50 protein-coding genes and 2 pseudogenes (1 of these 52 running past the window's edge) are annotated in these 57,671 nt (G+C 65.2%); 39 read left to right on the top strand and 13 right to left on the bottom strand.

Annotated elements, in window-relative coordinates; genetic code table 11:
- Positions 1-876: the start of a diguanylate cyclase gene (locus tag AC1DN0_RS04785; protein WP_477145571.1), read on the bottom strand. The gene continues 2,508 nt to the left of window position 1, outside the view; the window shows 876 of its 3,384 coding nt (coding positions 1-876); its start codon is at positions 874-876; the stop codon falls past the left edge of the window.
- A 398-nt stretch (positions 877-1,274) separates the two neighbouring features.
- On the opposite strand from AC1DN0_RS04785, the gene AC1DN0_RS04780 reads away from it, so the two are divergent.
- Entirely contained in the window at positions 1,275-1,688 is a 414-nt protein-coding gene (locus tag AC1DN0_RS04780; RefSeq protein ID WP_441626469.1) for a nuclear transport factor 2 family protein, read from the top strand.
- A gap of 38 nt (positions 1,689-1,726) precedes the next feature.
- On the opposite strand, the gene AC1DN0_RS04775 is transcribed toward AC1DN0_RS04780, so the two are convergent.
- A complete protein-coding gene (locus tag AC1DN0_RS04775; protein ID WP_441626467.1) occupies positions 1,727-2,938 on the bottom strand; it encodes an acyltransferase family protein in 1,212 nt (403 codons plus the stop codon).
- Positions 2,939-3,198: 260 nt separating this feature from the next.
- Between AC1DN0_RS04775 and AC1DN0_RS04770 the strand changes: the two genes are divergently transcribed.
- Together AC1DN0_RS04770 and AC1DN0_RS04765 are read left to right on the top strand one after the other, a co-directional pair.
- Positions 3,199-3,657, top strand: coding sequence for a (2Fe-2S)-binding protein (locus AC1DN0_RS04770; protein ID WP_441626466.1), 459 nt, complete (start codon positions 3,199-3,201; stop codon positions 3,655-3,657).
- Positions 3,658-3,677: 20 nt separating this feature from the next.
- The gene (locus AC1DN0_RS04765; protein ID WP_441626464.1) at positions 3,678-5,924 is read left to right on the top strand and encodes a xanthine dehydrogenase family protein molybdopterin-binding subunit; all 2,247 of its coding nucleotides are present in this window, start codon (positions 3,678-3,680) and stop codon (positions 5,922-5,924) included.
- Positions 5,925-5,936: 12 nt separating this feature from the next.
- Here the strand turns inward: AC1DN0_RS04765 and AC1DN0_RS04760 are convergent, their stop codons facing one another.
- Together AC1DN0_RS04760 and AC1DN0_RS04755 are read right to left on the bottom strand one after the other, a co-directional pair.
- Positions 5,937-6,827 (bottom strand): anti-sigma factor family protein, encoded by an 891-nt coding sequence (locus AC1DN0_RS04760; protein ID WP_441626462.1) that lies wholly within the window; start codon positions 6,825-6,827, stop codon positions 5,937-5,939.
- Positions 6,814-7,500 carry an RNA polymerase sigma factor gene (locus tag AC1DN0_RS04755; RefSeq protein ID WP_441626460.1) on the bottom strand — a complete coding sequence of 229 codons (687 nt, stop codon included), beginning with the start codon at positions 7,498-7,500 and terminating at the stop codon, positions 6,814-6,816. The genes AC1DN0_RS04760 and AC1DN0_RS04755 overlap by 14 nt, the downstream gene beginning before the upstream one ends.
- Positions 7,501-7,702: 202 nt before the next feature.
- On the opposite strand from AC1DN0_RS04755, the gene AC1DN0_RS04750 reads away from it, so the two are divergent.
- From AC1DN0_RS04750 to AC1DN0_RS04720, 7 genes are all read left to right on the top strand, one after another.
- The gene (locus AC1DN0_RS04750; RefSeq protein ID WP_276286770.1) at positions 7,703-8,584 is read left to right on the top strand and encodes a metallophosphoesterase family protein; all 882 of its coding nucleotides are present in this window, start codon (positions 7,703-7,705) and stop codon (positions 8,582-8,584) included.
- A gap of 48 nt (positions 8,585-8,632) precedes the next feature.
- Positions 8,633-9,013 carry a cupredoxin domain-containing protein gene (locus AC1DN0_RS04745; RefSeq protein WP_441626458.1) on the top strand — a complete coding sequence of 127 codons (381 nt, stop codon included), beginning with the start codon at positions 8,633-8,635 and terminating at the stop codon, positions 9,011-9,013.
- 346 nt (positions 9,014-9,359) lie between these two features.
- The gene (locus tag AC1DN0_RS04740) at positions 9,360-9,644 is read left to right on the top strand and encodes an ArsR/SmtB family transcription factor (RefSeq protein ID WP_045239210.1); all 285 of its coding nucleotides are present in this window, start codon (positions 9,360-9,362) and stop codon (positions 9,642-9,644) included.
- Positions 9,645-9,803: 159 nt separating this feature from the next.
- Entirely contained in the window at positions 9,804-10,412 is a 609-nt protein-coding gene (locus AC1DN0_RS04735; protein WP_477145570.1) for a 2OG-Fe(II) oxygenase, read from the top strand.
- Between the two features lie 63 nt (positions 10,413-10,475).
- Positions 10,476-11,192, top strand: a complete 717-nt coding sequence (locus tag AC1DN0_RS04730; protein ID WP_441626454.1) for a Crp/Fnr family transcriptional regulator — start codon at positions 10,476-10,478, stop codon at positions 11,190-11,192.
- A gap of 612 nt (positions 11,193-11,804) precedes the next feature.
- A complete protein-coding gene (locus tag AC1DN0_RS04725) occupies positions 11,805-12,023 on the top strand; it encodes a hypothetical protein (RefSeq protein ID WP_441626452.1) in 219 nt (72 codons plus the stop codon).
- 135 nt (positions 12,024-12,158) lie between these two features.
- On the top strand, positions 12,159-13,013 hold the full coding sequence (locus tag AC1DN0_RS04720; protein ID WP_477145569.1) for a LysR family transcriptional regulator: 855 nt from the start codon (positions 12,159-12,161) through the stop codon (positions 13,011-13,013).
- Positions 13,014-13,025: 12 nt separating this feature from the next.
- On the opposite strand, the gene AC1DN0_RS04715 is transcribed toward AC1DN0_RS04720, so the two are convergent.
- The gene (locus tag AC1DN0_RS04715; RefSeq protein ID WP_441626448.1) at positions 13,026-14,030 is read right to left on the bottom strand and encodes a zinc-dependent alcohol dehydrogenase family protein; all 1,005 of its coding nucleotides are present in this window, start codon (positions 14,028-14,030) and stop codon (positions 13,026-13,028) included.
- 389 nt (positions 14,031-14,419) lie between these two features.
- Between AC1DN0_RS04715 and AC1DN0_RS04710 the strand changes: the two genes are divergently transcribed.
- From AC1DN0_RS04710 to groL, 3 genes are all read left to right on the top strand, one after another.
- On the top strand, positions 14,420-15,568 hold the full coding sequence (locus AC1DN0_RS04710) for a YebO family protein (RefSeq protein ID WP_441626447.1): 1,149 nt from the start codon (positions 14,420-14,422) through the stop codon (positions 15,566-15,568).
- Positions 15,569-15,932: 364 nt separating this feature from the next.
- Complete coding sequence (groES, locus tag AC1DN0_RS04705) at positions 15,933-16,223, top strand: co-chaperone GroES (RefSeq protein WP_006160236.1); 291 nt, start codon at positions 15,933-15,935, stop codon at positions 16,221-16,223.
- 40 nt (positions 16,224-16,263) lie between these two features.
- Positions 16,264-17,907, top strand: a complete 1,644-nt coding sequence (gene groL / locus AC1DN0_RS04700) for a chaperonin GroEL (protein ID WP_477145568.1) — start codon at positions 16,264-16,266, stop codon at positions 17,905-17,907.
- 132 nt (positions 17,908-18,039) lie between these two features.
- Here groL and AC1DN0_RS04695 read toward each other — a convergent pair whose 3' ends face one another.
- From AC1DN0_RS04695 to AC1DN0_RS04685, 3 genes and pseudogenes are all read right to left on the bottom strand, one after another.
- Positions 18,040-18,828, bottom strand: a complete 789-nt coding sequence (locus tag AC1DN0_RS04695) for a metallophosphoesterase (protein ID WP_441626444.1) — start codon at positions 18,826-18,828, stop codon at positions 18,040-18,042.
- A 302-nt stretch (positions 18,829-19,130) separates the two neighbouring features.
- Positions 19,131-19,910 (bottom strand): annotated as a pseudogene (locus tag AC1DN0_RS04690) (IS5 family transposase); the annotation flags it as partial.
- A 241-nt stretch (positions 19,911-20,151) separates the two neighbouring features.
- A complete protein-coding gene (locus tag AC1DN0_RS04685; protein WP_441626442.1) occupies positions 20,152-20,958 on the bottom strand; it encodes a sterol desaturase family protein in 807 nt (268 codons plus the stop codon).
- 1,584 nt (positions 20,959-22,542) lie between these two features.
- On the opposite strand from AC1DN0_RS04685, the gene AC1DN0_RS04680 reads away from it, so the two are divergent.
- The 18 genes and pseudogenes from AC1DN0_RS04680 (at position 22,543) to AC1DN0_RS04595 (ending at position 39,572) form a co-directional block, all read left to right on the top strand.
- Positions 22,543-22,731 carry a Flp family type IVb pilin gene (locus tag AC1DN0_RS04680; RefSeq protein WP_441626440.1) on the top strand — a complete coding sequence of 63 codons (189 nt, stop codon included), beginning with the start codon at positions 22,543-22,545 and terminating at the stop codon, positions 22,729-22,731.
- A gap of 127 nt (positions 22,732-22,858) precedes the next feature.
- Complete coding sequence (locus AC1DN0_RS04675) at positions 22,859-23,392, top strand: A24 family peptidase (RefSeq protein WP_477145567.1); 534 nt, start codon at positions 22,859-22,861, stop codon at positions 23,390-23,392.
- 344 nt (positions 23,393-23,736) lie between these two features.
- Positions 23,737-24,588, top strand: coding sequence for a Flp pilus assembly protein CpaB (gene cpaB / locus AC1DN0_RS04670; protein WP_441626436.1), 852 nt, complete (start codon positions 23,737-23,739; stop codon positions 24,586-24,588).
- Positions 24,589-24,663: 75 nt separating this feature from the next.
- Positions 24,664-26,460, top strand: a complete 1,797-nt coding sequence (locus tag AC1DN0_RS04665; protein ID WP_441626434.1) for a type II and III secretion system protein family protein — start codon at positions 24,664-24,666, stop codon at positions 26,458-26,460.
- 31 nt (positions 26,461-26,491) lie between these two features.
- On the top strand, positions 26,492-26,806 hold the full coding sequence (locus tag AC1DN0_RS04660; RefSeq protein ID WP_441626432.1) for a hypothetical protein: 315 nt from the start codon (positions 26,492-26,494) through the stop codon (positions 26,804-26,806).
- Positions 26,807-26,858: 52 nt separating this feature from the next.
- Positions 26,859-28,064, top strand: coding sequence for a CpaE/TadZ family protein (locus AC1DN0_RS04655; protein ID WP_477145566.1), 1,206 nt, complete (start codon positions 26,859-26,861; stop codon positions 28,062-28,064).
- A 26-nt stretch (positions 28,065-28,090) separates the two neighbouring features.
- Complete coding sequence (locus tag AC1DN0_RS04650; protein ID WP_477145565.1) at positions 28,091-29,446, top strand: CpaF family protein; 1,356 nt, start codon at positions 28,091-28,093, stop codon at positions 29,444-29,446.
- Positions 29,447-29,458: 12 nt separating this feature from the next.
- Positions 29,459-30,436: a type II secretion system F family protein gene (locus AC1DN0_RS04645; protein ID WP_441626426.1), complete on the top strand. Its 978-nt coding sequence runs from the start codon at positions 29,459-29,461 to the stop codon at positions 30,434-30,436.
- A gap of 43 nt (positions 30,437-30,479) precedes the next feature.
- Positions 30,480-31,424, top strand: a complete 945-nt coding sequence (locus AC1DN0_RS04640; protein ID WP_441626572.1) for a type II secretion system F family protein — start codon at positions 30,480-30,482, stop codon at positions 31,422-31,424.
- A 26-nt stretch (positions 31,425-31,450) separates the two neighbouring features.
- Positions 31,451-31,945, top strand: a complete 495-nt coding sequence (locus tag AC1DN0_RS04635; RefSeq protein ID WP_441626424.1) for a TadE/TadG family type IV pilus assembly protein — start codon at positions 31,451-31,453, stop codon at positions 31,943-31,945.
- Positions 31,946-32,001: 56 nt separating this feature from the next.
- The gene (locus AC1DN0_RS04630) at positions 32,002-33,081 is read left to right on the top strand and encodes a TadG family pilus assembly protein (RefSeq protein WP_441626422.1); all 1,080 of its coding nucleotides are present in this window, start codon (positions 32,002-32,004) and stop codon (positions 33,079-33,081) included.
- A gap of 24 nt (positions 33,082-33,105) precedes the next feature.
- Positions 33,106-33,534 (top strand): TetR family transcriptional regulator, encoded by a 429-nt coding sequence (locus AC1DN0_RS04625; protein WP_441626420.1) that lies wholly within the window; start codon positions 33,106-33,108, stop codon positions 33,532-33,534.
- Positions 33,535-33,625: 91 nt separating this feature from the next.
- Entirely contained in the window at positions 33,626-34,294 is a 669-nt protein-coding gene (locus tag AC1DN0_RS04620; RefSeq protein WP_441626418.1) for a methyltransferase family protein, read from the top strand.
- A 440-nt stretch (positions 34,295-34,734) separates the two neighbouring features.
- On the top strand, positions 34,735-34,923 hold the full coding sequence (locus AC1DN0_RS04615) for a Flp family type IVb pilin (RefSeq protein WP_441626416.1): 189 nt from the start codon (positions 34,735-34,737) through the stop codon (positions 34,921-34,923).
- 279 nt (positions 34,924-35,202) lie between these two features.
- Positions 35,203-35,382, top strand: a complete 180-nt coding sequence (locus AC1DN0_RS04610) for a Flp family type IVb pilin (protein WP_430869804.1) — start codon at positions 35,203-35,205, stop codon at positions 35,380-35,382.
- A gap of 313 nt (positions 35,383-35,695) precedes the next feature.
- A pseudogene (locus AC1DN0_RS04605) lies at positions 35,696-36,783 on the top strand (IS5 family transposase).
- Positions 36,784-37,245: 462 nt separating this feature from the next.
- Complete coding sequence (locus tag AC1DN0_RS04600; RefSeq protein WP_441626414.1) at positions 37,246-38,334, top strand: YjgN family protein; 1,089 nt, start codon at positions 37,246-37,248, stop codon at positions 38,332-38,334.
- A gap of 77 nt (positions 38,335-38,411) precedes the next feature.
- Positions 38,412-39,572, top strand: coding sequence for a M48 family metallopeptidase (locus tag AC1DN0_RS04595; protein ID WP_441626412.1), 1,161 nt, complete (start codon positions 38,412-38,414; stop codon positions 39,570-39,572).
- On the opposite strand, the gene AC1DN0_RS04590 is transcribed toward AC1DN0_RS04595, so the two are convergent.
- Positions 39,569-40,573 carry a LysR substrate-binding domain-containing protein gene (locus tag AC1DN0_RS04590; protein WP_441626411.1) on the bottom strand — a complete coding sequence of 335 codons (1,005 nt, stop codon included), beginning with the start codon at positions 40,571-40,573 and terminating at the stop codon, positions 39,569-39,571. The two genes, AC1DN0_RS04595 and AC1DN0_RS04590, sit on opposite strands and share 4 nt — an antisense overlap.
- Positions 40,574-40,650: 77 nt before the next feature.
- Between AC1DN0_RS04590 and AC1DN0_RS04585 the strand changes: the two genes are divergently transcribed.
- Positions 40,651-41,955 carry an MFS transporter gene (locus tag AC1DN0_RS04585; RefSeq protein ID WP_441626409.1) on the top strand — a complete coding sequence of 435 codons (1,305 nt, stop codon included), beginning with the start codon at positions 40,651-40,653 and terminating at the stop codon, positions 41,953-41,955.
- Between the two features lie 54 nt (positions 41,956-42,009).
- Here AC1DN0_RS04585 and AC1DN0_RS04580 read toward each other — a convergent pair whose 3' ends face one another.
- From AC1DN0_RS04580 to AC1DN0_RS04570, 3 genes are read right to left on the bottom strand one after another with little or no spacing between them, the layout of a single operon-like run.
- The gene (locus AC1DN0_RS04580) at positions 42,010-42,513 is read right to left on the bottom strand and encodes a TPM domain-containing protein (protein WP_441626407.1); all 504 of its coding nucleotides are present in this window, start codon (positions 42,511-42,513) and stop codon (positions 42,010-42,012) included.
- Positions 42,514-42,519: 6 nt separating this feature from the next.
- The gene (locus AC1DN0_RS04575) at positions 42,520-43,386 is read right to left on the bottom strand and encodes a TPM domain-containing protein (protein ID WP_477102636.1); all 867 of its coding nucleotides are present in this window, start codon (positions 43,384-43,386) and stop codon (positions 42,520-42,522) included.
- 15 nt (positions 43,387-43,401) lie between these two features.
- On the bottom strand, positions 43,402-44,022 hold the full coding sequence (locus tag AC1DN0_RS04570) for a LemA family protein (protein ID WP_441637096.1): 621 nt from the start codon (positions 44,020-44,022) through the stop codon (positions 43,402-43,404).
- A 436-nt stretch (positions 44,023-44,458) separates the two neighbouring features.
- Here AC1DN0_RS04570 and dapA point away from each other — a divergent pair, with 436 nt between their 5' ends.
- Complete coding sequence (gene dapA / locus AC1DN0_RS04565; protein WP_441637094.1) at positions 44,459-45,379, top strand: 4-hydroxy-tetrahydrodipicolinate synthase; 921 nt, start codon at positions 44,459-44,461, stop codon at positions 45,377-45,379.
- Between the two features lie 44 nt (positions 45,380-45,423).
- On the opposite strand, the gene hemL is transcribed toward dapA, so the two are convergent.
- The gene (gene hemL, locus AC1DN0_RS04560; protein ID WP_441637092.1) at positions 45,424-46,713 is read right to left on the bottom strand and encodes a glutamate-1-semialdehyde 2,1-aminomutase; all 1,290 of its coding nucleotides are present in this window, start codon (positions 46,711-46,713) and stop codon (positions 45,424-45,426) included.
- A gap of 215 nt (positions 46,714-46,928) precedes the next feature.
- Here hemL and AC1DN0_RS04555 point away from each other — a divergent pair, with 215 nt between their 5' ends.
- The 6 genes from AC1DN0_RS04555 (at position 46,929) to AC1DN0_RS04530 (ending at position 57,543) form a co-directional block, all read left to right on the top strand.
- The gene (locus AC1DN0_RS04555) at positions 46,929-47,099 is read left to right on the top strand and encodes a rubredoxin (RefSeq protein WP_006159034.1); all 171 of its coding nucleotides are present in this window, start codon (positions 46,929-46,931) and stop codon (positions 47,097-47,099) included.
- A gap of 419 nt (positions 47,100-47,518) precedes the next feature.
- Complete coding sequence (locus AC1DN0_RS04550; protein WP_441637090.1) at positions 47,519-48,019, top strand: response regulator; 501 nt, start codon at positions 47,519-47,521, stop codon at positions 48,017-48,019.
- A gap of 32 nt (positions 48,020-48,051) precedes the next feature.
- Positions 48,052-48,420 (top strand): response regulator, encoded by a 369-nt coding sequence (locus AC1DN0_RS04545; RefSeq protein ID WP_035859363.1) that lies wholly within the window; start codon positions 48,052-48,054, stop codon positions 48,418-48,420.
- Between the two features lie 57 nt (positions 48,421-48,477).
- Positions 48,478-49,047: a chemotaxis protein CheW gene (locus AC1DN0_RS04540; RefSeq protein WP_441637088.1), complete on the top strand. Its 570-nt coding sequence runs from the start codon at positions 48,478-48,480 to the stop codon at positions 49,045-49,047.
- Positions 49,048-49,109: 62 nt separating this feature from the next.
- Complete coding sequence (locus AC1DN0_RS04535) at positions 49,110-51,278, top strand: methyl-accepting chemotaxis protein (protein ID WP_477145564.1); 2,169 nt, start codon at positions 49,110-49,112, stop codon at positions 51,276-51,278.
- A 70-nt stretch (positions 51,279-51,348) separates the two neighbouring features.
- Positions 51,349-57,543 carry an Hpt domain-containing protein gene (locus tag AC1DN0_RS04530; RefSeq protein WP_477111413.1) on the top strand — a complete coding sequence of 2,065 codons (6,195 nt, stop codon included), beginning with the start codon at positions 51,349-51,351 and terminating at the stop codon, positions 57,541-57,543.
- Positions 57,544-57,671 lie beyond the last annotated feature (128 nt).

Raw genomic sequence — 57,671 nt, 5'->3', positions numbered from 1 at the left:
CAAGAAGGCGATGCAGACCGGGAACACCATGATCAGCGCGGTCGACAGTTGCACCGACTGCAACAGGAAGGGCTCGTTCGGGCCCTGCCCCAGCGAGGCCGTCACCAGCCCCAGCGCCACCGTGGCGCAGATTGCCAGCAGCGTGAGCAGGGCGGTAGCGAAGGGATTGGTCATCAGCGCCGCCAGCACCAGCGGCAGCGCCATTACCACGAAGGGCTCGTTGCTCTTGTATAGCGCCACGGCGCCGACGGCCAGGCACAGCGCCAGCAGCGCGGCGAAGCGGGGCAACCGCGCGCGGCGGAAGGTATCGCCGACGCGCTCGCGCGTGACCGACACCATCAGCGGCAGCAGCATCACGATGCCCATCGAGTCCGCCGTCCACCAGGTCCACCACACCGAAGCAAAGCCGCTGTGGTGGGCGGTGCTTATGGTGGCGGCGCCGATCGTGGCGCCTACCGCCGGCCCCAGCGTGCCGGCGGCGCCGAGGGTCAGCCCGAAGCGCGCCAGCGGACCTGGCCGGGATAGCGTGGCGCCGCTGGTCATGGCGCGCACCAGCCAGGCCGAGAAGGCGATTTCGGCCACGTTGCCCAGCGCCAGCGCCACCGCAACGGCGGGGAAGTCGCCCATGGCCGCATTGGCCAGCACGCCGGCCACCAGCATGCCGGCCAGCAGCCAGGGCGCATCGCCGTGCCGCTGATGCAGCAGGATGCCGAGGCCGAACGCATTGGCCAGCCAGAGCATGGCCACATTGCCCGGATAACGAGACACGGCAAGGCCGGCCAGGGCCAGCAGGAAGAAGCCGAGGGCGGCCAGCAACACACGCTGCCAGCGCGGGCAGTGAATGGGCAAGGGGCGGACTTCCAAATCTGGCGTCATGTCGCGTCAGCCTGCAGCTGCGTTTTGAAAAGGGGAGCGATGGCGGGGTGTTGCGGCAAGTTGCACGCGCGGCCCAGCCTAATCGACCAATATAGCGGCGATATGCCGGGAGCACGAGGCGATAAGCCCAGGTGTGTTCCCGCTGTTCGCACTAGCGCGCCGCGCGGTTTTGCGGTATGCAAGCCGGCGCAGTGGCTCCCGAACGGCGCCGGCGGCCAGGCTGGCGCCGTGATGCACGGCGCGTATCGTCCAGGTCCCGCGGCCATTTCGGTTAATGCCCCCCCTGAGGAGGGGTATCGCGGAAGACTTCATCCACGATTACCTCGCGCGTAATCGCGCACGGCGCTGCGCGAGCCGATGATATGGACAGCTTCCTCACTCAACCCAAGGAGAACGCCATGTCCGAATCGGATCGCACCGCCGCTACTGCCACTTTCGCCGCCCCCGACCTTGCCGCGCTGGCCGACTGCTATCTCGCGGCCTGGAACGAAACCGATGCGGCGCGCCGGCGCGCGCTGATCGGCAGCACGTGGACCGAGTCCGCCAGCTACGCCGACCCGCTGATGCGCGGCGATGGCCACGCGGGCATCGACGCCATGATCGCCGCCGTGCAGCAGCGCTTTCCCGGCTTTCGCTTTACGCGCGTTACGCCTGTCGATGCGCACGGCGGCAACCTGCGTTTTACGTGGGAGCTGGCGCCGGCGGGGGCGGCCGCCGTGGTGGTAGGCACTGACTTTGCCACGGTGGCGGCCGATGGCCGGCTGCAGAGCATGACCGGCTTTATCGATCGCGCGCCGGAAGGCCTGGCGTGAGCGTGAGGCAGCCTGCGCTGTCTCTGTCTGTCACGCCCTCACGCGCCTGCCCTTGGGCGGCGCGTGGCGAAGCGGCCGGCGAGGCGCCTGCCTGTTGCCATCGCCGGCAACTCCACCCAGCGATGCAGCAGCATGGCAAGGCCGAGCGCCAGCGCCGCGTCGATGGCGAAACGCGTGAGCTGCAGGCCCACTTGTTCCGGCGCCAGCTCCGGCATCAGCCGCTTCACGGCTTCGATCACCGTGGGATGGGTCAGGTAGAGCGCGTACGATAGCTCGCCCAGCCATACCAGCGAGCGCGGCACGCGCAGCAGGCCTGCGTGCTCGGCCGCCACCGCGCCGAACAGCAGCGCGCCCGCGGGCAAGCCGCGTCCCGCCAGGCTGAACTCCGGCTCCACCAGCCACAGCGAAAGGGCGAAGCTGCCCACACCGATTGCCAGCAAGGCGATGGCCACGCGGCGCGTGAATCGATGGCGCGCGCGCGCGTAGACCCATGCCAGCGCGCAGCCGAGCGCGAATTCCAGCACCAGCGGATTTGCGATCATGGCCACCCACGTCGAGGTGAACGGGTAGAGATGCGCCGGGTCGGGGTCCACCGCGCCGAAGCGCCACCAGGGCAACAACAGCGTGGTGCACCCCAGCACCGCGGCCACCACCAGCAGCGCCCGGCGCCGTGCCACCAGCAGGCCGAGCGCGAAGATCGCATAGAAGGCCATCTCGTAGTTGAGCGACCAGCCCACGTACAGCGCCGGATAGCCGAAATAAGGCGGGTCCTCGTGCGCGACCGGCAGGAAGGCCAGCGAACCGGCGAACACCGCCAGGCTCACCGGATTGAGCGTGAGCGCGTGCAGTGCCGACATGATCCAGTACGGCGGCGCAAGCCGGCAGGCGCGGCGGATGGCGAAAACCAGCGCCGGTTCGGGCTCGGTGCGCCCGAGCACCGCCACCCAGGCGATGATGAATCCGCTGATGACGAAGAACACATCCACGCCGACATGGCCGCGCTTGATCACATGTTGGGTGAGCCACGCCAGCAGCGGGAACTGTTCGCCGCCCAGGCGCAGGCCCGAGTGATAGACCAGCACGTAGGCCGCGGCCAGCCCGCGCAGCGCCTGGATGCTGTCGAGCGTGGCGGGCGCCGCATTCGCCACCGGGCGGCTGGCGCGGCTGGGTGCCGGGAGTGCTGCGGCCGGGGCGGGCTCAAGAGGGGGGCGCGATCCGGAAGGCAACATGGTGGTGGATGATTCGGGCACGAGTCCGGGCTTCCGTGTGGCTGGCTGCCGATAAGAAGCAGACTGCCAGCCTCGCAGCCAAGTTCGCTGCGTCCCTGGGGCCGGTGCCCCGTACTGCACGCGTACGCCCTTTTTGCACTATTCTCAGAAAGTTGCATGGCGCCCGCGCCGAGGCATGGGCGGACGCCGCTCACCGGCCGCCGGCGGCCCGGTGCGGCAGGAGTCAACCTCTGCACCATGCCGGGGCGGACCAGGGCAAACAGACCCAAGGAGCATCCCCCATGACCACGCTAGTTATCAACGGCAAGCCTGTGCAGGTAGACGTTGATCCTTCCACGCCCCTGCTGTGGGCGCTGCGCGACAACCTCGGCATGACCGGCACCAAGTTCGGTTGCGGCATGGCCGCGTGCGGCGCATGCACGGTGCACGTAAACGGCCAGGCCACGCGCAGTTGCGTGACACCCGTCTCGGCCGCGCAGGGCGGGCGCATCACTACCATCGAAGGCGTTTCCGGCGACAAGGTCGGCCGCGCGGTGCTCGATGCCTGGATCAAGCATGACGTGGCCCAGTGCGGCTACTGCCAGAACGGCCAGGTCATGAGCGCGATAGGGCTGCTGCGCACCAAGAAGCACCCGAGCGACGCCGACATCGACCAGGCGATGGCCGGCAACCTGTGCCGCTGCGGCACCTACCAGCGCATCCGCGCGGCCATCAAGGACGCGGCGCGCGCGCTGGCTTAAGGGGACAAGGGGACGACACCATGCGAATCAGACAACTCGAAGCGCTGGCCGGCGGCAACCCCCGGGGCACCGAGGCTGCCGGGGCCGCCGCCACGCTGGACCGCCGCGGCTTTCTCAAGCTGACCGGCTTTGCCGGCGGCGGGCTGGCGCTGGGCGTGCTGCCCGTGCCGGCCGCGCTGGCGCAGGAAGGCGGGGCGCCCAAGGCGCCGCCTTCTCCGCCACAGGCTTTCCTGCTGATCGCGCCGGACAATACGGTCACGGTAGCGGTCAACCGGCTCGAATTCGGCCAGGGCGTGCATACCGCGTTGCCGATGGCGCTGGCCGAGGAACTCGACGTGGACTGGCGCAATGTGCGCGCCACGCTGGCGCCCGCCGGCGACGCCTACAAGGATCCCGCTTTCGGCATGCAGATGACCGGCGGCTCCACCGCGCTCAATCACTCCTTCCAGCAATACCGGGAGCTGGGCGCGCGCGCCCGCGCCATGCTGGTATCCGCGGCGGCAAAGCAATGGGAGGTCGATCCGTCGAGCTGCCAGGTGGCGCTGGGCGTGGTCAGCTCCGGCAGCCATCGCGCCACCTTCGGCGAACTGGCAAAGGCGGCCATGGCGCTGCCGGTGCCGCAGCAGGTGACGCTCAAGGATCCGGCGCAGTTCAAGCTGATCGGCAAGCCCACGCGGCGCCTGGACGCGCGCGGCAAGCTGGATGCCAGCACCGCCTTCGGCATCGACGTGCGCCTCAAGGACATGGTCGTGGCCGTAGTGGCCCGTCCGCCGCGCTTTGGCGGCAAGGTGAAGTCTTTTAATGCCGACAAGGCGCGCGCGATCAAAGGCGTGGCCGATGTGATGCTGGTGCCCGTGGATCGCGGCGGCACCGGCGTGGCGGTAGTGGCGGACGGCTACTGGCCGGCCAAGCAGGGGCGCGATGCGCTGGAGCTCGTATGGGAGGACGCCGGCTCCCGCGCTTCCACCAAGGCGCTGTTCGCGCAATACAAGACGCTCGCCGCATCGCCCGGCACGGTCGCGCTGCGGGGCGATACCGGCGCCATGTCGGGCGCCGCGCGCACCATCGAGGCGGACTATGAATTCCCCTACCTGGCGCACGCGCCGATGGAGCCGCTGAACTGCACCATGCAGGCGGAGCTGACCGGCAAGACAGTGCAAAGCGTCAAGGTATGGGTGGGGTCGCAGTTCCAGACCGTGGACCAGGCCGCCATCGGGCGCGTGCTCGGGCTGCCACCGGCCAAGGTCACGCTCAATACCATGATGGCGGGTGGCGGCTTCGGCCGGCGCGCCGTGCCCACCTCCGATTATCTGGTAGAGGCCGCCAACGTCCTGCTGGCCTGGGTCAAGAACGGCCATGACGAGCCGCTCAAGGTGATGTGGAGCCGCGAGGACGATATCCGCGGCGGCTACTACCGGCCGCTGCATGTGCATCGCGCGCGCATCGGCATGGACGCGAAAGGGCAGGTGCTCGGCTGGCAACACACCGTCGTTGGCCAGTCGATCCTCGCGGGCACGCCGTTCGAGGCCTTCATGGTCAAGGGCGGGGTGGACGCGACCATGGTCGAGGGCATCGTCGAGAACGACTACGGCTTCCCGCTGCAGTTGTCGGTGCACCACCCGCAGGTGGACGTGCCGGTGCTGTGGTGGCGCTCGGTAGGTAACACGCATACCGCCTTCGTCAAGGAAACGCTGGTCGACGAAATCGCGGTGAACGCCAGGCAGGATCCGGTGGCGTACCGCCTTTCCCGGCTGGACGGGGCAAAGCACGCGCGCCATCGCGCGGCGCTGGAGCTGGCGGTGCAAAAATCCGGCTACGGCAAGCGCAAGCTGCCCAAGGGCCAGGCCTGGGGCGTGGCGGTGCACGAGTCGTTCAATACGGTGGTGGCCTATGTGGTGGAAGTGTCGCTGGTGAAGAACGAGCCGCGCGTGCATCGCGTGACCGCCGGGGTGCATGCCAACCGCGTGGTCAATCCCATGTCCGCCGAGGCGCAGGTGCAGGGCGCGTGCGTGTTCGGACTGGCGATGACGCGGCCGGGCTTTGCCATCGAGATCGAAAACGGCGCGGTGAAGAACAGCAATTTCCCCGACTATCCGCCGCCGCGCATCACCGATGCGCCGGTGGTGGATGTGTTCTTCGTGCCCTCCGGGGATCCRCCCACCGGGCTGGGCGAGCCGGGCGTGCCGGCGATTGCGCCGGCAGTGGCGAACGCGTTGTTTACGCTGACCGGCAAGCGCCAGCGGCAGCTGCCTTTTGTGCTGGGCTGAGCGGGCGCGGGCTCAGGGCGCGTGGCTGTCGCCGGCCGCGCGCCAGGCCTGCGTGAAGCGCAGCAAGTCGTCGGCGGACGCATCGGTGACGGCGGCGTAACGCATGCCGTCCGCGTCCCAGGTGGCGAGCTGGTAGCCGTTGCGTGCCGTCATCTCGGGCGGCGCGCGGTTGCCGCGAGCGCCGGTGTTTGTCCTGTCCGGTTTGTCGTCAGTCTGCAACGGCAGCACGAAGACATCGATGGGGTGCTGGTTGCGGCGGTAGACCAGCACGGCGACCGCCCTTCCGTGCACGTAGTCAAGCCGCCCCCCGACCAGCGGAAAGCCTTGCGCGGCCAGATCCCGCACGGTCGGCGCGTAGTCGATCCTGCCGTTGAACCAGGGCTTGACCGTGTGCCGGTCCGATGAGGCGACATCGATCGTGTGCCCCGAGAGCAGCGCGCGCACATGGCTGCTGACCGTCTCGCCTTGCACCGATTGCTCAGGCCCGTCGTTTAGTGCGTACCGGACCATGCTGACGCCCAGCGTCGCCACCGTGAGTGTCGCCATGGCGGCATTGGCGGCCGGGCTCCATTCGAAATAGCGCCGTATCCGTTGCCACCAGGCGCTGGCGTTGCCGGARGATGCCGTGACGCCACCGCTGCCGGCAAAACGCTGCGCCGGCTCCGCGGGGCTGGTGGCCTGCGCCTGGGCCAGTGCGGCGCTCAGGCTCGCGCGTAGCGCCGGGCCGGCACGATGGTAGGGCGCATGCGCGCGCAAGGCGGTGCCCAGCTCGCGCAGTTGGGCTAGTTCGGCGGTACAGCCCGCGCATTGCGCCAGGTGCCGTTCCAGACGCAAGGCATCGCCCGCGCCGAGTTCGCCGTCGGCACAGGCGTGCAGCAGCAAGCGCGCGTCAGTGCAGTTCATGGCCTGTCTCCCCGGCAGGTTGCGGCGGCGTTCCGTGCATGCCGGTTGCCGTGGCTGTCCTGCCCGTTGCCGGCGCGGCGGACAGGGTGCTTGCCGCGCCGGTGTTGCCGCTGGCGGTTCGCGTCCCCTGCGCGCGCAGGGCGATCACCGTCACCGCCAGCAGCTTGCGCGCACGGGCCAGTCGCGACATCACGGTGCCCAGCGGGATATCCGCGATGGTGGCGATGTCGCGATAAGGCAGATCCTCCAGTTCGCGCAGCACCAGGACTTCGCGGAAGGCCAGCGGGAGTTGCTCCAGCGCGAGATGCAGCAGGCGGACATCCTCGGCGCGCAACAGCCACTGCTCCGGGCCGTCGCCGTGGCCGTCCTGCCAGCCGGGCAGGGGCGTGCCATCGTAATGCGCGTCGTCGTAGCCCGCGCCGTCGCCCTGGCCAGGCTGATGCCGCTTGCGCCAGGCGGTGAACCAGGTATTGCGCACGATTGCCAGCAACCATGCGCGCGGCTGGTCGCCCCGGAAACTGTCGAAAAAACAGAAGGCACGCAGGCAGGCTTCCTGTACCACGTCATCCGCCTCGGCGGGATTGCCCGACAGCCAGCGCGCCAGGTTGTAGGCGGCGTCGAGATGCGGAAGCACCAGATCGTTGAATCGGCGGCGCCGGTCGGCTGCGTTCACGTCACTCCTTCGGCCCGACGGCCGGGCGGGCACATCGGTGCCGCTCGTCCTGTGTGCCTGTTTGTCAGCGTATACCTGTGACGCCCCGAGTTTATTCCCGATCGCCGTGTCCCACCGCGGAAAAAAATAGCGCGGGCGGCGGGAATAAACACGGCTTCGCTTCGGTATGACAGACATCCCCCAAGCCACGGATGGAGCCAACATGAAGCGAGCATGGAAACGGCGCGATTTCCTCGGGCTTGCCGCCTGCGCCGGCGGTGCGGTATTTGCGTCGGCCTTGCCCGGATGGGCGGCCGGGCGCGATGAAGCCTTTTACTTTGTCCAGCTGTCGGACGCGCACTGGGGTTTCCAGGGGCCGCCCAACCCGGATGCGCGCGGCACCTTGCCCAAGGCGGTCGCGGCGGTCAACGCGCTGGCGGAGCCGCCGGATTTCCTGATGTTCACTGGCGATCTCACGCATACCACCGACGATCCCGCCGAGCGCCGCCGGCGCATGCGCGAGTTCCAGTCCATCATCGCCGCGCTCAAGGTACCGGTTGTGCACCTGATGCCGGGCGAGCACGATGCCGGCCTGGACGAGGGCGCCGCCTACCGCGAGTTGTTCGGGCCCACGCACTATGTGTTCGACCACAAGGGCGTGCATTTCATCGTGCTGGACAACGTGTCGGATCCCGCCGGCCGGGTCGGCGCGGCGCAACTCGACTGGCTCGCCGCCGATCTTGCACGGCAGCCGCAGTCGGCCCGGATCGTGGTGTTCACCCATCGGCCTTTGTTCGACCTCTATCCGCAATGGGACTGGGCGACGCGCGATGGCGCGCAGGTGATCGAGCGGTTGATGCCGCATCCCAACGTGACGGTGTTCTATGGACACATCCACCAGGAGCATCACCATATGACCGGGCATATCGCGCATCACGCGGCGCGTTCGCTGATGTTCCCGCTGCCGGCGGCGGGGTCGCAGGCGCAGCGTTTGCCGCTGCCGTGGGATCCGGCGCAGCCTTATCGCGGGCTGGGGTGGCGAGAGGTGGAGGCGCGCCGCGCGTCGGGCGATCTCGGGATCGAGGAAAAGCCAGTCACGGGCTGAAGCGCGGTGGTCCGTCCATCGTGCCGGGGAAACAATCAGGAGTGGATCATGCCGGCAACACTGACACTACGGGAAGGAATCAGCCGCAGGCGGGCGCTGTGCTGCCTGCTTGCCCTGGCGGGCGGCGTGCCGCTATTGCATGGCGCGGCTGCCGAACCGCGGGTGATCAAGGTGCATGCGCGGAAGTTTGTCTTCACGCCGGACCGGATTGCGCTGCGCGCCGGTGAGCCGGTGGTGTTCGAGTTGACGGCGCAGGATGCGATGATGGGGTTTAGCGTGCCGGATTTCGGTATTCGTGCCGACTTGCCTCCCGGCAAGGTGGTACGGGTTCCGGCGATGGCGAAGACGGCCGGGACATTCGGGTTCCTGTGCGATATTTTCTGCGGGTCGGGGCACGAGACGATGAATGGGGTGATTGAAGTGACGTAGGGGGGCGCGACTCAGCGTCAAAGGCATAAAGTCAAATCTCGCCGATTTGTGCAGTGCGGTAGTTCGTCCCATGAGCGCAGTGACGACCGTTGCGCGACCACGCGCCGGATCGCTTGTGCGCATCCCTCAGCCGCGGCTTGTGCGAGCGGGCGCGGCCTGCACGCGCGTGTCGCGGCCTGTTGTAATCTTGTGTCATTGTGCGCCGGCATGCCCTGGCTGGTTGCTTTTGCCGCGCCTGCCGCGTAGAAAGTAGATGTCAGGCGGTCGCGGCGGGCGAGCTGCAGCAATCCCGACGGCCGGCGACGCACAATAACGATATCTGGACGACGAGCGGGAAGACGTGGCCATGGAGACCGATCAAGAAAGCACACTGACCTACGCGCTGCTGGCGGTGCCGGCGCGCGCCGCCATCTGCCGCGCGCTGCTGGATGCGGGTGACGCTGGCATGCCGGCCTCCGAACTGGCCGTCGTGGCCGGGCTGAGCCTGCCGCGCGCCAGCCATCACTTCCAGGAGCTGACGCAGGCCGACGTGCTGGCGCTCATCATCCGGGACCGGCAGGTGATCTATGCACTCAAGGCACGGCGCGCGGTGAGCCTGGCGCTGGAGTATCTCGACAGTAGCGGACTCTAGTCGCTCCCGGCCCACACCAGTTGTTCAGCCGGCGCCGGTCAAGCTGTCCGGCGCAGGATGCGTGCCGAATTCGCGCGCCGTCTCGCGGGCAAGCGCGTGCGGCGCGCTTTGGTTTTTTGTCTCGTTGTTTATGTTGTTCCGTATTGAAATCAGGTATCTATGTCCGCACTGGAAAGTCTGTTTGTCGCCCTCGAAGAGCGGGGCTGGGCTGTTTCCGACGACCTTATCGACAGCACGCTGGCCGCGCGGCTGCATGACGAGAGCCGCGCTGCGTGGGAGGCCGGCCTGTTCCACCCGGCCCGGATCGGGCGAGGCGAAGAGACGGCACGCGACGCCGGCATTCGCGGCGATTCGATCCTGTGGCTCGACGATGCGCCTGCCGGCACGGCCAGGCAGGATTTCCAGGCGTGGGCGGCGGCCTTTCGCGCGGATTTGAACGCCAGGTACTTCCTGGGTTTGAAGCGCGAGGAATTTCACTTCTCTCACTATCCCGTGGGCACGGCCTACAAGAAGCACATCGACCAGCATCGTGCGACCCTCCACCGGAAGATTTCGCTGGTGCTGTATCTCAATCCGCATTGGGACGAGCACGACGGCGGCGAACTCGCTCTCTACGCCCGGGACGGCGATGCCGCCGCACTGCACCGCGTGCTGCCGAAGCGCGCGCGGCTGGTGGTGTTTCGCAGCGACCTGGTCCCGCATGAGGTGCTGCCCTRCCACAAGACCCGCTGGGCGCTGACCGGCTGGTTTCGCACCGATCCCGCGTAGAACGCGCTTTATGTTCCAGGGGCTGCCGTCCCGCCAGCAAGTGTCCAATCCGAGCCCATGCACATGAGCCCACACCCGCAGTCGCACGAAGGCCATGCCGCCGCCAGCGGGCAGTTTTCCGCCGGGCTGGAAGCCCTGCTCAGATCGCATGCCATGCGCCGCCAGTTGGCGAAGGGCGAGGTGCTGTTCACCTACGGCTCCAACCCGGATGCGCTCTTCTGCGTCGAGCGCGGCGCTATCAAGGTCAGCAGCACGGCGCAAAACGGGCGCGAGGCTGTCCTCAGCCTGCTCGAAGCGGGGCAGTGGTTTGGCGAGGTCTCGCTGTTTATCGATGCGCATCGCGTGTACGACACCCGCGCCGCCGAGGCGAGCGAAGTGCTGGTGATTCCCGCGGCCACCTTCCATGCGCTGATTGCACGGGAACCGCGCTTGCTGATGGAATTCACGCAACTGATCTGCCGGCGCTACCGTAGCGCGCTGGAATGGATCGATGAGGTGATCCTGATGCCGTTCCCGGTGCGCCTGGCGCGGCGCCTGCTTGCCGTCGAGCACGCGCACGCGCTGTCGGCGCAAGGCATGCAAACGCAGGGCGGGCGCCCCGCGCTGAAGCTGTCCCAGGAGGAGCTGAGCCACATGCTCGGCGTGTCTCGCCAGAGCGTCAACCGGCAACTCAAGGACTGGGAGAAGCAGGGGGTGCTGCGCCTGGAATACGGACGCCTGATCCTGTGCGACAAAGCAGCGCTGCAGGCCATCGGCAGCGAGGCCGCGCCGGCACCATAGGCGTGGGCGGCATGGGCGGCATGTGCGGTGCGCATCCGCAACCGGCATCGCGCATCGTCGCAACATTGAAATAACCGGCGGCTAAGATCCGGCGGGGCCAGCAGATACTTCTCCCTCACGGGGATGGCAGGTTTTTTGACGAAATCCGTGTCTGCCTGGCCCCGCCCTCCTTGCTGTTGCGCGCTATTTCGAAGATGGGAGTTGCGCGCCGGCCTATTGGCGATCGTCCGCGGTCCCGGGATTGTTGCGTTTTCTGACGGTTGTTTTATTGCACCGCAAAATGTGTCCCGTTGGCCTTTATATAACGCGATACGGTATCCAGCGCCTATAATTATTGTGCGTCGCAGCAGTTCGCATGCGACCCTCGGAAGCCAGGATGGAGCGCGGCACGAAGCCACTGGTTTTCCGTCCTCCCGGCTTGTTCATGCATGCGCGCATGGCCACTACACGCCATGGCAGTGCCGGCGGCCTGCGTGTGCCGGTTTCCATCGCCCATCGCCGCAATGTGACGCCCGCCGGTCTCCACAAGACCCGTTCCGCGGCCGTGGCCGACCATCCGGACCTTGGCCGTCCATCAGCAATTAGCGATCAACAATCAGCAAGAGGAGCGCAATGTTGCCGTGTGAGCGATGCGAGCGCCAGGCCGGCAGGCCAGGACACCTGCCGCCCCACCCGGACCTGGAGGCCGCGCGGACAGACGCGCCGGCGGTGGGTGGCGCGGCCTATGTCTATCGATGCCGCCAGTGCGGCCATACCATGGTGCTGCGCAGCCCCAGCCCGGAAGTGCCGGACTATTGGGCGCTGGGCGGCGACGAGGCGCCCAGCGCCTGAGCGCCTGTCGGCAGGGCCGCCGCTCACCCTGTTGTTGGCGCCGCGGCGCCGTGCCATCATCGCGCAGCCGCGGGCGATGTCCTTGCCGCGCCGCATTCAACTGCCTCTCAACTTCAAGGCCGGCAAATTCCGCAGATGGATTGGAGCGATATCAAAGTCTTCCTGGCGATTGCCCGCGCCGGCACCCTCGGCGGCGCCGCGCGCATGACCGGGCAGACCCAGCCGACCATGGGGCGCAGGCTCAAGGCGCTGGAGGAGGCCGTCGGGCACGCCTTGTTCCAGCGCACCAGCGAGGGTTTCGTGCTGACCGACGAGGGCGCTGCCGTGCTCGCCCACGCGGAGCGCATCGAGGAGGAGGCCATTGCCTTCGAGCGCCAGTTGTCGGGCCAGGCGCGGGAACTCGATGGCATGTTGCGGATTTCGTCGTCGGACTGGTTTGGCGTGCACATGCTGACGCCAGTGATCGCGGACTTTATCCGCGCCCATCCACGCGTCGCGGTGGAACTGGTGACCGATGCGCGCCTGCTCAGCCTGGCACGCCGCGAGGCCGACCTGGTGTTCCGCATCCGCGCGTTCGACGAACCCGATGTCGTGCAGCGCAAGCTGATGCAGATGGACTACGCGCTCTACTCGGCGCCCGGTGTGGCGCCGCCGCGCCCCGGCGATGGCGAGGGCCATGCCCTGCTGACCCTGGATACCGGCCTGGCCGACCTGCCCGACGTGGCCTGGATGCGCAAGCTCCTGCCCGGGGCCAGGGTGGCGTTCGGCAGCAACAGCCGCGAGGCGCAGGCAAAGATGTGCGCGGCCGGCGCCGGGCTGGCGGTATTGCCCTGCCTGCTGGCCGAGCGCGTCGGAGGCCTGCAGGCCATCGATATGGGCGAGGCGCCGCCGCGGCGCGATGTATGGGTCGGCTATCACCGCGACCTGCGCCGGCTCGGACGGCTGCGTGCCTTCCTCGATGCCACCATCGAGCGCCTCGGCGGTGGCTAGCGCGGCGCGCGCTCAGTCCTTCGCAATTTCCACCACCAGCTTGCCGCTGGCCGTACCGTTTTCGATGGCCTGGTGCGCTTCGATCGCGTTGCCGAGATGCAACTGGCGCGGGTCGAGCCGCATGGTGAGCTTGCCGGCTTCGGCCAGCCGGGTGGCTTCGCGCAGGATTTCGCCATGATGGGCGCGGCCCTTGCCGGTCAGCAAAGGCATCAGTGTGAACACGCCCGAATACGTGGCGGCGCGGAACGACAGCGGCGCCAGCGAGTGCGTGCCCCAGCCCAGGCAACTGACCACATGGCCGCCATAGGTGCGCGCGGCCCGGAAGGCACTGTCCAGCACCGCGCCGCCCACGGTGTCGTAGACCACGTCGAAGCCTTCGCCTGCCGTATGTTCACCGACATACTGTTCGACCGATGCCGTCGCGAAGTCGATCGCGGTGGCGCCATAGCTTTCGATGATCTCCCGATGGCGGGCCGATCCGGTGGCATAGACCTGCGCGCCGAGCGCGCGTGCGATCTGTACCGCGATGTGCCCGACGCCGCCCGCACCGCCATGCACCAGCACCTTCTGCCCGGCCTGCACCCGCGCCCGGTCGACCAGGCCTTCCCACGCGGTGATGAACACCAGCGGCAACGCGGCGGCTTCGCGCATCGATAAATTGACGGGCTTGGGCGCCAGCAGGTCGGCATCCACCGCCGCGTACTGCGCGAGCGAGCCTTGCAGGCCGCCCACGCCGCCGGTCATGCCATAGACCTCGTCGCCGGGGGCAAAGGCCGTCACACCCGGTCCGACGGCTTCGACCACGCCAGCCATATCCAGCCCCAGCACGGCCGGCAAGGGGTGGCGGGCGTGCGCCGCATTGCCGGCGCGGATCTTGGTGTCGAGCGGGTTGACGCCGCTGGCGAGGATGCGCACCAGCACTTGGCCGGGGCCGGCCTCCGGCCTGGGCAGCCGGACGGTCGAGAACGGCGAGCCGGCGGCTTCGACGATGAGGGCCAGCATGGAGGCTTGTGACATGGTGAACTCCCGAAAGGAATGTCGTGGGTTGGTGTCACCATTCTTGGTTATGCGCAAATTTTCGTAAATCAACTAATTTGCACATGTTTCATGCGTATCTGCATGACTGTGGGTGCGGCTCGGGGCTGAATCAGGGCGTTGCCGCTCAACCTCACGCCTCGGGGCACAGGCTTGCGTGCGGAGGCAATCATTCGGACTTGCACAGGCATGGCTGACTCATCACCCGCGTACGTCCTGTCATTCTGTTGATCCCAATCAAACTGTCCCGTGTACCGCCTCCTACCGTTACCTTGCGGCGCGTCATTCCCGCGTTGCCTGCGGTGTTTCGGGGGGCGCCGATTCGCATTACAGTATCCAGGGGCGTGAATGGAGCAATGAGTGCAATGAGGATGAGGTTAGCGATTTGGCTCGTAGTGATAGTCGTTCTGTTGCCGGAGGGGGCCGTCGCCGTCGACTTCGGCAGCAAGGGCGGGCCTGAGCCTGCCAACATCGACAAACTGACCGATCTCCTTCGCGAGGATCACTATGATCTGGAGTTGCTGATCAGTTTTGGCACCTCCAAGGGCGGGTCGGCTGGCCATCTCGCCTTGGCGATCCGGGACGATGCGCCTGGCGACGATCTGGTCTACTCGGCCAACTTCTATGCCGACCGTACACGTAAGCACCAGAGCGGCTTCTACACCTCGGATCTGATGGTTGGCATCCCGAAGAAAGAGTACTTGTTCAAGACTGTCTCCTCGATCGCGGAAACGGCCTCGTTTGGCCTGGACTTCGGCGAGATCTACAAGCGCTCGGTCATCGGCGTGCGCGTCCGTGGCATACCGGCCAGCGACAAGGAGGCCTTGGTGGCTTACTTCAGGCGCATCAATGACGACTATCACCAGCGCGCCAGGAATACCGAGTATCACCGCGGCGAGATCAAGTACGACTACATGCGCCTCAACTGCGCCAAAACCGTCGGCGCCGCATTCAAGTTCGGGGCGGGCTACAAGGACCTGGAGGTCACCAGCGCCAAGGTCCTGTCCGGACGGCGGGTGGTGGCGGCCGCCACGGCCAACCTCCCCACCGAGATGGCGATGAAGCTCATCAAGGAGTGGGGCAAGCGCGGGTACGGCATGGACGTGGTGCTGTACAAGAAATACGGCGGCTCGACCTATGTGGATCCGCACGAGGACGAAAAGGTGCCCTTCAAGGACCTGCCCAATCGTTTCCCCTCGGTCCTGTCCATGGATTTCCGCAGGGAGCAAGGCGCCTACGAGGACTTCGACAACCTCTTCGCCATGTATCTCCTCTACAACCTGGGCAAGTACAGCGTACGCGTGAACGAGCAGACGAGGCTGCTTGAGATTGAGAAGGACAAGCGACCAATGGCCTACCCGGAGGCAGCCAGACTTGCCACCCAGAGCGCCAGGTCGGACAGCGAGAATTTCCGCCGCCGCATCCCGTTCAGCCAGAGAGGGACAAGGATCGGGGAAACGCCGGATAACACGCACCTCTACGATTTCACTGACAAGGATGCCAGGACGGCGAAGCCCTAGAGATTAAAGCCACAGTCAGCCAGTCCACATGAAATTCCATGGTTGCCTCCCGGCGGCGCCAGCGCGCGGCTGTGCCGCCATTCCTCATAAGCCTCTGTATTTAAATGAGAATCTTGAAAGCCTGGCTGCGCCTCTGGCTGCGCGGGTTCAAGGTTGAACGAACTTCGGCATGAAGAATTTTGCCGGAGGAAGGGTAAACACGTATCAAGTCGCTGACTTGAAAACGTAAACCCCCGTCCCTATAATTAGCACTCGTCGGGCATGAGTGCTAACAGGCCTCGCCCGGCGCACCAATTCTGCTGGCCGTTAGTGCTGGCGGCCAATTTTGTGAACCTGAAATCACTTTTTGTACCAAGGAGTCCGTATGAATCTGCGTCCTTTGCACGACCGCGTGATCGTCAAGCGTCTGGACAATGAAACCAAGACCGCTTCCGGCATCGTGATTCCCGACAATGCTGCCGAAAAGCCTGATCAAGGTGAAGTGCTGGCCGTGGGCCCCGGCAAGAAAGACGACAAGGGCGCTTCGATCGTCCTCGACGTCAAGGTGGGTGACCGCGTGCTGTTCGGCAAGTATGCCGGCCAAGCCGTGAAGGTGGATGGCCAGGAACTGCTGGTCATGCGCGAAGAAGACATCATGGCTGTGGTGAACAAGTAATCCACGCACCCCATTCGTACCGATTTAGGAGATTCAGAACATGGCAGCTAAAGACGTAGTATTCGGCGACGCCGCCCGTGCCAAGATGGTCGAAGGCGTGAACATTCTCGCCAACGCAGTCAAGGTTACCCTGGGCCCGAAGGGTCGTAACGTTGTGCTGGAGCGCAGCTTCGGCGGCCCGACCGTGACCAAGGACGGCGTGTCCGTGGCCAAGGAAATCGAGCTGAAGGACAAGCTGCAGAACATGGGCGCGCAAATGGTCAAGGAAGTGGCTTCCAAGACCAGCGACAACGCCGGTGACGGTACCACCACCGCAACCGTGCTGGCCCAGTCGATCGTGCGCGAAGGCATGAAGTACGTTGCCGCCGGCATGAACCCGATGGACCTGAAGCGCGGYATCGACAAGGCTGTGGTGAACGCGGTCGAAGAGCTGAAGAAGCTGACCAAGACCACCACCACCAGCAAGGAAATCGCCCAGGTTGGCTCGATCTCCGCCAACAGCGACGAAGTGATCGGCAAGCTGATCGCTGAAGCGATGGACAAGGTCGGCAAGGAAGGCGTGATCACCGTGGAAGACGGCAAGTCGCTGGCCGACGAACTGGAAGTCGTGGAAGGCATGCAGTTCGACCGCGGCTACCTGTCGCCGTACTTCATCAACAACCCGGAAAAGCAAGTTGTCGCCCTGGACAACCCGTTCGTGCTGCTGYWCGACAAGAAGATCTCSAACRTSCGYGACCTGCTGCCGGTGCTGGAGCAAGTGGCCAAGTCGGGCCGCCCGCTGCTGATCATCGCTGAAGACGTCGAAGGCGAAGCCCTGGCGACCCTGGTGGTGAACAACATCCGTGGCATCCTGAAGACCGCCGCTGTCAAGGCTCCGGGCTTCGGCGACCGCCGCAAGGCCATGCTGGAAGACATCGCCATCCTGACCGGCGGCGCAGTGATCGCCGAGGAAATCGGCCTGACGCTGGAAAAGGCAACCCTGCAAGAACTGGGTCAAGCCAAGCGCATCGAAATCGGCAAGGAAAACACCATCATCATCGACGGCGCCGGCGACGCAGCCTCGATCGAAGCACGCGTGAAGCAGATCCGTGCCCAGATCGAAGAAGCGACCTCGGACTACGACCGTGAAAAGCTGCAAGAGCGCGTGGCCAAGCTGGCCGGCGGCGTTGCAGTGATCAAGGTTGGCGCAGCCACCGAAGTCGAAATGAAGGAAAAGAAGGCACGTGTGGAAGACGCACTCCACGCAACCCGCGCAGCCGTGGAAGAAGGTATCGTCCCCGGCGGCGGTGTGGCCCTGCTGCGCGCTCGCGCTGCCATCGCCAACCTGACCGGCGACAACGCTGACCAGAACGCCGGCATCAAGATCGTGCTGCGCGCCATGGAAGAGCCGCTGCGCCAGATCGTGCTGAACGCTGGCGAAGAAGCTTCGGTCGTCGTGGCCAAGGTCATCGAAGGCAAGGGCAACTACGGCTACAACGCCGCCACCGGCGAGTACGGTGACCTGGTGGAAATGGGCGTGCTGGACCCGACCAAGGTGACCCGCACCGCGCTGCAGAACGCTGCTTCGGTCGCTTCGCTGATGCTGACCACGGATTGCGCCGTGGCAGAACTGCCGAAGGACGAGTCGGCTCCGGCAATGCCGGGCGGCATGGGTGGCATGGGCGGCATGGACGGCATGATGTAAATCTGCCGGCCTGCCAACCTGGCAGCCTGCTTTATCCGCATTACCCGTAGTAACAAAAACCCCCGCCGGCGCGAGCCGGCGGGGGTTTTTGCTTGTGCGCCGGTTGCCGCGCGGGCGACCGCTCCGGCGGCGTCAGAGTTCCACCGTGTAGCACCAGTCGAAAGCCGGGTTCTCCAGTTCGCCGGTCTTGCGGCGCACATAGCCGCGTGGGTTGCACACCACGCGGGCGTTTTCGAGGCGGTAGTCGAACCCTGTATGGGTATGTCCGTGGACCCACAGGTCGGCCTGCGCGATCAGGTCAGGCCGGCGCGAGATAAAGCCGCTGGAGACCAGGTCGTGGGAAAAGCGCGGGTCGAGGCTGCCGAGATCGGGGGCGTGGTGGGTCACCACCACCGTCTTGCCTTCGAAGGGCGTGGCGAGTTGCACGGCCAGCCAGGCGCTGGCCGCCTCGTGCCGCGCCAGTGCGTCGGCGGTGGTGAAGCGGCGCCGCTGGCCGTTAGCGTCCTCGACCTCGATCAGGCGATGGTCGACCATCACGCCGGCGCAGGCCAGCATCGACTCTTCGCGCCGGGCGGTGCCGAACAACGCGTAGTCGGTCCACCAGGTGGTGCCGATCACGCGGACCCGATTGCCCGCGAGGCTATCGAAATGGGCCACGGTATCGTTGAGCACCCGCACGTGCAGCGCCTCGCGGGCGGCTTCTTCCATTGCCGCATCCACCGGCCCGAAGGCACTCTCGTAGTATTCGTGATTGCCCGGCACATAGACCACCGGCCCGGAAAAAGTGCGCGCGGCCCAGTCGACGCCGGCACGGCCGTTGGCGATATCGCCGGCCAGCACCACCAGGTCGGCGGGGCAGGCGGGCACCGCCGCCGGCACATCGTGCTCGAGGTGCAGATCGCTGAGGATGCGGATCTTCATGCTGGCTCCATGCAGTCGCGCGCTGGCTCAGGGCACGCATGTGCATGGATTCTTCAGAAAAGTGCGAGCCTGGTCAAGTCTGGCATTGAACGGGCTATCGGCGAAGTAGCGAGGTCGCTGGTTGCCATCAGGATGTCCCCATGGAGCGCGAGCTTGCCTCCCCCTAAGGAAGTGCTGATCAATGAGGTTTGCGCTTGATGTTGTACAAGCCAATGACTTGGGTTTTCGCAATGCGAGAGAGATCGGCCGACTCAAGCCGGTTTTTCTCTCGTTTTGCGCCTTTCCTGGCGCGCTTTGCGCGCTCAGGACGGACGGCTCCCCCGCACCGCCAACAACTGCTCTTTGGCCAGCACCAGATTCGCCAGACCAAACAGGCTGAACAACTGCGCTGTGTTCTTGACCAGGCCCTTGTAGCGAACCTTGCGATGACCAAACAGATTCTTGATGACGTGGAGCGGATGCTCGACCCGTGCCCGAATCCGGGCCTTGGCTCGCTCGACGGCGATCAGCAAGTCCTTGACGGCGCCGTCACGCATCGCCTTGATCTTGCCGCGCTTGACGGCCACTTGCCACTTAACGGACTTGCCTTGCATCTCGTCGCGCTTCTCCCCGCCCGTGTAGCCCGCATCGCCAAACGCGTGCTCTTCGTGGCCATGCAGCAAGGCATGCGCCTGCGACACATCCGCCTCGTTCGCCGCAGTGCCCACCATGCTGTGTACCAGCCCCGAAGCCGCATCCACGCCGAGATGGGCCATCATGCCAAAGTGCCAGGCATTACCTTTCTTGGTCTGGTGCATCTCCGGGTCGCGGCCCTTCTGCTTGTTCTTGGTCGACGGTGGCGCCTCGATGATGGTGGCATCGACAATCGCGCCTTCCTTCATCATCAGCCCCCGCTCGCACAACATGATGCCGATCTCGTCGAACAGCTTTCGCGTCAGTTCATGCTCGACGARCATGCGGCGAAACTTCACCAGCGTAGTCGCGTCCGGCGCCGCTTCGACCGACAGGTCGATCGCGGCGAACGCGCGCATCGCCATGCAGTCGTACAGCGCGTCTTCCAACGCCTCGTCCGACAGCCCGTGTGAAAGTGCGAGTTTTCGCTTGTAAACAGGTGGAGTCGCCTGTAAAGCCAATCCCAAAGCGGGATTCCGCGTACCGCCACACTTACGGCCTCAAACGTTGAAACGCATCCGCATGCGAATTAACGCTTGTCGACACGGCAGGAAATATCTTTCTGAATTCCGGCCTCGAACCGTACCAGAATCGGTTCTTCTAGATTACATTGACAGGCAGCACTGTAGCCGGAATTGCCATCTGCGCGAGCTACTCTCTCGTTATTCCATCGGCATTCCCGACCGCAGGTTCTTGATTGCTAACGGGCCGGCGCATGAACTTGCGCACCGGCCATGCGAATGCCTCAATGAGATTTTCTGGTCGATCACTCCCCTCAATTCCGGTTGGTGGAAATTCATTGAAACGTGGCTTGTAGTAGCTCCCGAACAACACATCGAAAATCGGAAATAGCGCAGCAAAATTGCAGTCGTAGTGCTCTGGGCGCGCCGAGTGATGAATTCGATGATATTGCGGCGAATTCACCATCCAAGACCAGCGACCAAATCCGATCCGCAAGTTCATATGCGAGAAAATGTTGTAGAACGACACGACATTGTATAAAAGAAGGACGGGTAATCCTGGCTTGAATACTACCCCTGCCACAAGGAATATTGATAGCGTTTTGATTGCCGGCTCGGCCCAGTAATGGCGACTCACCGTTGATGCGTTCAGAGTTTGGTCGCTGTGATGAAACGAGTGCATGGCCCACAGGACAGGGATTCGGTGTTGCGCACGATGGAACGCGTATTCCAGAAAATCCACCGTCAGCGCATAGGCGAAAAACGCTGGCAATATTGACCACCCTGTCGCTGGCAACACTATCCAGCCGCCACCAGCAGCATTCGCGGCGTATGACGCTGCAACCGACACGACGGGAAGAATTATCGCCTGGGCCACCGTGAATGCGAACATATAGCGCAAATTAAACCCGGCAGCATATACCGGCTGATGTTGCGCCGGCCTCAGTCGCTCGATCCATAGGGCGATGAGGACGATACAGAAAAGTATGAGGGTCATCAAGAGCGCATCCTCCAATCGCATGCGGCGCTGTCGAACAAAAATAGTTGAGATCGCGCATTGCCGCAACCTGTTAAAAACGCACCAGGTACGTCGACGCCAGCCCCCCAATTCCTGCCACGTCGGCCTGCCATGTCGCCGGCAGCTTGTGGCTCCGCCCCTTCACCGCTTTGCGCACGCACCCTGCTGAGCGAAAAGAACATTCTCCCGCGTCAGTTGCGGGGTACCGCCGAACACGGCCGCTGCCCCACCTTCGCCGCTTCCCCATTCCGTGATCCGGTTCGGATGTTCCTCCAACTGCTGAGACATCCCCGCCAGTGTTCGGTCAACGCGCATCGCCGCCAGCCGCTCTTTCCTCGAACGCTGCGTGTGCGCCGGGTCCGCTTCCTCATCGTGGAGGTTCTTTCTCCAGAGCATTATGCCCCGGCTCAGCAGCTCAGCCCCCACTTCCTCTTATCCGACGCCCCATATTCCTGGCGCCATCTCTCCAGAAGCGAGGTATTGCATTTCAGATTGGCCATTGCCAGGCCGGATGTTCCAGAAATGAAACAGATCTGCACGGATATGCGCACACTCCCCCAGACCATGCCTGCCTCAGCCATCTGACCGATCCATCTCGACCGGAACGGGCAAGGGCACGCCGAGGTATCCCGTTCGGGGTAATCCTTCTAGCCAGCGATGGTGTCGACAAGCTGTGACGACTAAGGGATTGCCCAGGGAGTTACGCGACAAACGCGAACAAGCTTTTCGGTCACAAACGCCGATCCTGTTTCACGGTTGCAACCATCTGCCACACGCTGCATTTGGCTTTCCTCCACATCCTCCGGTCTGGACGTAACGGTAACATCACGGAACGCGCCTGTTAGCTGGAGGGGATTGATCGGATCGCGCGTACCCAGTCGTAACGAGGAAGAAACATTTGGATGCCGAATGTTACGATTTTCAAGGGAACATTTTTGACTATTCCATATAAATCAATGAGTTATGCGCGTATGGCACGCTCCTCGCTCTTGTGTCAGTTACAAAATAAGGTGTGACTTCTTAAGGAACACCACGGAAACAGCGGGCCAGGCGGCATAGATCGCATCCAGATGTTTACCGGATAACAGCGCGATTGCACGCTCGTTGGAGGACGGGGGGATTCGGCGCAGGGCCAGCGCAACTTTATATCAAATGGTCCACGCCTAACCGGTGCCGGATTTCCTACGAACACCGGAGCAGCGATCACTTGCAGTTTTGTAGCATTTTCAGGCGCGGGACCGATTCCTGAGGGAGGGACGAATCGGCCCGCGACACCTACCAAGGCGCAGTAAGCCGCAATAAGCGGCAATGCGTCAGGTGAGGACCAGCCGGTTGGCACGCCAGCCTGGTGGGGCCCCTGGAAAATGGTGGAGCTGGGAGGCCCGCCTTGTCGTGTTGCGCTCCGGGGAGACAGCGATGCCTGCATCGCTGTCGCGCCAGCGTGTACCCGTCATCGAGGAATCCCCCCTGTCTTGGCCATGGCTGGCATCACCGGCCGAATCCTGCGCCCGATCTCAGCGGGCGTTCTTTTCCCCTTTAAACCATGACGTGAAGGAGAAGGACATGAACACCATGTTCAAAGGTATCAAGCATTTTGTGCGTGATGAGGATGGGGCTACCGGTGTGGAGTATGCGCTACTGCTGACCTTCGTGGCGTTGGTCATTATCGGATTTGGCGCCGGGATGGGCAATGCCATCACAAGAACCTTTGCGGCGGTCGTTGCCGGCATGCCAGCAGCTCCAGCAGCCTAAATCTCGTCAACGATCCGGAGCAAGTCCGCCTGAACCGGGCTTGCTTCGGAGGGCCACCTCTGCCGCTGGTCAGAGATGGGCAGGCGCACTGGCCAGAAAAACGCTCACTAATTAGGGGGAATGGTCAATGATCATCGCACCAACCCTGGCAAGTCTTAGTCTTGTGGCACTCGTGACCATCGCGGCCGTGTGCGACGTACGTGCCCRCCGTATTCCCAACTGGTTGGTGGGATGTGGCCTGATTATCGCCCTAGCTGTGCAGTGTGCGGTGCTCGGGCCGGCAGCCGGAACCTGGGCTTGGATTGCCGGTGCTGCGGCAGGCATGGGGCTGTTCCTTGGCGTCTACCTGCTGGGAGGCATGGGCGCTGGCGACGTGAAGCTGATGGGCGCCGTAGGCGCGTTCGTGGGACCGCTGGGTGCACTCGATATCGCACTGACCAGCTTTCTGGTCGGGGGAGTGCTGGCGCTGGCCATGACATTGGTAAGAAAGGAGTCACGGCGAACGCTAGCGAGCCTATCGACGCTGCTTCTGTCACTACCGTTTGGCGCACGAGCCATCCCTTTACGGCGCGAAAGCCAGACGAACGGCGACACGATGAGGCTGCCCTACGCCGTCGCAATTGCAGCGGGCACCCTGCTGGTGAAGTGGACGATGCTCTGAGTCGCAGAAGTGGCATGAAGGATGGATGAGTTAAACGGTAGGGCGAAAAAAGAGTCCGCTGCACCACAGGAACCGGATCGAAAGACATAGCGGGCCTCAAATGAAAGGCTTCACATCAGAGGCCTGGGGGAGAAAACAATGAGCCAGTACCAATACCGAACGTGGCCGACATGGATCGTTCCTGCGCCGCACAGCAACGATTGCTGGCGCCGCTACTGATAACACGCCCTACTCACATCACGCTCACACAGCCTAGCTGACCGGCATTGCCGATCGGCACCGGATACCCGTTGCCTGCACTCTTACAGCAGCTCGTATGTCCACAACCGAGGAGGTCTCGCAAAATGAAAAACCTGCGCATCCTGTTCATGCTGCTAATCGCAACCGTTGCTGGGCTGAGCGCGGTGGTATTCGCTTCGCGCTGGCTGTTGCAGCAGAGCGCCAGCGGCGTCACCAAGGTCGCGGTAGCCGCCACCGATATCAACCTGGGACAGCGGCTGTCGCCGGAATTCGTCAAGCTGGTGGACTGGCCCACGGCGAGTCTGCCGCCGGGCGTTATCAACGATCAGCGCGCCATTGACGGCCGCGTGACCAAGACCAGCGTGCTGCGCGGCGAACCGGTACTGGAATCCAAGCTAACGCCGGTCGGCACCAAAGGCGGCCTGTCGGCGGTCATTGCCGACGGCAAACGTGCCATCACCGTGCGTGTCAATGATGTGGTCGGCGTGGCCGGTTTTGCCTTGCCCGGCAGCTTTGTCGACATCATCGTCAATACGCAGAAAGACGCAGCTACCAAGAGTGCCAGCAGCGAGCGTACCGAGCAGTCGATCTCCAAGATCGTGCTGGAAAAGATCCTGGTGCTGGCCGTGGCGCAGGAGGTCAACCGCGACGAGACCAAGCCCAAGGTGGTCAATGCCGTGACGTTGGAGGTCTCTCCAGAGGAAGCCGAGAAGCTCGACCTGGCGCGCAGCGTGGGTACCCTCTCGCTGGTGCTGCGCAACCAGGTGGATCCGCGCCCGGTAGCCACCACTGGCGCCACCAAGAACACCCTGCTAAAGGAACCTGCCCTAGTTGCCGCAGCCGCCCCCGTCGTCAAGACAGTAGAGGTAGTGCGCAGGGTTGCCGTTACAAAGGCCATTTCCAGCACCTGCGTGGGGGTCATTAGCGGCATCCATCAAAACCAGGAATGCTTCTGAACCACACGCGTTAGAACAACAAGCCAATGCAGTGCCAGACCCTGTCTTGCAGGGTCAATCATCCGGGGGAAAGACATGGACCAACTCACCGACCTCAGCGGCGTACGGCGCCGCATCGGACCGCAGTTGACGACGACGGCGCTGGCTGCCGTGATACTCAGCGGACTGTGGCTGGAGGCCGCACAGGTGCAGGCAGCCGATACCGCCGCCCAGGTGCAGACTCCGGGCTCCGCAGCACACCCGCTAAAGCTGGCGGCTAACGGCCCGATCCAGCTCACCATTGGCGCAACTAACGTGCCTCCTGCGCCTGCGGATGGCGGCAGCAAGACCCCCACCTGCACCAGCGCGGCAAGCGAGGCGGAACAGGTGGTATTGCCGGTCGGCAAGTCACGCATGCTGTCGCTGCCGGAGCCGGTGCGCACGCGCACCTTGGGTAACCCGAGTATCGTCCAGGCCATGCTGGTCTCGCCGCAAACGCTCTACCTGCTCGGACTGGATGTGGGCACCACCAATATGATCATGCAAGGCAAGAGTGGGCGCTGCAGCGTCATCGACGTCATCGTCGGTGCCGACCCCGGTGGATTGCAGGCGACCTTGCATAGYCTGCTGCCCGAAGCAAAGCGCGTACGCGTGTCCGCTGCCGCCGACAGTCTGGTGCTGACCGGCATCGTCGCGGATTCCGTCCAGGCACAGAAGATCCTCGATATCGCCAACGCTTTCGTCATGCGCCAGACCCGCAGCCCATTGCAGGCACCGCCGCAACAAACCGGCGCCCCTGGCGCGCCGATGCTTGCCATGAACGGTGGCAACATGGGCGGCATGGGCTTCGGCGGACTGGGCATGGGCGCTAGTGGTGGCCAGCCGCTGCGCAGCCCCCGCATCATCAATATGATGTCGGTGGAGGCGCCGCAGCAGGTGATGCTGGAAGTCAAGGTCGCAGAGGTCTCCAAGACCCTGATCGACCAGATGGGCGCCGCCGTCAACCTGAACGGGGCCTTCGGCAGTTGGACGTTCGGCCTGCTGGCCAACTTCCTGTCTGGCGCGACCGACCTGCTCCAGTTCAGCAAGGCGAATAACTTGCCGCTAAAGTTCGCACTGGACGCGCAAAAGGGCGATGGCCTGGTCAAGATCCTGGCTGAACCCAATTTGATGGCGATCAGCGGTCAGGAAGGCAGCTTCCTAGCTGGTGGCAAGGTCTTTATCCCCGTGCCGCAGAGCACCGGCACAGGGGGGGGCACCACCATTGTCCTGCAGGAAGAGACTTTCGGTGTCGGCCTGCGGTTCACGCCGACGGTGCTGGAAAACGGGCGCATCAACCTGAAGGTATCACCAGAGGTGTCCGAGCTGTCGCCCACGGGAGTAGCACTGACCGCGCCTAACGTCTCTGGCACATCGATCCTGCCGCTGATCAATACGCGCCGCGCCTCGACCACGCTGCAGGTCATGGACGGCCAGAGCTTTGCCATCGGCGGCCTGATCAAGAGCAATACCACCGGTAGCCTCAAGGGCCTGCCTGGGGTTGGCGACCTGCCGGTGGTCGGCGCCCTGATGCGCAGTACCAACTTCCAGCAGGACAGGACCGAGCTGCTGTTCGTCGTCACGCCGCGCCTGGTCAAGCCGCTGCCGGCAAACTACCCGCTGCCGACCGACAGCTTTGGCCCCTCGACTCCAGGCGAGGTCTACATCAACGGGAATATGGAAGGGCACCCTGCTAGCCAGCCGGCCACCAACCCGGCGCCAGCCGCCTTGCCGGCACCGGCAGCACCCGTGGCACCGACCACCAGCATCGCGCCCCCCGCAGCCACGGCCGTCGCGGCGGCCGATGCCAGGCCCACGGCAAGCACCGCTGTAGCCTCAGACGCCGCTCAGTAACCCATCGTCCGCCACGATTAAGGAGAACATCATGAAGATCATTCCGATACTGGTTCGCATGGCCCTGTGCTGCGGGCTTGGCGCCGCACTGGCCGGCTGCATGACAACCACGCCGGTCTATGACGCCCACTTCGGCGACGCCGTGCGCACCGTGCGTGCCATGCAGACCCTCAATCCGGTGGCTTCGCTCAACAACAACCCCGTCGACGGAATCGACGGCCGCGCTGCCACGGCCGCGATGGACCGCTATAACACCTCGTTTAGTACGCCCCAGTCCGATCCCAATGGCTACGCGGTTGGCGTCGGCAGTTTAGGCGGATCATCGCTCAGCTCCATGGGCCGGTAGGACAGGCAAACAGCACGACAGGCAAGCACACCGCTTTGGGGAGCAACAGAAAATGGCAAAGATCGCCGTGGTTTCCGCCGATGAGACACGCTGGCAACAAATCGCCGGGCTGATTGCGCAAGCCGCCAATCACGTAGTGCAACAGGTGCGCACGACGCCGGCGCAGGCGCTTTCCCAACCCGGACTGACGCAGGGGGCCGACCTGCTGATCCTGGAAGCGCGCAGCTTCTCGGCGGATGATCTCAACCAGTTGCGCCGTCGTCTGGCGGATCAGCACGATACGCTCTGCATGCTGGTGACCGAGAGCCCATCGGCCGACCTGCTGATGYGGGCCATGCGCGCCGGCGTGCAGTGCGTGCTGCCGTGGCCGCCCGATGCGCAGGAGTTTCGCGACGAGTTGCAGCGCTGTACCAGCCACGCCATCAGCAGCAGCCGGGGCGAAGCTCAGGTGCTGTCGTTCCTTTCTTGCAAGGGGGGGAGCGGCACCACCTTCGCCGCGACCAACCTCGGCCATGTGCTGGCGGCAAAGCACAACAAGCGCGTACTGCTGGTCGACCTGAACCAACAATACGGCGATGCGGCCTTCCTGCTCACTGATCAGGTTCCACCAGCCACACTGGTCGACGTCTGCCGTCAAATCGACCGGCTGGACCCATCCCTGCTGGATGCCTGCGTCACCCATATCAGCAAGGACTTCGATGTGCTGCCCGGCGCCGGGGACCCGGTCAAGGCAGGAGAGATCAAGGCCGCGCACCTGGAGCGCATTCTGACGCTGGTCCTCCCGCAATACGATGTGGTGATCTTCGACGTTGGCCAGGACATCAATCCCGCGTCCATTCAAGTGCTCGACCGCAGCCACCTGATTTACCCCGTGCTGCAACTCAATCTGACCTACCTGCGTGCCGGCCGCCGCCTGCTCGAGATCTGCCAGTCGCTTGGCTATCCCGCCGAGCGACTGCGGCTGATCGTCAACCAATACGACAAGCATGCGCCCATCAGCCTGCGCCTGCTCGAAGAGACCTTCGGCATGCCGGCATCCCACGTGCTGCCGAACGACCCGGTGCCGGTGCGTGATGCCATCAGCCAAGGGGTGCCCGTACTGCAACTGGCCGAGAGCAGCCAGATTGCCCGCGCTCTGGTGAAGATGGCAAGCCAGCTTTACCCGGAGACGGCGTCCCGGAGCGCGGGACTACTGAGCAAGCTGTTCGGTCAAGGCAACCGGGTGGCACCCGCCATACGTCTAGAGCGGCAGGCCTGATTCCAAATCTCTGAGCGGAGCACATCATGTCACTGCGAGAACAACYCTACCAGCAGGCGGGCGAAGCCCTGCCCCAGCGTATCGCCCACGCCAATGGCAGCGCCAGTGCGGCTTACCAGCAGCTAGCCAAGGAAATCCACCAGACGCTCATCGAGCGCGTGGAACTGGGCAAGCTGCAGCACCTGGCGCCAGAGCAGGTCAAGCGTGAGCTGGCCCAACTGGTAGAACGCATCCTGGAGGAGGGCAATCATCCCGTCAATGAGGCCGAGCGCCGAAGTCTAGTGTCGGACGTGCAGGACGAAATGCTAGGCTACGGTCCGCTGGAACCGCTACTGGCCGACCCCACCGTCTCCGACATCCTGGTCAATACGGCGAAACAGGTCTATGTGGAACGCCGCGGCAAGCTGGAACTGACCGAAATCACCTTTCTGGACAACGCGCATCTCATGCGGGTGATCGAGAAAATGGTGTCGCGCGTGGGGCGTCGCATCGACGAATCCAGTCCCATGGTCGACGCCCGCCTGCCCGACGGTTCACGCGTGAATGCCATCATCCCGCCTTCGGCGATCGACGGCCCGCTGCTATCGATCCGGCGCTTTGCCGTCAAACCGCTCACGGTCGATGACCTGATCGGGCGACAGACCTTCACTCCGCAGATGGCACAACTGCTGGACGCCATGGTGAAGGCCAAGCTCAATATCCTGATCTCGGGCGGCACCGGCAGCGGTAAGACCACTCTGCTCAATATCCTGTCCGGTTTCATTCCCGCCGACGAGCGTATTGTCACCATTGAGGATGCGGCCGAACTGCAGATGCGCCAGAACCACGTGCTGCGACTGGAAACGCGGCCGCCAAATATCGAGGGCCGCGGTGAAATCACGCAACGCGCACTGGTCAAGAACGCGCTGCGCATGCGCCCCGACCGGATCATCCTCGGTGAAGTGCGTGGCGGTGAGGCGCTGGACATGCTGCACGCGATGAACACCGGTCATGAAGGATCGCTGGCCACCATTCACGCCAACACCCCGCGCGACGCCCTGACCCGGCTCGAGAATATGGTGAGCATGGCGGGACTGTCGCTGCCGACCAAGACCATGCGTCAGCAGATCAACTCGGCGCTGACGGTGGTGGTGCAGGTCTCGCGCCTGACCGATGGCAGCCGCAAGCTGATGAGCGTGCAGGAAATCACCGGCATGGAGGGCGAGATCATCAATATGCAAGAGATCTTTACCTTCAAGCGCAAGGGCGTGGATCGCGATGGCCACATCAAGGGCCACTTCTGCGCTACCGGGGTCCGGCCGAAGTTCTCGGAACGGCTGCAAGCCTTTGGCATCCACCTGCCGGAAACGTTGTACGACCCCACCGTGCAACACGAAGTCTAGGGAGAACGGATCATGGACACCATGATGATCGGCTTCGTACTGTCGCTGTTTGTCACCATCGTGCTTCTGGTGACGGGGATATACCAGTGGTGGCAAGGCCGTCACAGCCAGACTGCGCGGCGACTCAGCCAGCGCCTGCAGGCGGCCCTGCTCGTTAGCGCCAGTCACGGCAAGGATGGCGGCATCCTGAAACAGCGCGTTCTGAGCGAGTCGCCGGAATTGGCCCGGCTGCTGCTGCGGCTGCCTCACTCCATCACACTCGATCGGATGCTGCTGCAGTCGGGCCTGGACTGGTCGGTCGGGCGCTTTCTTGTGCTCACCTTCGCGCTGCCGGCGGTCGCGGCTAGCTTGGGGGCGATGTTCGCCGCGCCCTGGCCGGCCCTGCTCATGCTGACCGCCGGCTTTGCCGCACTGCCGCTGCTGTACGTACGTCGCTGCCGCGACAAGCGGCTGCTCAAGCTTGAGCAGCAGTTGCCTGAAGGGGCCGACATGATCAGCCGCGCCTTGCGCGCCGGGCACTCGCTGCCTAGCGCGCTGAGCATGGCCGGCGAGGAGTTGCCGGCTCCCATCGGCACCGAACTCGGCATGGTCTTCAGGGAAATCAATTACGGCGTGCCGATGAACGATGCACTGACCGGTCTGACCGAGCGCGTACCCATCGAGGATCTGCGCTACCTGGTGATTGCCGTGCTGATTCAGCGTGAGTCCGGCGGCAACCTGACCGAGATTCTGGACAACGTCGGCAACATTATTCGCAAGCGGCTGCAGTTGCTGGACAAGGTGCGCGTGCTTTCCGCAGAAGGGCGGCTGGGGGCCTGGATCCTGACCGTGTTGCCGCTGGTGGTGGGCGGCATCGTGTATGTGATGAATCCAACCCTGATTGCGACGCTATGGACGGACCCGACTGGCATTCGCATGCTCTGGATTTCCATTGGGATGATGATCTTCGGCGTGCTATGGATGCGGAACATTGTTCGCATCCACGTCTGACAACCAGACCCTGACATCGGAGGCGGGACTTACCCGGATCATCATGCAAATCGCGCAAATTGTATTGCTGGCAGGCTCCTTTATGATCGTGTTCGGCGCCACCTGGATTGCGATGTCGGTACTGCGCCAGAACGTGGTGCAGCGGCGCGTGAGCCAGATCAACCAGGAAAACCCACCGTCCGTGCAGGACAATTGGCAACCAGGCTGGCTGCAGAAAATCGAGCGGATCGTAACGCCACTTGCCCGGCTGTCTGTACCTAAGGAGGGTTGGGACGCCTCTTCCCTGCGCACCCGCTTTATGAATGCCGGCTGGCGCGCGCCCGAGGCCATCCCGATCTACTTCGGCACCAAGACCCTGCTGGTATTCGGCCTGCCACTGATCTTGTCAACGTTGCTCATTGGCCGCCTTGATCACACCCATCAAACACAGTTCCTGAGCCTGCTGTTTGGCGCAGCGGTGCTGGGCTTTTATCTCCCTAGTCTCGTGCTGCGGATGAAGATCGACCGGCGCCAGCGCGACATCTTTGAAGCGTTCCCCGATAGCCTGGACCTGATCATGGTCTGCGTGGAGGCCGGCCTTGGGCTGGATGCCGCCATCCTGCGCGTGGTGGAGGAAATGCGTGGCGCACGCCGGGCCATGGCCGACGAATATGAACTGCTGACGCTGGAACTTCGCGCGGGATTACCCCGGGAGAAGGCCCTGCGCAACCTGGCCTTACGCACCGGAGTAAGCGATGTCGACATGCTGGTGAGTATGCTGATCCAGGCCGACCGCTTCGGCACCAGCGTGGCCGACTCGTTGCGCGTGCATGCCGATATGCTGCGTACCAAGCGTCAGATGCTGGCGGAAGAGCGCGCCGCCAAGATCGGCACCAAGCTGATGTTCCCGCTGATCTTCTGCATCTTTCCTTCGATATTCGTGGTGCTGCTAGGGCCCGCTGCGATTCAGATATCCGCGGCCCTGCGAACGCTCGCAGAAAACCAGTAGCAAGCTCTATAACGGAGATTACGGCCATGCCCACCTACGCAAAAGGTCTGAAGCCATCGCGCTCGCGCGGCGCGCGGCGCATGTCTGGTGCCGCTGCGGTTGAATTCGCCCTTGTGTTTCCCCTGCTTCTGCTGGTCGTGATCGGGGCGATCGAATTTGGCGCGGCGCTCTATGACCAGGCCATCCTCACCAATGCCAGCCGCGAGGCGGCTCGTTTCGGCGTCATGCTCCAATCTTCGCCACCGACGACCAAGGCACAGGTACTTGCACAGATCTCGCCTGTGGTGCAGAACTATACCCAGAACAAGCTTATTACCTTCGGTTCAGCGATCCAGCCACTGGTTGACGTCACCTTTACGAACAGCAATACAGGCAGTCCTTTGCTGGTGACGGTTTCTTATGCGTACACAGGTCTGCTGCTCGGTCCGATGATGGCACTGGTGACCGGGGGCCCGGCGCCCGCGGCATTCACGACCGCCGCATTGACTATTAATGCCACAACCACCATGAAGTACGAGTAAAGCCTAGTTCCATCTGTCACGCAACGAGGTGTGCAATGAGACCCCATGGAAATCGGATGCTCCCCCCCTGCCAGCGCGGTGCGGTCGGCGTGATGACCCCCGTTTTGCTGATCTTCATGCTCGCGTTTGCCGCGCTGGCGATCGATGTGGCCCGCTATCTGATCGTGCGAAACCAACTGCAGAATGCCGCCGATGCGGCTGCACTGGTGGGTGCCGGTGGCCTCTATCCGGCGAATCCCACGCCAAACTGGAACAACGGCATAACGCAAGGTACCAGCGCGATCACGCTGAACGCGACTGAGGGCGTCAAGTTGATCAGCGGCCAGGTGCAGGCCGGCTACTGGGATCTAAGCCGCACCAAATCGGGTCTGCAACCGCAAGACATCACGCCGGGAACAAACGACGCGGCCGCCGTCCAGGTCACCATCAGCCGCAGCGACGGCAACAACAATGGCCCGGTCAGCATGCTGTTGGCGCCTGTCTTCGGCGTGCTGTCCGAACCGGCCCAGGCCACAGCGGTGGCGGTGATCGCGGCGCCTGGGCGCGTGGGTCCGGGCGCGCTTCTGCCGGTGGCCATCAACCAGTGCTTGTATGACAAGTTCTGGGATTCGACGACCGGGCAGCCCAAGATAAATCCGAGCACGGGCAAGAGCTACGTCTTCGACATCTACTCGGACTACATCAACGTTGCCAGCTACCCCTCCCCGATGGACCCCTGCTGGAAGGGACAATGGACATCCTTGACCCCCGGCGACCCAGGGGCACAAAGCGCGAAGCTAATCAAGGACATGGTCACGGGCGCAACTCCGTCGCCACCCGTCGCGCTCAACGACCCCATCTTTATCCAAAGCGGCGTGGCGGCCTCGATCTATGACGCGGTTACGTCTCAACTTAACGCGGCGCTAGCGGCAGGCTTGAGCGGATGGACCGTGACCGTGCCTGTCGTTTCCAACGTATCGACGAATTCAGATCAGCCAGTGGTCGCTTTCGCCTCTCTTCTCATTACCAGTGTTACCAAGGCGGGTAACAAGAGCTATATCGAGGGCAGTTTTGTGCCCAATGCCAAGATTGCCGGCAGCACAGGCGGCGTCGGGCCCTACTATGGTGCTTACGTGCCACCGCGCCTGGCTTGGTAAGACGGAATAACAAGGAGACGTGCAATGGGATCGGAATCGACCAGGCATGAGATTGAAATGGCCATCACCCGTATTCTGCAAGGCACGCCGATGCGAGTTGACCGCGCACGGCAACTAAGTATCGCCGCCGTTGCCGAAGAGGCCGGTGTGTCCAACGCGACGATCCATAATCGCCATCCGGATATGGCGGAGCAGATTCGACGAATCCTCAAGGAAGGGCGCGAAGCCATCATGACTGAGCATGATGCTCATATCGCAAATTTACGCCGGCAGTTGGGGGAGATCCGAAAGGCACTGCGAAAACGGGATGATCAAATTCGCCGCATCAAGACAGTGAACCTATTGCTGGCGACGGAGGTCCAGGCACTACGGGAAGAGTTGGAGGAGCCAGGTGTCCCGCCACGGGAGAAGCAATCTCGCCCTGGTATCGACGGAGCAGGAAACCAAGGCTAGCAGCAACACGTACTGCACTTGACGATGCTTGTCACGCAGAACGGGAAGCCTTTGGAATAGAAATCGGAAAATAAGGATTCTTGGAGGCATTATGTTCGACAGTCAATCTGTGCAGGTCGTGGAAGATCCGGTGCCGGTGATGCAGCGTCGTCGCGAAGCCGCGTTGGAAGCGTGCATACGCATCGCCACCGCATTGGTGTTGGCTGTTTTTGCCTATGGAGCGATCCGGCACTGGCTCACCGACCCGACTCGCATTACGCTTCTGCTCATGGTGGTGGCACAGTGCCTGACGGTCGCTCTGTCGCTGATAGTGCGGGTGCCGGCCCGGCGTGACTGGAGTCCTGTCGCCATACTCAGCTCGCTCCTCGGCACCTTCTATTTCCTTGCGATTCAGCTCACACCGGGTGTGCGAATCGTGCCCGAAGCGGTCGGTGCCGGACTGCAGATCGCTGGGCTTTCGTGGCAGATTTTCGCGAAAGTATCGCTACGCTACTCGTTCGGGATCTTGCCTGCCAATCGCGGAATCGTATCAAGCGGGGCTTACCGGTTCGTGCGCCATCCGATCTATCTCGGCTACTTTGTCGCCGATGTCGGCTTCCTGCTAGCAAACTTCGGACTGCAGAACCTGCTCGTCTACACCCTACAGTACGTCATGCAGGCGGTCCGGATCCTGCGCGAAGAAAAACTTCTGTCTGACGATCCCGAGTATCGGACATATCGGAACAAGGTCTGCTTTCGCATGTTCCCGGGTATCTTCTGATCTCAATTCGCTTTTGACGCTCGCAACGTATCGCCGCGCAGCGGCTTGTGCCGGCATCACCTCTGGACGCAAACTCTTATAACTTACAGGGAGGGGTCTCTATCGAATCAAGCAGCAAATTCAGGCGCGGGACTAATTCCTGAGGGAAATCGAATTGGCCTGCAGCACCTACCTAAAGCGCAATGAGCCTCAACAAGCGGCAATGCGCCAGGTGAGAACGCGCCCGTCAATTTAGCGACAGGCATGGTCCCTGAAGCCTGGTGGAATCGGAGGATCCGCCTTGTCACGCCGTGCCCGGGGAGAAATCGATCCTACTCCGAGCCCGTTCATGGCATTCCAGATCAATCGGTTTGGCCTGAGCTGGCATCCCCGGCTCGAAACTCGTACCCGATCTTCAGCGGGTGCTTATTCCCTTTAACCTTGACGTGAAGGAGAAGGACATGAACACCATGTTCAACGGTATCAAGCATTTTGTGCGCGATGAGGATGGGGCTACCGGTGTGGAGTATGCGCTGCTGCTGACCTTCGTGGCGTTGGTCATTATCGGATTTGGCGCCGGGATGGGCAATGCAATCACAAACACCTTTAACGCGGTCGTTGCCGGCATGCCAGCAGCACCAGCAGCCTAGATCTCGTCAAGGATCCGGGCCGAGCCCCGCCTGAACCGGGCTTGGCCCGGAAGGCCACCTCCGCTTAGTCATGTTCATCGTGCTCGTTGCTAGGCAACGCGGACACAGCAGCAGTTTCAGGCACGGGACTGATCCCTGAGTGAGGTCGAATTGGCCCCGCGGCAGCACATTCAGCCTCGACAAGCGGCAACGCGCCAGGTGAGAACGCGCACGTCAATCTAACGACAGGCAGGGGCCCAGGTGCTTATTCCCTTTAACCATGACGTGAAGGAGAAGGACATGAATACCATGCTCAAAGGTATCAAGCATTTTGTGCGTGATGAAGATGGGGCTACCGGTGTGGAGTATGCGCTGCTGCTGACCTTCGTGGCGTTGGTCATTGTCGGATTTGGCGCCGGGATGGGCGGTGCCATTACAAGAACCTTTGCCGCGGTCATTGCCGGCATGCCAGCAGCCTAAATCTCTTCAAGGATCCAGACCGAGCCCCGTCTTAACCGGGTTTGGTCTGGAAGGCCACCTCCGCTCAGCCATGCTCATCGTATTCGTTGCTAGGCGGTGCGCACGGACTTTGACAAACCATTCTTTAGTGCGGCATCTGCGCGCCGTTTCGCCACCTGATGTTGCTGAAGCAGATACCCACGGATCTGTCTTGACTGCCGACCGCCTGCGCTAAGCGCCGCCCCCTAGCAGGCCGCTGAAATACCTCCGACCGAAGTCAGCGCTTCTAGTGGCTGACGCGTTGATCTGAGAACCCCACACCCTGCGACGTTTCATGCGCGGCGCCGACACCTTCACCGAAAGCCTGTTCACCATGCGGCGGCTCGAGGATTTTGTACCGAAGTATCACCCGCTGCGCTCGATCCGCACCATGGCCAATCAGGCGTTGGCGAAGTTGGATCGGCTGTTCGCCAGGATGTACGAGGCCGACATCAGGGGCGGTCGACCCAGTATCGCGCCTGAGAAGTTGTTGCGGGGCATGCTGCTGCAGGTGCTCTACGGCGTTCGCTCCGAACGTCAGCTCATGGAGCAGACGCACTACAACTTGCTGTTTCGCTGGTTCATTGGCCTGGCAATGGACGACGCAGTCTGGGTGCCCAGCGTATTCACCAAGAACCGCGAATGCCTGATCAAGCGCGATGCAGTGATCGAATTCTTCAACGAAGTACTGGCCATCGCGCAAAAGAAGGACTGGCTTTCCGGCGAACACTTCAGCGTGGACGGCACACTCATTCAGGCTTGGGCCGACCACAAGAGCTTTGTACGCAAGGACGGCGAGGACGAAGACAACGATGGTGGCAACTTCAAAGGTCGCAAGAGCAGCAACGAAACGCACCAGTCCAAGACCGACCCCGATGCACTGCTCTACCGTAAAGGCAAAACCGCCAGTGAGTTGCGCTACATGGGCCATACCCTGAGCGACAACCGCCACGGCCTGGTGGTCAGCGCGCTGGTGACAAGTGCTGACGGCCATGCAGAGCGCGAAGCCGCCAAGGTCATGGCCAACGACGCCCGGCAGGTGGTCGACGATGCGAACGTGGAAGTCACCGTGGGTACGGACAAGGGGTATGACGCGGCCGAGTTCATTGAGGCTTGCCTTGAGACGAGGGTCACGCCCCACGTGGCGCAAAACACCTCCGGGCGACGCTCGGCGGTTCCGGATGAGATCGCCTGCGGCGGGGGTTATGCCATCTCGCAGCAAAAGCGCAAGCTGATCGAACAAGGCATTGGCTGGGCCAAGACCGTGGGGCGCATGCGTCAGGTGATGGTGCGCGGACTGAAGAAAGTTGACCAGATGTTTGTGTTGAGCATGGCCGCGTACAACTTGGTTCGATGCGCTCGCTGGGACAAATCCGTCCGTAGTTGCAGTAATTGCGGTAATGAGGCCAGAAATGAGCACCAAATCATCGACAACGTCGATGAAGTGACGCGCAGCTTCCGGATTGTGAAAAATAGGGAGTACATCAGCGATACAGCGGGAAGTCTTGCCGCTTGTGCGGTAAGTACTTCAGCAGTCTGCTAGAGAATATGTCCATATGGACATTTATCAATCCGTTAAAGCCTTGCCAGTAAAGGCTCTGGCGGGTGTCCATATTCGGGAACTAACACGTCCCATCTCCGGATGACATTGGCACGGCGCGTTCCTCGCCCAGTTGGATGAGGGGGGAACTTCCTGCATTCCGGGGCGGCTACGATCGAATTGGTTGCATTCCTGATACATTGCTGGCCGTAATGTGGGGATGAGGCATATCGTGCGCACGACGTACCAGCAAATGTGATTCGCCGGCGTCATGCCAATTGCAGATTTCACGGGAGAGAACAAGGATGCAGCAAGACAACAACGCGTTTCAGCCRACGGCAGGCGAAGCACCCGCAGCGCCGGTGCCTGCTGGCCAGCCGCGCCCCCTGCAGTTCGAGTTCATCGGCTCGGGTTCCGAATATTTCCGTATCTGGATCGTCAATGCCTTGCTGAGCATCGTCACGCTGGGCATCTATTCGGCCTGGGCCAAGGTTCGGACGATGCAGTACTTCTACCGCAACACGCGGCTGGACGGCGCCAGCTTCGACTACCACGGCCGTGCCTCTGCCATCCTCAAGGGCCGCGCCATCGTGTTTGGCCTTGCCGTGGTCTTCCAGCTCAGCAGTCATGTTTCCCCCTTCCTGGCCGTGGCGCTGGGCCTGGCGCTGGCAGCGGTGTTCCCGCTGCTGCTGGTGCGCTCGCTGCGCTTTCGCATGGCCAATTCCGGCTACCGTGGCTTGCGCTTTGCCTTCACCGGCGGCGACGCCCTGGCTTACAAGGTCTTCCTGCTCTGGCCCGTGCTGAGCGTGTTCACGCTGTATGCGCTGGCGCCGCTGGCGCATCAGCGCTTCAAGCAGTACCAGCATGACAACACCCGCTTCGGCACGGCGCCCTTTGGTATTGACGCCACCGCGGGCGACTTCTATGGCGTCTATCTGCGCGCCTTTGGCATGATGCTGGCCGTGGTGGCGGTGACGTCGATTGCCGGCGCTTTGCTTGGCAACGCGATAGGCGTGGCGCATGGCGCGCCGTTCCTGGCCATTGGCATGGCCGTGATCGGCTTCTACGTGGCGCTGATGGCGGTCGGCCCGTTCTTCATGGCCCGCCTGCAGAACCTGGTGTGGAACCACACCACGCTGGCGCCGCACGCGTTTCGCAGCGAGGTCAAGGCGAGCCGGCTGTTCTTTATCTTCGCAACCAACATGATCGCCAATGTGCTGACGCTGGGGCTGTTCATGCCGTTCGCGCGGGTGCGTTCGATGCGCTACCGTATCGAGTGCATGACCATGCTCGCAGCCGGGCCGCTGGATGCCTTCGTGGCCGGCGAGACGCAGCAGGTCGGGGCGCTGGGCGATGCCGCGGTGGACTGGTACGACATCGACATCGCACTCTGAGCGCGCCGGGCACCTTGATACCCCCTGGCCGCCATGATCATTCTTACCACCCGGTTCACTCCGATCCCAGGACCCTGATGCAGGCTTCTGCCCAAGCACCGGCCGCCGCCGCGGTTGCGGCCACTTACTTCGACGGCCGCTCGTCGCGCGCCCATGCGTGCTTGCTATCGATCGAAGGGCGCGACGCGGTGTTGCGCGAAGCGGATGGCTCGGTGCTGCGCCGCGCGCCGCTGGCGGCGTTGCGCGTTTCCGAGCGGGTCAGGCGCGCGCCGCGCCTGGTGACGTTTGCCGACGGCGCCTTCTGCGAGGTCACGGACCACGCCGGCTTTGCCGCGCTGCTGGCGGCCAGCGGCCACCGGGAGGGCTGGGTGGTGAGGGCGCAGAACAGCTGGCGGCTGGCGGCGCTGTCCGTGCTGGGTCTGGCCGCGGTGCTGGTGGCGGGATATTTCGTGGTGTTGCCGTGGGGCGCCGGCGTGGTGGCGCGCAGCGTGCCGGCTGCGCTGGAGGCGCGGATTGGCGAAGCCACGCTGGGCAGCATCGACGGCGGCCTGCTCAAGCCCTCGGCCCTGCCGGTGGCGGAGCAGGAGCGCATTCGCGCCGGCTTCGCCGCGCTCAGGCGCCCGCCCGATCCGGACCACCAGTACCGCATCCTCTTTCGCCGGGGCGGCCAGCTCGGGGCCAATGCGTTGGCCTTGCCGGGCGGCACCATCGTGGTGACCGACGAACTCGTGAAGCTGGCCGGCCCGGGCGCCGGCCTGATGGGCGTGCTGGCTCACGAGGCGGGCCACGTGGCCCAGCGCCATGGCCTGCAGCAGGTGCTCCAGGCCTCGGCCGTGGGTGCGCTGGCGGCGTATTTCTTCGGCGATTATTCCAGTGTGCTGGCGGGGGTGCCCGCCGCCATCCTGACCCTGCGCTATTCACGCGAGCACGAGCGCGACGCGGATGCGTACGCGGTGGAGGTCATGCAGGAGAACCGGCTGCCCGTGTCGGCGTTCGCCGACGTGCTGCAAGCGCTGGAGTCCGCGCATGAGCAGCAGGCGGAGGACGAGGCCGCCAAGGCCGGGTCCGGAGGGCAGGGCGGCGCGTCGGCCGCCTCCGCCGAGCGGGAAACCAAGCGGGAGCGGCGCAGCCGCCGCGCCGCGGAGGATGCCGGCAACGACGACGATGGCGGCAGCTTCTTCTCCACCCATCCGTTGACGCGAGAACGGATCGAAGCGCTGCGCGCGGCGGGGCGCTAGTCCCCGGACGAAGCCGCCACCTGGCCTTGCAGCCAGCTGTGAAACTGCAGGATCGCCTTCTCGCGCGGATTGCCTTCGCGCCAGGTGACCCAGTAGTGCAGGCTGGACGGGATGCTAGTGGTGCCAAGCTGCACCAGTTCGCCGCTGGCGAGGTAATCGTGGGCCAGTTGCAGGCGGGCCGTGGCCACGCCAAGGCCCGCCACCGCCGATTGCAGCATCATGCCCGCGTCCTGGAAGATCGGCCCGCGCTCGGGTTCGGTGCCAGGCAGGCCGGCGCTTTCCAGCCAGTCGCGCCAGGGCCGCAGGGCGAAGCGCAGCATCGGCAGGCGCGGCAGGTCGGCCAGCGTGAAGCCGGGATAGCGCGCCAGCAGCGCCGGGCTGGCGACGGCGATCACATGGTCCTCGATCAGGTTGTGGCAGGCAAAGCCGGGCAGGTCCACGCGCTGGTGCCAGATGCCCACGTCCACCGAGTACGGATCGGGCGGCGTGATCTCGGCGTGTAGCCGCAGGTGCAGGTCGAGTCCCGGCTGCGCCGCATGCAGGCTCGGCAAGCGGCGGATCAGCCAGGCGTTGGCGAGATCGGCCATGACGCTGACCTCCAGCCGCACTACCTGCGGGGCGCCGCCATTGCTGGCCTCGCGCAGCCCGTCTTCCAGTTCGCCAAGCCCGTCGCGCACGCGCTGCGCCAGCCGCGCGCCCACATTGGTGGGCATCATCAGGTGGCCGGTGCGCTGGAACAGCTTGGTACCCAGGTTGTCTTCCAGCGCGCGGATATGATGGCTGATGGCGCTGTGGGTCAGCGCAAGCTCCTCCGCCGCGCGCGAGAAACTGCGGTGGCGCGCCGCTGACTCGAGCGCGCGCAAGGCCTGCAGCGCGGGCAGGTGAGGCAGGCGCTGGGCGCGGTGCGGCTCGGGCGGCGGGGCCAGTCCGGCGGGTTCGTCGTGCCCGGCGGGCTGGACCGGCAGGCCGGCCTGGGAGGCTTTTGGGTGTTTGGAGGTCATTGCCGTCAAATTCTACTCACAATTGCGGCGGGTATCTTTCGTTGGTGTTGCGCCGGGCGACTGGCGACAATGCAGACATGACTTCTGCTTCCTCATCCTCCTCTTCCGCCTCTTCCGCCTCTTCTGCCACCACGCGGGCTAGCGCTCCCCCGTTAGCCGCCGCACGCTGGCGCGTGCTGTGCATTTTTTCGCTCGGTTTCCTGGTTTCCTATATCTTCCGGGGCGTCAACCTGGGCTTCGCGCCCCACCTGACCCGCGAGATGGGCCTGGGTGCAGCCGATCTGGGCCTGCTGACCAGCTTCTATTTCCTGGGTTTCGCCTGTGCCCAGTTGCCGGCCGGGCTGCTGCTCGACCGTTTCGGCCCGCGCCGTACCGAGGCCGCGTTGCTGCTGGCTGCCGTGGCGGGTGCCTTGGTATTCGCCTCCGCGCCCAATATGGCGGCGCTGGCGGCAGGGCGCCTGATGATCGGGGTGGGCGTTTCGGTTTGCCTGGGCGCCGCCATCCAGGCCCTGTCGATCTGGTTCCCGCTGTCGCGCATGCCCTTGCTCAATGGCGTGGTGATGGCGATTGGCGGCCTCGGCGCCGTAGTGGTCGGCGCGCCGCTGGCTTGGCTGCTGTCCTGGACCGACTGGCGCACGGTCAGCTACGGCCTGGCCGCGCTGACGCTGGCCATGGCAGCGCTGCTGTGGTTCGGCGCCCCCGATACCAGCCGCGCCGGCAAGCAGCGCCTGGCGGATCAGTTGCGCGGCACCTGGCAGGTGTTCCGCAATGAGCGCTTCCTGCGCGTGGTGCCGCTGGCATTGCTTAACCAGGGGGTTTTCCTCGCGGTGCAGACCCTGTGGGTGGGGGCGTTCCTGCGTGACGTGGCCGGCTATTCGCCGGAGCAGAGCGCGCGCCTGGTGTCGGTCATCGGCTTTGCCATGATGGGCGGCTGCGTGTGTGCCGGTTGGGCCGCACGGCATCTGGAGCGCGCCGGCGTGAGCCTGTACACCTTCGCCGGCGCCGGCATGAGCGGGTTCATCGTGATCCAGTGCCTGATCATCGCCGGCGCGCCGCTGCCCCCGGCGCTGACATGGGCGGCCTACGGCGTATTCGGATCGAGCGGCATCCTAGCCTACGCCGTGCTGGCGCGCAGCTTTCCCGATGCACTGATCGGCCGCGCCACCACGGCGCTGACCTTGACCGTGTTCCTGGCGACGTTTGCCTGCCAGGTCGGGGTGGGGCTGGTGCTAGACCTGTGGCCGGCAACGGGCGGCCAATATCCCCGGCAGGCCCATCTCGCGGTATGGTGCGGCCTGGTGGCGCTGCAGGTGGCGGCGGCAATCTGGTATGCGACGGGCCGCAAGCGCGCGGCCGCCGGCCACGCGGCATCGGTGCAATGAGCTCTATATGGACGGACTCCCCGGCGCTGCGCGCTGGGCGGGATGCGCCGCGCGCTACAGCATGACCGGCCGGTCGTCGAGTTCGTTGGGATTGGGCCGGTCGCCCGCGGGGAAATGCACAGCCAGCAGCTGATGGATCTTCTCCACCGCCGCCAGCACAGGCCTGACCGACAGCTCCCGCGCCAGCCCGCTCGCCAGCTCGTCGCAGATCGCGCGCCAGGTATCCGGGCCCACACGGGCATCGATGCCGCGGTCGGCCAGAAGTTCGACCGCGTGATCGGCCAGGTTGATATACAGCAGCACGCCGGTATGGCCTTCGGTGTTCCACACCTCCAGCGCACCGAACAAGGCGCGTGCGCGCTCGCGCGGGCTGACGCCCGAGAAGGCTAGCCCCACGGGCAGGCTGGATTCGATTACCACCCGCACTTCGCCACGATGCTGCCGTTCGCCGGCGCGTACCGCCTGCTGCAACTGTTGCTGGGCTTCGGCGGGGAAGTGCTTGCTGGCGGCACCGGGGCGCGTGCCCAGGTGGCGCAGTGCGCGTTTGAAATGGGGCATATGCCGTTACCAGTTGCCGGAGGCGCCGCCTCCGTCGAAGCCACCACCGCCGCCGCCACCGAAGCCGCCACCACCACCACCGCCTCCGCCTCCGCCTCCGAATCCACCGCCGCCGCCACGTCCCCAGCCGCCGCCCCCGAGACCGCCAAGGGTGCCGCCCAGTCCGCCGGCCGCAGCATCCCAGCCGCGCCCGCGCGTCACGATGCGCGAGCCGCCCGAGCGCCGTGCCGCGGAGATAAAGAAGAACAGGATGATGGCAAGCGGGAACAGCACCGGCAGCCAGTCGGTCCACGAGCCGCTCTGGGCCGGCTTGCCACCGGCCTGCGGGCCCGGCAGGGCCTCCTTGTCGATGGTGGCCTGGATGGCCGATACGCCGGCCGCGATGCCGCCGTAGAAATCGTTCTGGCGGAAATGCGGCGCCATCACGTCTTGCAGGATGCGCTTGGACATCGCGTCGGTGAGCGAGCCCTGCACGCCGCGTCCCACCTCCAGGCGCATCTTGCGCAGACCGGGCGGATTGTCCTTGGCGATCAGCAGGATCACGCCATCGTCGATGCCTTTGCGCCCGGCGCGCCAGGCGTCGGCCACGCGGATGCTGTAGGCGTCGATCGGCTCGGGCTCGGTGGTCGGCACCATCAGCACGAAGATCTGGCTGCCGCGCTGCTGCTCGTACTCGGCCAGCACGTTCTCCAGCGCGCCGCGCTGGCTGGCGCTCAGCGTGCCGGTGAGGTCGGTGACCCGCTGCGTGAGCGGCGGCACCACCACGAAGCCGTCGCCGGCGGCCATGGCGGGCGGCGCCAGCAGCGCGCCCAGCCACAGCATCAGCGCCAGCATGGCGGCCGTCCAGCCACTGCGCTCAGGGAGATGCGGCATAGCCATCGGTCCGTATCAGAACTTCACCGCCGGCGGCGCTGAGATGGCTTTCTCGTTTTCCACCGAGAACGACGGCTTGACCGGGTACTTGAAGACCATCGCGGTCAGGTTGGTGGGGAAGCTGCGCGCCAGGATGTTGTAGTCGCGCACCGCGGCGATGTAGCGCTGGCGCGCCACCGTGATGCGGTTCTCCGTCCCTTCGAGCTGCGACTGCAGGTCGCGGAAGGAGGCATCGGCCTTGAGCTGCGGATAGTTTTCCGACACCGCGAGCAGGCGCGACAACGCGCCGCTCAGCTCGCCCTGGGCCTGCTGGAAGCGCTTGAACGCTTCAGGATCGTTGAGCGTCTCGGGCGAGACCTGGATGCTGGTAGCCGCGGCGCGGGCCTTGGTGACCGCCTCGAGCGTCTCGCGCTCATGCGTGGCGTAGCCCTTGACGGTGTTGACCAGGTTGGGGATCAGGTCGGCGCGGCGCTGGTACTGGTTGATCACCTCGCCCCAGGCCGCCTTGACGGCCTCGTCCTTGGTCTGGAAGTCGTTGTAGCCGCAGGCGGACAACAGGCTCGCGCACAAGGCCAGCATGAGCCAGCGCAAGACGGACTGCCCGGAGGACAGGGACAGGGGAAGGGATGCGCGCATCGAGGACTCCGGAATTCGTGGAATTACCAGTGTAGCGCAGGGGCCGGCTGGGCAATCAAAATGACTTGGGGGTGGCTTGACGGCGGCATGGCCAGACGGGTAGATTGTCGTCTCTGCCGTGGTTGCGACGGCGGTGTCCGCCGGGCGCCGTGCCGCATCACCATCCAGCCCGAACCTGCAATGCGCGCCTTTTCGATGATTTCCGCTCCTGCTTCCGCTGCCTCGCAGCGGCAGGTGCCGGCGCGCGCCAAAGCCAAAAAACAGCCGCTCGTCTGACCGGGGCGCTGTTCCGTCAGATGAGCGACGGAACGGCACCTGCGCACAGGCGTACAGGGGGCGAGGCCAGGTTCATGCTTTCCCACTGCCCACGCGGGCTCATCTGCCACCCGGCGCACTTCTGCACGGTTTTATTGACCGGTCGCACAGGAGTGATCCGATGCAAGCAGTTCAACAAGCACAGCAGCAAGCACAACAAGTATTTTCTGGAATCTGGCTGCCGCTGGTGACGCCGTTTGCCGGCGGCGCCGTCGATCATGGCGCGCTGGCCCGGCTAGTGGCGCGCTATGCCGGTAGCGGCATCGCTGGCTTCGTGGTGTGTGGCAGCACCGGAGAGGCGGCTGCCCTCGACGAAGCGGAGCAACTGGCCGTGCTCGACACCGTGCTGTCCGGCGCCGGCGCCTTGCCGGTGATCATGGGCGTGGCGGGCAGCCAGTTGAAGCAGGTGCAGGTGCGCGTGCGCCGCCTTGCCGAGCGGCCGCTGGCCGGGCTGCTCGCGCCCGCGCCTTACTACGTCCGCCCGTCGCAGGCGGGCCTGCTGGACTATTTCCATGCGCTGGCCGACAGCGCCGCCGCGCCGCTGGTGCTGTACGACATTCCCTACCGGACCGGCGTGAAGCTGGAGACGGAAACCATCCTGGCGCTGGCCACCCATCCGAATATCCGTGCCATCAAGGACTGCGGCGGGGACTACCACGGCACGCAGTCCGTGATTGCGGACGGACGCCTCGCCGTGCTGGCGGGCGAGGATCACCAGGTGCTGGGTACGCTGTGCCTGGGCGGCACGGGCGCGATCATCGCGTCGGCCCACCTATATCCGGAACTGTTCGCGGCGCTGGCCAGGGCAGTGGCCGGGCAGCGGCTGGACCCGGCGCGCCGGATCTTCCATGCCTTGATGCCGATGATCCGCCTGCTGTTCACGGAGCCCAATCCGGGTCCGCTCAAGGCCATGCTGACGCGGGAGGGATGGCTGCGCGATGAGTTGCGCGCGCCGATGACCCCCGCCAGCGCAGGGCTGCAGGCGGCACTGGCGCAGGCCTGCGAGCAGATCGGGGCGGCTGCGCCCGATCTGCTCGGCTGAGCCGCGCCCAGCCCCAGGGCGGGGCGGTCGCGGCCGGCGAACCCTCAGGCCGCGAAGGCCTTGCGGGCGGCGTCGATGGTGGCGGCCAGGATGGCGTCGTCGTGCTGCGCCGAGACGAAGCCCGCCTCGTAGGCGGACGGCGCCAGGTAGACGCCTGTATCCAGCATGGCGTGGAAGAAGCGGTTGAAGCGGGCCGTATCGCACTGCGTGACTTCGGCGAAGCTGCCCGGCACGCCCTCGCGGAAGTACAGGCCGAACATGCCGCCGATGGCGTCCGCGGCGAACGGCACGCCGGCTTCGCGGGCAGCCGCGGCCAGTCCGTCGGCCAGCTTGCGGGTTTGCGCGGCGAGCCGGTCATGGAAGCCCGGCGCCTGGATCAGCTTGAGCGTGGTCAGCCCGGCCGCCACCGCCAGCGGGTTGCCCGATAGCGTGCCGGCCTGGTACACGCCGCCCAGCGGCGCCAGGCAGGCCATGATGTCGCGCCGGCCGCCAAAGGCCGCCGCCGGCATGCCGCCGCCGATCACCTTGCCCAGGCAGGTCATGTCCGGCGTGATGCCGTAGTGCGCCTGCGCGCCGCCCAGCGCCACGCGGAAGCCGGTCATCACCTCGTCGAAGATCAGCACCGCGCCGTACTTGGTGCACAGCGAGCGCATCGCTTGCAGGAAGGCATCGCTGGCGCGCACCAGGTTCATATTGCCGGCCACCGGCTCCACGATCACCGCGGCGATCTCGTCGGCATGCTTGATAAAGGCTTGCTCCAGCTGCTCGACGTTGTTGTATTCCAGCACCATGGTGTGCTTGGTCACGTCGGCGGGCACGCCGGCCGAGGAGGGCGCGTTCTTGGTGGTGTCGGCAAAGGTCAGCAGGCCGGACCCCGCCTTGACCAGCAGGCTGTCGGCGTGGCCGTGGTAGCAGCCCTCGAACTTGACGATCAGGTCGCGCTTGGCAAAGCCGCGCGCCAGGCGCAGCGCGCTCATGGTGGCCTCGGTGCCGGAGGAAACCAGCCGCACCTGCTCGATCGACGGCACCAGCTTGCAGATTTCCTCGGCCATCTCGATTTCGGCTTCGGTCGGCGCCCCAAAGGAGAAGCTGAGACCAGCGGTCTCCTGCACCGCGCGCACCACCTCGGGGTGGGCGTGGCCGACGATCATCGGGCCCCAGGAGCCGATATAGTCGATGTAGCGCTGGCCATCGGCGTCCCACATGTAAGCGCCTTCGGCGCGCGTGATGAAGCGGGGGGTGCCGCCCACCGAGCGAAAGGCGCGCACGGGCGAATTGACGCCGCCCGGAATGGTTTGCTGTGCGCGGTCGAAGAGCTGCTGGTTACGAGACATGGCTTTGCGTGAAATCAAAAGCGGGAGAAACGCGTTCTATCAGGCAGCAAGTTACGTGGAAAATGCCGGCAAAAGAGTCGAAATGCGAGGCATTTGCCGGGTAACGTGCGCGAACACGGCGTATTTGGCCCGAATCGTACTTGCCCTGCTGGCGCCGGCGGCGCCGATTCGGTACCATCTGGCCCTGAATTTTAATGGAGAGTGACTGTACCGTTATGGAATACAAGACCTGGATGTGCCTGATCTGCGGGTGGATTTACGACGAGGCCACCGGCGCGCCCGAAGACGGCATTGCCCCCGGCACCAAATGGGAAGACGTGCCCATCAACTGGACCTGCCCGGAATGTGGCGCGCGCAAGGAAGATTTCGAGATGGTGGCCCTGTAAAGCTGCCGCATCGTACCGCGCAAGCCGTTCGTCGCCCGCCAGGTCAGGCCGGCCGGCGTGATTTGGCAATGCGGGGGCATGACGCGGCCGTGACGAACGCCGCCGGCCCGCCGTAGCGCGTCGCGTCAATGCGACAGATCGGGCGGGGCTGCCCCGGTTTCCGGATTGACGGCCCCACGGCGACTTGTCACACTCTGTTTCAAATTTGAAAATCCATCCCTTAGGGGGGTGGACCTTGGCAGGCGCGGGTACCACGCGCCGCCGTTTGCCGCGTACCGGGTCACCGGTCCGGCGCGTTTTCGGGAATCAAATCGTTTTTGTTTCGGGGGTCCGTCGGGGCAGGCAGCTGCGCCGCGCGGAAGTTCTCAAGTGAATGCCGGCGCTTTCCCCCTGGGAAGCACGCTGGTCGCGGGAACGAGATGCGGGTCGCTCAACTACAAGAAAGCATTCGGGTCAACGCCGAGGTCAGCGGCGCGGTCGAAACTGGCGTCAGCGCCAGCGGCGTTGCTGCGCCTGCGCCGGCGCGCCGCAAGGTGCTCGTCATCGACGATTCCAGCACCATCCGCCGCACCGCCGAGATCTTCCTGTCCCAGGCAGGCTGCCAGGTGCTGCTCGCCGAAGACGGCTTCGAGGCACTCGCCAAGGTCGGCGACATGCATCCGGACCTGATCTTCTGCGACATCCTGATGCCGCGCCTGGATGGCTACCAGACCTGCGCCCTGATCAAGAAAAGCCCCCGATTCCATGCCATCCCGGTGATCATGCTGTCCTCCCGCGACGGCGTGTTCGACCGCTCGCGCGGCCGCCTGGTCGGCGCGCAAGACCATCTCGCCAAGCCGTTTACCCGCGAGTCGCTGCTGCTGGCGGTCGATGCCTGCGTGCCGCGCGCCGCCGCCGTGGCCAGCCCCTTGCCGGCTTGAGCGCATATCAAGGCGCATATCAAGGAATATTCATGACTATCAGCAAAATCCTTATCGTTGACGACTCCCCGACCGAAGCCCTGTTCATGTCCGACCTGCTCGGCAAGAAGGGTTTCAAGGTGTCGGTGGCCGGCAATAGCGACCAGGCCTTCGCCCGGCTCGAGAAGGAAGCCTTCGACCTGATCCTGATGGACGTGGTGATGCCTGGCCAGAACGGCTACCAGGCGACCCGCGCGATCAAGCGCGACGACCGCTTCAAGGACATTCCCGTGATCATGTGCACCAGCAAGGGCCTGGACACCGACCGCATCTGGGGCATGCGCCAGGGCGCGGCAGACTACATCGTCAAGCCGGTCGACGGCGAAGAACTGCTCACCAAGATCGCCGCGCTGACCCACTGAGCCAGGCGCCGATCCTGCACCCGCTCCCTCCCTACGCCTATCATCCGGACCTCGACCATGAACGCGCCGCGCCAGGACCTCCGTGCCCGCCAGACCCGGCTGCAGGACTACCAGGCCATGCTGGCCCGCCGCCTGCGCGAGGCGCGCAACCTGCCGGCGGTGGACAGCTACCTGGGTTTGCAGGTAGGCCAGCGGCACTGGCTGCTGCCGTTGCCGCAGACGGGCGAGGTGCTGGAGATGCGCCAGCCCAGCCGCGTGCCGCTGACGCAGTCCTGGTACACGGGACTGGTGAATGCACGCGGCAGCCTGCTGGGCGTGATCGATTTCGGCCTGTTCTGCGGCGAGGGAGCCACCGCGCTGCAGCCGGGCAGCAAGATCGTGGTGCTGTCGCGCCAGGTGGAGCGCGCTTGCGGCATTCTTGCCACGCGCGTGATCGGGCTGCGTCATGCAGGCGACCTGTCCTTGCCGGCGGAGTCCGCGGACCGGGCGCCGGCTCGGCAGGAGGCGGCGCCGGAATGGGAGGGCGCCCGTTTTGCCGACCGCGACGGGCGTGACTGGCAGGTGCTCGACGTGCGCAGGTTGCTGGCGTCTCCGGCCTTCCTGCAGGTGGGCCGGCAGGCCGCCTGAGCGTCGCGCGGGCATGCCCGCTGCAACAAATCAAAATCGAAAAATAACGGACAGAGGGTGCTATGGGCTTCAAGATGTTCAACCTGGGTCGCCAGGCACAGGTGGTCAGTGCCGCCGAATCGGCGGTGAATGCCGCCGCCGCGCCTGGCACGCGTAGCACCCCGGCCCGGCGGTTCTCGGACAGGCTTTCCCGCCTCCCGTTTGCCAGCCAGCAACGCGCGCTGACCGCGGGCGTGGTGCTGTCGCTGACCGCCCTGCTGGCCTCGGTGTATTTCGACAACCGCGAAGCCAACAACGGCGCCGCGCAGATCGAGATCGCGGGCGACATGCTGATGCACTCCCAGCGCCTGGCCAAGGCGGTGCCGGTGGCCCTGCTGGGCAATGCGCAGGCCTTCACGCAGCTGCGCCAGTCCAAGAGCGAACTCGCCGGCGACTTGCAGGCGCTGCAAAACGGCAGCGACGCCAAGCACGTGCGTGCCACCGGCGGGGCGGCCGCGCCGTTGCTGGAAAAGGCCATGGAGTCCTGGCAGCGCACCGAGAAGAGCGCTGGCGACGTACTGGCCCAGCAGCCAACCCTGACCACCATCGGCCAGACCCTGCAGATCTTCAACGCTTCCAACCCGGAACTGCTGGAAAGCGCCGAGCAGGTGGCGGCGATCAAGCTGCAGAGCGGCGCCAACGCGCGCGAGGTGGCTGCCTCCGCGCAGCTGGTGATGCTGACGCAGCGCCTGGGCAAGAACCTCAACGAGTTCCTGGCGGGCGAAGGCGTCAATCCGGAAACCGCGTTCCTGCTGGGCAAGGACACCAATACCTTCCGCGAAACCCTGGACGGGCTGATGAACGGCAGCGAAGCGCTGCGCTTGTCCGCCGCCGGCGATGCAGAGACCCGCGGCTACCTGCAGCTGCTGTCGCAGCGGTTCGACGCGGTGCAGAAGACCACCCAGACCATTCTGCAGAACCTGCCCGGCCTGATCGCCGCCAAGCGCGCCCAGCAGCAGATCTTCAATGACAACGAGGCGCTGCGCGGCGAACTGTCCGCGCTGCAGGCAGCCTATGCCGAAGGCGCGCGCGTGCGCCCGCTGACGCTGGGCGCCACCGTCGTCTCGGCCTTGCTCACGCTGCTGTTCCTGGCTGGCCTGGCCGCGCTGTACCTGCGCGACTCCCGCGCCCGTACCCTCGAAGCGGAGGCCCGCGAACGCGAGGCGGAAGCCCGCCGCCTGGACGAAAAGCGCAACAACGACGCTACCCAGAAGGCCATTCTGCAGCTGATGAACGAACTGCAGGACATCGCCGACGGGGACCTGACCAAGCAGGCCACCGTGACCGAGGACATCACCGGCGCCATCGCCGACTCGGTGAACTACACGGTGGAGGAACTGCGCGAACTGGTGGGCCGCGTGCAGCAGACCGCCGGCGAGGTGACGCAGGCATCGAGCCAGGTGCAGGACACCTCGACCGAGCTGGTCGCGGCGTCGGAAGAGCAATCGCGCCAGATCCGCCAKACCGGCGAATCGGTGGTGGAGATGGCGGATCGCATCACGCAGGTGTCGCGCGGCGCGGCGGAATCCGCCAACGTGGCGCGCGCCTCGCTGGCCGCGGCCGAGCAGGGCCAGCACGCGGTGCAGAACGCCATCGTCGGCATGAACGACATCCGCGAGCAGATCCAGGACACCTCCAAACGCATCAAGCGCCTGGGCGAATCGTCGCAGGAGATCGGCGAAATCGTCGAACTGATTTCCGACATTACCGAGCAGACCAACGTGCTGGCGCTCAACGCCGCCATTCAGGCCGCATCGGCTGGCGAAGCCGGGCGCGGCTTCTCGGTGGTGGCCGAGGAAGTGCAGCGCCTGGCCGAGCGCTCCGGCGAGGCAACCAAGCAGATCGGCGCGCTGATCCGCACCATCCAGACCGATACGCAGGATGCGGTGCACGCCATGGAGCGCAGCACGCAAGGCGTGGTGGAAGGGGCCAAGCTGTCCGACAATGCCGGCGCCGCGCTGGTGGAGATCGGCCGCGTGTCGCGCCAGCTCGCCGAGCTGATCGAGCAGATTTCGCAGACCACCTCGCACGAGGCGGGGCTCGCCACCGCGGTGGCTCGCAATATCGAAGGCATCTTGCATGTGACCGAGCAGACTTCCTCGGGCACGCGGCAGACCGCACTGTCGGTGCGCCAGCTGACTCTGCTGACCGAAGAGCTGCGCAACTCCGTGCTGCGATTCAAGATCGCCTGACGGGTTACGCAAGGGCCGCGCGAGCGGGCCACGGGCCGGCGCCACCGCATTGGACGCATTGGAAGCAGTCATGTCATTGAATTTCCCTGTCTCGCGCGAGGCCGCCGGCTCCGATCCGGCCGTGCAGGATCCACTGGCGCCGATGCCCTTTGCGGCACGGGACCTGTCCGTCGCTCCGCCCGCCGCCCCGGTAGCGCGCGACCTTTCCGTGCTGGCCTGGCTGGCGCCGAGCCTGCGCGCCGCGCTGGACGATGCCGCGGCCGAACTGGGTCATTACGTCGATGAAGTGCAGCAGGCGCCCGAAGCGCTGGGCGCGCGGGACACCACCTCGCTGCGCCTGGCGGGGCAGCATCTGCACCAGGCCGCGGGCGCCGTGCATATCGTTGGCCTGCGCGGTGTCGATCCGTATTGCCAGGCGTTGCGCCGGCTGCTGGAAGGCATCGACGGCGGGGCAGTCGCCGCCGACGCCCAGACCTTGGCCGCCTTCCGCCTTGGCGTGCAGGCGCTGGCCGAGTACGTCGATGACCTGATGGTCGGCGACGATGAAGATCCGGTGCGGCTGTTTTGCTCCTATGCCGACGTGCTGGGCCGGCTCGGCGAGGACCGCGTGCACCCTGCCGACCTGTGGGTCGACGAACTGCAGATGCTGCCCGGCATCCTGCTGCCGACGCGCATGGCCTCCACCGTGACGCGCGCGCGCCAGCGTTTCGAGGGCGCCTTGCTCAAGGCGCTGCGCCTGCCGGTGCCATGCTCCGAACCCAGCCTGTTGCGCGAAGCGTATCTGCCGCTGGAATCCGCGCTGGAAGACGTGCGCGCGAGCGAACAGGAGCTGCGCCGCGCCACCGATCACCCGGACCGCGGCGTGTGGCACGTGCTGGCGCTGGTGTTTGGCGCGCTGGCCCACGGCCTGCTGCCGTCGGACCTGCTGGCCAAGCGGCTGGCGGGGCGTGCGCACCTGCTGCTGCGCCAGTACCTGCAGGGCCAGGTGCGGGTGCCCCAGGCGCTGCTCAACGATGCCGTGTATTTGCTGGTCACCACGAGCAGGATGCCGGCCGCCAGCGAGCCGGAGAGCGCGGCCGTGCTGGTGCTGCGCTCTGCCATCCGCGAGTGCATGCAAGCCTTCCGCATCGACGCGGCGCATGCGTCGGCGCATGCCGATTTCCGCGTGCGCTACTACGGCTGGCTCGACCCGATCGATACGCACAACCTGCAGCAGGCGGCCGCCGCGCTCGAACGGGCGGCGGGCGCCGGCGCGGAATACATTGAATGGCAAAACGCGCTGGCGGTGCTGGCCGAAGCCGCGCAGCCGCTGGCCCAGCCGGCGTTGCAGCGCTGCCTGGATGCCGCCGCGCACCCTGCGCTGCAGGTCCGTTCCGGCGATGACAATCTTGGCGGCATCGGCGCCATCGCGCTGTTCCTGGGGCGTGCGCTTGCCTTGCCGTGGCGTGTGCATGGCAGCACCGGCCATGCCGCGGCGGCTGAATTCGCGCACCGTTGCGATGAACTGGCCTCGCATCTCGGCGAGCGCCAGCGCGGCGACCAGGCGACGCCGCCCCCGCGCTGGCTCGCACAGATGGTGGACCAGGCGCGCGCGCAACGCTTGCGCGAGGCCGCGGTCGCGCAGTTGCGCGGCCATCTCGACAGCGGCGAATCGTGGCTCGATGCCTATGACCGCGACGCCGCCCGCGCCGAGGCCGGCGCACACCTGCGCGATGCCGAGCGCGCGTTCGTGGCGCTGGCCGGCACGCTGGAGCAATTGCGCGACGCCGGCGCGCTGCCCGACGCGCTGCGCGCCGACGCGCAGGCGGTAGCGATGGCATTGGAGCGCGTGATGCCAGCCCTGGAGTGGCTCGCTGGCGCCCGCGCCACGCAAGTCCCGGGCGATGCCGCTACCGGTGCGGGCAACGAGGCCCACGCCGCGAGCGAGCGCGCCGCCCGGCTTGCCGCGATCGCCGGCGAACTCGGCGCCGTGCATGCCTTTATCGATGCGCTGGCCTTTGGCCGGAGCCCGGCGGCGGAGGTGCGGGACGAGGCCGCCAAGGCTGACGGCCAGGCCGTGCAAAGCGGCGCCGTCTCCCACGCGGCCCTGCTTGCCAGGGCGCGCGCGGCTGCCAGCGATGCCGTGCGCCACCCGGCCGCCGCCGACGCGCCCGAGGTGAAGACGCTGCGCGCGGCGCTGCAGGCCATGAATGAACAGGCCGCCATCGACGATGCTGCCGCTTTGCGCCGCCAGGCCATCGAAGCCACCACCCAGCTCAATGCCTGGCTGGCCGGTTCCCACGGCGCGGCGGAGCGGCTGGTGGTGGCGCTGGCCGATGCGCTGCCGGCCGGTGCACCGGGCGCACCCGCGATGCCGGCTGCGGCCGGGGATGCGCAGAAGAGCGAGAAGCCCGAGAAGGCAGATGCGGCCGGCATCGATGCCGAACTGCTCGACATTTTCCTCAGCGAATCCGTCGAGGTGCTGGGCGAGGTCGCCAGCGATCTCGACGGCGGTCTGCCGGCGCTGCAGGATGCCGATACCATCAGCCGCCTGCGGCGCGCCTTCCATACGCTGAAGGGTTCCAGCCGGATGGTGGGCCTGCACCGCTATGGCGAGGTGGCCTGGGCCATCGAGCAGGTGATGAATCTGTGGATTGCCGAGGCACGCGCCCCCGCGCAGGCCCTGCTGGACCTGTTGTTGCGCGCCCACCAGGAGCTTGCCGGCTGGGCCCAGGCGCTGCGCGGCGATGCCGAGGCGGTGCACGATGCCGCCGGCCTGCTGGCCGTGGCACAGTCCGTGCGCGCGGGCGAACAGCCGGAGCCGGCATCGGGCCATGACCTTGTGGCGCCACAGTCCCTGGATGCGCAGAGCGGGCAGGTGCAGCAAGGGCAGGCAGAACCGGAACCGGAAACGGAGCCGGAACAGGAGGCACAGGCCGGTCTTCCGGCGGCCGGAGCCGGCGACGATGCCAGCGCCGGGGCGGACGCCAAAGTCATTCCCTTCCGTTTCGCCAGCACGCCCGCGGAGGAAAACGATCACTACAAGCTGATCGGCCCGGTGCGTATCAGCCTGCCGCTGTACAACGTCTACCTGCAGGAAGCCGACGACCTGATCCGCCAGTTCGCCACCGATGTTTCCGAGTGGCGCCACGAAGGCCGGCCCTGCCCGAGCGAGCTGGCATTGCGCGTGGCGCACACGTTGCAAGGCAGCGCGTCCACGGTCGGACTGGAGCCGGTGCGCGCGATTGCCGAGGTGCTGGAGCGCCTGATGCTGCAACTCGGCGCGCACCCGGTGGCGATGCACCCTGGCGACTTCCGCCTGCTGGAGCAGGCGGTCGAGCGCGTGCGCGGCATGTTGCACCAGTTTGCCGCCGGCATCTGGCCGGCCGCCGACGAAGCGCTCTGCCGCAGTCTCGCCGAGTTGGGCGAGCGTGCCATGGTGCGGCCGCGGCTGGCGATGCCGGCGGCGCCGGAGTTGCCGCCCGAGGCGGAGGACGCGCCGGTTGCGCTGTTGTTCGGCAAGCTGGCGCCCGCGGCCAATGCCGGCGCGCTGTACGATGCCGCCATCACGGTATTGGATACGGCGGGTGTGGATGCCGGTCATGCCGATGCGGCCAACACGGGCGAAGCTTCCTTCTTCGCGCATGCCGACACCGGCAGGATCCCGCCGGCGCCCGGCGCCGCGGATGTGCATGAAATCGCGGGCGCTGCGCACCCGCTGGCCGATGAAATGGCTGCGGAAGAATCCCTCGATCCGGCGCTCGTCGAGATTTTCCTGGAAGAGGCGCACGGCAGCCTCCCCGAACTGGGCAAGCTGCTGCGCGGCTGGGAGACGGCGTCCGGCGATGGCCGGCACGCCAGCCACGCTGGCCTGATCCTGCGCGCCTTGCATACGCTCAAGGGCAGTGCGCGCATGGCCGGCGCGATGGCGCTGGGCCAGGCAGCCCACGAGATGGAGACCCTGCTCGACGCCGCCGTGCGCGCGGATCGCGTCGGGCCGGTCTTGTTCGTGCGCCTGTATGCCTGGTACGACCGCATCCTCGCGCATAGCGAGGCGCTGCAGGCTGGCCGCCTGCTGCCGGTGGACGATGCCGACCTGATCAACGCCCTGACCGGGCTGAACAGCGCGCCGGCGGCGCGGGCCCCGGCGGACATGGCCGGCACGCCGGTACCCGCCCAAGATGCACCACAGGATGCCCCGCAAGGTGGTGGCGAGGGCAGCCCGGCGCCGTTGGCGCGTTCCGCCGTACAGCCCTGGCTGCAAGCCGGGCCCGTGCGCCCCGTGGTGCCTGCGCCGGGCGACGCGCTGGCGCCGGCAGCGGACGCCGGCGAACGCCAGCGCGCGCTGGTGCGAGTCCAGGCCCGCACGCTGGATACGCTGATCACCGACGCCGGCGAAGTCGGCGCAACGCGCGCGCGGCTGGAAAGCGAACTGGATGCGATGCGCAGCTACCTGGGCGAACTCAACGACAACGTGGCGCGCTTGCGCGGCCAGTTGCGCGAGATCGAGATCCAGGCGGAGTCGCAGATGGCCTCGCGCATCGCCGACGCCCAGCACAAGCAGGAATTCGATCCGCTCGAGTTCGACCGCTTCACGCGCTTCCAGGAACTGACGCGGATGATGGCCGAGTCGGTCAACGACGTGGCAACCGTCGAGCAGAACCTGCAGCGGGGCTTTGACCGCGCCACTGGCGACCTCGATGCGCAGGCCCGCCTCACGCGCGGCTTGCAGCGCAGCCTGATGCAGGCGCGCATGGTGCAGTTCGACGCGCTGGCCGAACGCCTGTACCGCGTGGCGCGGCAGGCCTCCAGCGAGACCGGCAAGGACGTGCGCCTGCTGATCAAGGGCGGCACCGTGGAAGTCGACCGCTCGGTGCTGGACCGCATGGCCGGCCCGATCGAACACCTGATCCGCAATGCGGTGGTGCATGGCATCGAGGCGGCCGAGGTCCGCCGCGCCGCGGGCAAGCCGGCCGCCGGCGCGCTGACGCTGGAAGTGCAGCAGGAAGGCAACGAGGTGGTGCTGCATTTCGTCGACGATGGCGGCGGCCTTGACCTCGCCCGCATCCGTGCGCGGGCCATCGAGCGAGAGCTGCTGTCCCCGGACGACGATGCGGGCGATGCGCGGCTCACGGAACTGATCTTCGCCCCCGGCTTCAGCACGGCCGATAGCGTCTCGGAACTTGCCGGGCGCGGCGTCGGCATGGACGTGGTGCGCGCCGAGACCGTGACGCTGGGCGGGCGCATCGCGCTGGCCACGCAATCCGGACAAGGCACCCGCTTTACCGTGCACCTGCCGCTGACAACCGCCATCACGCAGGTGCTGCTGGTCACGCTGGGCGGCCGGCCGTTCGCCATCCCGAGCGGCATGATCGACCAGGTCCAGCAATTGCGCTCGCAAGGGCTGCTCGAAGCCTACAACCAGGGCAGCCTCGACGTGCCCGGCGGCGCGGTGCCGTTCCATTACCTCGGGACGTTGCTGGAGGAAACGCCCGCGATTGCCGCGGGCAAGAAGTATTCGCCGGTGGTGGTGGTGCGCAGCGGCGCCGAACGCATCGCCGTGCACGTGGACGAAGTGATCGGCAACCGCGAAGTGGTGGTCAAGCACATCGGCCCGCACCTGGCGCGCCTGGAAGGCATTGCCGGCGCGACCACGCTGGGCGATGGCGAGATCGTGCTGATCTACAACCCGGTGGTGCTGGCGCAGCGCTTCGTGCGCGAACGCGGCGAGGCGGCGCGTCCGCGGATCGCCGATCTCACCTACCTGGCGCAACAACCGGCGCAACTGGCGCAACCGGCGCTGCTGGGCGCGGTGGCTGAACTCTCACACGGCGAAGCCGCGCCGGTGCAGGGCCTGGGCACGCAGCCTACCGTCATGGTGGTGGACGATTCGCTGACCGTGCGCAAGGTCACGCATCGCTTGCTGACACGCGCGGGTTATCAGGTGGCGCTCGCGCGGGACGGCGTGGATGCGTTGCGGCAGTTGCAGGAGATGATGCCGGATGCCATGTTGGTCGATATCGAGATGCCGCATATGGATGGCTTCGACCTGACTCGCAATGTGCGGGCGGATAGCCGTACCGCGCATATGCCGCTGGTGATGATTACCTCGCGCACGGCGGAGAAGCATCGCCGCTATGCTGCGGAGATCGGTGTCAATGTCTACCTGGGCAAGCCGTATAACGAGGATGAGCTGCTCACTACGTTGCATCAGTTGCTGGGTGAGCGTGCGGCGGGGACGGCGGGGTCGGTGGCGCAGATGTTGGGGGAGGATGCGGGGAATTGAGGTGGGGGGCTTGGCGTCAAAGACTTAAAGCCTAAAAGCCTAAAAGCCCTAAAGTCAAAGGCGGTTTCACCACCCCTGCGGGGCGGCGACCTACTTTCTTGTCTTTCCAAGAAAGTTTCCAAGAAAGT

Source organism: Cupriavidus sp. 05N39, from assembly GCF_056397325.1.
Note: the sequence above shows the minus strand (reverse complement) of the source record. Positions and strands in the feature narration are given on the sequence as shown.

Bases quoted from the DNA above. Each gene is read 5' to 3' on its own strand.
- AC1DN0_RS04780 (WP_441626469.1), top strand. From the start codon at position 1,275: ATGTCCGAATCGGATCGCACCGCCGCTACTGCCACTTTCGCCGCCCCC.
- AC1DN0_RS04770 (WP_441626466.1), top strand. From the start codon at position 3,199: ATGACCACGCTAGTTATCAACGGCAAGCCTGTGCAGGTAGACGTTGAT.
- AC1DN0_RS04750 (WP_276286770.1), top strand. From the start codon at position 7,703: ATGAAGCGAGCATGGAAACGGCGCGATTTCCTCGGGCTTGCCGCCTGC.
- AC1DN0_RS04745 (WP_441626458.1), top strand. From the start codon at position 8,633: ATGCCGGCAACACTGACACTACGGGAAGGAATCAGCCGCAGGCGGGCG.
- AC1DN0_RS04740 (WP_045239210.1), top strand. From the start codon at position 9,360: ATGGAGACCGATCAAGAAAGCACACTGACCTACGCGCTGCTGGCGGTG.
- AC1DN0_RS04730 (WP_441626454.1), top strand. From the start codon at position 10,476: ATGAGCCCACACCCGCAGTCGCACGAAGGCCATGCCGCCGCCAGCGGG.
- AC1DN0_RS04725 (WP_441626452.1), top strand. From the start codon at position 11,805: ATGTTGCCGTGTGAGCGATGCGAGCGCCAGGCCGGCAGGCCAGGACAC.
- AC1DN0_RS04720 (WP_477145569.1), top strand. From the start codon at position 12,159: ATGGATTGGAGCGATATCAAAGTCTTCCTGGCGATTGCCCGCGCCGGC.
- AC1DN0_RS04715 (WP_441626448.1), bottom strand. From the start codon at position 14,030: ATGTCACAAGCCTCCATGCTGGCCCTCATCGTCGAAGCCGCCGGCTCG.
- AC1DN0_RS04710 (WP_441626447.1), top strand. From the start codon at position 14,420: ATGAGGTTAGCGATTTGGCTCGTAGTGATAGTCGTTCTGTTGCCGGAG.
- groES (WP_006160236.1), top strand. From the start codon at position 15,933: ATGAATCTGCGTCCTTTGCACGACCGCGTGATCGTCAAGCGTCTGGAC.
- AC1DN0_RS04695 (WP_441626444.1), bottom strand. From the start codon at position 18,828: ATGAAGATCCGCATCCTCAGCGATCTGCACCTCGAGCACGATGTGCCG.
- AC1DN0_RS04685 (WP_441626442.1), bottom strand. From the start codon at position 20,958: ATGACCCTCATACTTTTCTGTATCGTCCTCATCGCCCTATGGATCGAG.
- AC1DN0_RS04680 (WP_441626440.1), top strand. From the start codon at position 22,543: ATGAACACCATGTTCAAAGGTATCAAGCATTTTGTGCGTGATGAGGAT.
- cpaB (WP_441626436.1), top strand. From the start codon at position 23,737: ATGAAAAACCTGCGCATCCTGTTCATGCTGCTAATCGCAACCGTTGCT.
- AC1DN0_RS04660 (WP_441626432.1), top strand. From the start codon at position 26,492: ATGAAGATCATTCCGATACTGGTTCGCATGGCCCTGTGCTGCGGGCTT.
- AC1DN0_RS04645 (WP_441626426.1), top strand. From the start codon at position 29,459: ATGGACACCATGATGATCGGCTTCGTACTGTCGCTGTTTGTCACCATC.
- AC1DN0_RS04640 (WP_441626572.1), top strand. From the start codon at position 30,480: ATGCAAATCGCGCAAATTGTATTGCTGGCAGGCTCCTTTATGATCGTG.
- AC1DN0_RS04635 (WP_441626424.1), top strand. From the start codon at position 31,451: ATGCCCACCTACGCAAAAGGTCTGAAGCCATCGCGCTCGCGCGGCGCG.
- AC1DN0_RS04630 (WP_441626422.1), top strand. From the start codon at position 32,002: ATGCTCCCCCCCTGCCAGCGCGGTGCGGTCGGCGTGATGACCCCCGTT.
- AC1DN0_RS04625 (WP_441626420.1), top strand. From the start codon at position 33,106: ATGGGATCGGAATCGACCAGGCATGAGATTGAAATGGCCATCACCCGT.
- AC1DN0_RS04620 (WP_441626418.1), top strand. From the start codon at position 33,626: ATGTTCGACAGTCAATCTGTGCAGGTCGTGGAAGATCCGGTGCCGGTG.
- AC1DN0_RS04615 (WP_441626416.1), top strand. From the start codon at position 34,735: ATGAACACCATGTTCAACGGTATCAAGCATTTTGTGCGCGATGAGGAT.
- AC1DN0_RS04610 (WP_430869804.1), top strand. From the start codon at position 35,203: ATGAATACCATGCTCAAAGGTATCAAGCATTTTGTGCGTGATGAAGAT.
- AC1DN0_RS04595 (WP_441626412.1), top strand. From the start codon at position 38,412: ATGCAGGCTTCTGCCCAAGCACCGGCCGCCGCCGCGGTTGCGGCCACT.
- AC1DN0_RS04590 (WP_441626411.1), bottom strand. From the start codon at position 40,573: ATGACCTCCAAACACCCAAAAGCCTCCCAGGCCGGCCTGCCGGTCCAG.
- AC1DN0_RS04585 (WP_441626409.1), top strand. From the start codon at position 40,651: ATGACTTCTGCTTCCTCATCCTCCTCTTCCGCCTCTTCCGCCTCTTCT.
- AC1DN0_RS04580 (WP_441626407.1), bottom strand. From the start codon at position 42,513: ATGCCCCATTTCAAACGCGCACTGCGCCACCTGGGCACGCGCCCCGGT.
- AC1DN0_RS04575 (WP_477102636.1), bottom strand. From the start codon at position 43,386: ATGCCGCATCTCCCTGAGCGCAGTGGCTGGACGGCCGCCATGCTGGCG.
- AC1DN0_RS04570 (WP_441637096.1), bottom strand. From the start codon at position 44,022: ATGCGCGCATCCCTTCCCCTGTCCCTGTCCTCCGGGCAGTCCGTCTTG.
- dapA (WP_441637094.1), top strand. From the start codon at position 44,459: ATGCAAGCAGTTCAACAAGCACAGCAGCAAGCACAACAAGTATTTTCT.
- hemL (WP_441637092.1), bottom strand. From the start codon at position 46,713: ATGTCTCGTAACCAGCAGCTCTTCGACCGCGCACAGCAAACCATTCCG.
- AC1DN0_RS04555 (WP_006159034.1), top strand. From the start codon at position 46,929: ATGGAATACAAGACCTGGATGTGCCTGATCTGCGGGTGGATTTACGAC.
- AC1DN0_RS04550 (WP_441637090.1), top strand. From the start codon at position 47,519: ATGCGGGTCGCTCAACTACAAGAAAGCATTCGGGTCAACGCCGAGGTC.
- AC1DN0_RS04545 (WP_035859363.1), top strand. From the start codon at position 48,052: ATGACTATCAGCAAAATCCTTATCGTTGACGACTCCCCGACCGAAGCC.
- AC1DN0_RS04540 (WP_441637088.1), top strand. From the start codon at position 48,478: ATGAACGCGCCGCGCCAGGACCTCCGTGCCCGCCAGACCCGGCTGCAG.
- AC1DN0_RS04530 (WP_477111413.1), top strand. From the start codon at position 51,349: ATGTCATTGAATTTCCCTGTCTCGCGCGAGGCCGCCGGCTCCGATCCG.